Annotated in this window: 46 protein-coding genes, 1 tRNA gene and 2 pseudogenes; 30 read left to right on the top strand and 19 right to left on the bottom strand. The window is 64.7% G+C overall.

Translation table 11 applies throughout. From position 1 onward, the window contains the following. The 17 genes from EO174_RS07185 to EO174_RS07105 all read left to right on the top strand — a co-directional run. Window positions 1-1,844, top strand: a 1,844-nt coding sequence (locus EO174_RS07185; protein WP_234830965.1) for a copper-translocating P-type ATPase, incomplete at its 5' end; no start/stop codon positions are given. A 44-nt stretch (window positions 1,845-1,888) separates the two neighbouring features. Continuing rightward, entirely contained in the window at window positions 1,889-2,311 is a 423-nt protein-coding gene (locus EO174_RS07180; protein WP_049404632.1) for a hypothetical protein, read from the top strand. A 323-nt stretch (window positions 2,312-2,634) separates the two neighbouring features. Further along, window positions 2,635-3,828 (top strand): TolC family protein, encoded by a 1,194-nt coding sequence (locus EO174_RS07175; protein WP_325049814.1) that lies wholly within the window; start codon window positions 2,635-2,637, stop codon window positions 3,826-3,828. Further along, the gene (locus EO174_RS07170; protein WP_126941347.1) at window positions 3,825-5,237 is read left to right on the top strand and encodes an efflux RND transporter periplasmic adaptor subunit; all 1,413 of its coding nucleotides are present in this window, start codon (window positions 3,825-3,827) and stop codon (window positions 5,235-5,237) included. The genes EO174_RS07175 and EO174_RS07170 overlap by 4 nt, the downstream gene beginning before the upstream one ends. Window position 5,238: 1 nt before the next feature. Beyond that, the gene (locus EO174_RS07165; RefSeq protein ID WP_049404640.1) at window positions 5,239-8,388 is read left to right on the top strand and encodes a CusA/CzcA family heavy metal efflux RND transporter; all 3,150 of its coding nucleotides are present in this window, start codon (window positions 5,239-5,241) and stop codon (window positions 8,386-8,388) included. A 172-nt stretch (window positions 8,389-8,560) separates the two neighbouring features. Further along, window positions 8,561-9,073 carry a MerR family transcriptional regulator gene (locus tag EO174_RS07160; RefSeq protein WP_017357196.1) on the top strand — a complete coding sequence of 171 codons (513 nt, stop codon included), beginning with the start codon at window positions 8,561-8,563 and terminating at the stop codon, window positions 9,071-9,073. Further along, window positions 9,070-9,384, top strand: a complete 315-nt coding sequence (locus tag EO174_RS23335) for a DUF2933 domain-containing protein (RefSeq protein WP_065427866.1) — start codon at window positions 9,070-9,072, stop codon at window positions 9,382-9,384. The genes EO174_RS07160 and EO174_RS23335 overlap by 4 nt, the downstream gene beginning before the upstream one ends. Before the next feature lies 1 nt (window position 9,385). After that, window positions 9,386-10,051: an isoprenylcysteine carboxylmethyltransferase family protein gene (locus EO174_RS07150; RefSeq protein WP_017357195.1), complete on the top strand. Its 666-nt coding sequence runs from the start codon at window positions 9,386-9,388 to the stop codon at window positions 10,049-10,051. Continuing rightward, window positions 10,048-12,435, top strand: a complete 2,388-nt coding sequence (locus tag EO174_RS07145; RefSeq protein WP_049404642.1) for a heavy metal translocating P-type ATPase — start codon at window positions 10,048-10,050, stop codon at window positions 12,433-12,435. The genes EO174_RS07150 and EO174_RS07145 overlap by 4 nt, the downstream gene beginning before the upstream one ends. Beyond that, window positions 12,432-12,785 carry a hypothetical protein gene (locus EO174_RS07140; protein WP_126941345.1) on the top strand — a complete coding sequence of 118 codons (354 nt, stop codon included), beginning with the start codon at window positions 12,432-12,434 and terminating at the stop codon, window positions 12,783-12,785. Before EO174_RS07145 ends, EO174_RS07140 begins: the two co-directional genes overlap by 4 nt. Before the next feature lie 137 nt (window positions 12,786-12,922). Further along, window positions 12,923-14,308, top strand: a complete 1,386-nt coding sequence (locus EO174_RS07135; protein ID WP_017357192.1) for an MBL fold metallo-hydrolase — start codon at window positions 12,923-12,925, stop codon at window positions 14,306-14,308. After that, window positions 14,305-15,822, top strand: coding sequence for a thymidine phosphorylase family protein (locus EO174_RS07130; RefSeq protein WP_049404647.1), 1,518 nt, complete (start codon window positions 14,305-14,307; stop codon window positions 15,820-15,822). Before EO174_RS07135 ends, EO174_RS07130 begins: the two co-directional genes overlap by 4 nt. After that, window positions 15,819-16,733: a ribose-phosphate diphosphokinase gene (locus EO174_RS07125; protein WP_024889940.1), complete on the top strand. Its 915-nt coding sequence runs from the start codon at window positions 15,819-15,821 to the stop codon at window positions 16,731-16,733. Before EO174_RS07130 ends, EO174_RS07125 begins: the two co-directional genes overlap by 4 nt. Then, window positions 16,730-19,195: a xylulose 5-phosphate 3-epimerase gene (locus EO174_RS07120; RefSeq protein ID WP_234830964.1), complete on the top strand. Its 2,466-nt coding sequence runs from the start codon at window positions 16,730-16,732 to the stop codon at window positions 19,193-19,195. The genes EO174_RS07125 and EO174_RS07120 overlap by 4 nt, the downstream gene beginning before the upstream one ends. 88 nt (window positions 19,196-19,283) lie before the next feature. Then, window positions 19,284-20,813, top strand: a complete 1,530-nt coding sequence (locus EO174_RS07115) for an AarF/UbiB family protein (RefSeq protein ID WP_234830963.1) — start codon at window positions 19,284-19,286, stop codon at window positions 20,811-20,813. Between the two features lie 63 nt (window positions 20,814-20,876). Continuing rightward, a complete protein-coding gene (locus EO174_RS07110) occupies window positions 20,877-22,952 on the top strand; it encodes a heavy metal translocating P-type ATPase (RefSeq protein WP_082316348.1) in 2,076 nt (691 codons plus the stop codon). A 19-nt stretch (window positions 22,953-22,971) separates the two neighbouring features. Beyond that, window positions 22,972-24,075 (top strand): acetate/propionate family kinase, encoded by a 1,104-nt coding sequence (locus tag EO174_RS07105; protein ID WP_036196077.1) that lies wholly within the window; start codon window positions 22,972-22,974, stop codon window positions 24,073-24,075. Between the two features lie 36 nt (window positions 24,076-24,111). Here the strand turns inward: EO174_RS07105 and EO174_RS07100 are convergent, their stop codons facing one another. From EO174_RS07100 to EO174_RS07085, 4 genes are all read right to left on the bottom strand, one after another. Further along, window positions 24,112-25,311 (bottom strand): hypothetical protein, encoded by a 1,200-nt coding sequence (locus tag EO174_RS07100; protein ID WP_017355170.1) that lies wholly within the window; start codon window positions 25,309-25,311, stop codon window positions 24,112-24,114. A gap of 94 nt (window positions 25,312-25,405) precedes the next feature. Continuing rightward, the gene (locus EO174_RS23140; RefSeq protein WP_080354540.1) at window positions 25,406-25,618 is read right to left on the bottom strand and encodes a GDCCVxC domain-containing (seleno)protein; all 213 of its coding nucleotides are present in this window, start codon (window positions 25,616-25,618) and stop codon (window positions 25,406-25,408) included. Beyond that, window positions 25,611-25,898, bottom strand: a complete 288-nt coding sequence (locus EO174_RS07090) for a heavy-metal-associated domain-containing protein (protein WP_017355169.1) — start codon at window positions 25,896-25,898, stop codon at window positions 25,611-25,613. Before EO174_RS07090 ends, EO174_RS23140 begins: the two co-directional genes overlap by 8 nt. Window positions 25,899-25,906: 8 nt before the next feature. After that, window positions 25,907-26,263, bottom strand: coding sequence for a mercuric transporter MerT family protein (locus tag EO174_RS07085; protein WP_017355168.1), 357 nt, complete (start codon window positions 26,261-26,263; stop codon window positions 25,907-25,909). A gap of 41 nt (window positions 26,264-26,304) precedes the next feature. Between EO174_RS07085 and EO174_RS07080 the strand changes: the two genes are divergently transcribed. Further along, window positions 26,305-26,730 (top strand): MerR family transcriptional regulator, encoded by a 426-nt coding sequence (locus EO174_RS07080; RefSeq protein ID WP_126941343.1) that lies wholly within the window; start codon window positions 26,305-26,307, stop codon window positions 26,728-26,730. A gap of 423 nt (window positions 26,731-27,153) precedes the next feature. On the opposite strand, the gene EO174_RS07070 is transcribed toward EO174_RS07080, so the two are convergent. The 3 genes and pseudogenes from EO174_RS07070 to EO174_RS07055 form a co-directional block, all read right to left on the bottom strand. Next, window positions 27,154-28,038 (bottom strand): LysR family transcriptional regulator, encoded by an 885-nt coding sequence (locus EO174_RS07070; RefSeq protein ID WP_003465017.1) that lies wholly within the window; start codon window positions 28,036-28,038, stop codon window positions 27,154-27,156. A 95-nt stretch (window positions 28,039-28,133) separates the two neighbouring features. Next, a pseudogene (locus EO174_RS07065) lies at window positions 28,134-28,685 on the bottom strand (Mu transposase C-terminal domain-containing protein); the annotation flags it as partial. Between the two features lie 54 nt (window positions 28,686-28,739). Then, window positions 28,740-29,504, bottom strand: coding sequence for an IS6-like element IS6100 family transposase (locus tag EO174_RS07055; RefSeq protein WP_001389365.1), 765 nt, complete (start codon window positions 29,502-29,504; stop codon window positions 28,740-28,742). Window positions 29,505-29,636: 132 nt separating this feature from the next. Between EO174_RS07055 and EO174_RS07045 the strand changes: the two genes are divergently transcribed. Further along, window positions 29,637-30,077 carry a carboxymuconolactone decarboxylase family protein gene (locus tag EO174_RS07045; protein WP_008786759.1) on the top strand — a complete coding sequence of 147 codons (441 nt, stop codon included), beginning with the start codon at window positions 29,637-29,639 and terminating at the stop codon, window positions 30,075-30,077. Window positions 30,078-30,157: 80 nt separating this feature from the next. Here EO174_RS07045 and EO174_RS07035 read toward each other — a convergent pair whose 3' ends face one another. The 6 genes and pseudogenes from EO174_RS07035 to EO174_RS07000 form a co-directional block, all read right to left on the bottom strand. Next, entirely contained in the window at window positions 30,158-30,922 is a 765-nt protein-coding gene (locus EO174_RS07035) for an IS6-like element IS6100 family transposase (RefSeq protein ID WP_001389365.1), read from the bottom strand. A gap of 62 nt (window positions 30,923-30,984) precedes the next feature. Further along, a pseudogene (locus EO174_RS07025) lies at window positions 30,985-32,166 on the bottom strand (DDE-type integrase/transposase/recombinase); the annotation flags it as partial. Between the two features lie 312 nt (window positions 32,167-32,478). Further along, the gene (locus EO174_RS07015; protein WP_004574805.1) at window positions 32,479-33,045 is read right to left on the bottom strand and encodes an OsmC family protein; all 567 of its coding nucleotides are present in this window, start codon (window positions 33,043-33,045) and stop codon (window positions 32,479-32,481) included. Window positions 33,046-33,059: 14 nt separating this feature from the next. After that, window positions 33,060-33,836 carry an SDR family oxidoreductase gene (locus tag EO174_RS07010; protein WP_004574804.1) on the bottom strand — a complete coding sequence of 259 codons (777 nt, stop codon included), beginning with the start codon at window positions 33,834-33,836 and terminating at the stop codon, window positions 33,060-33,062. A gap of 59 nt (window positions 33,837-33,895) precedes the next feature. Continuing rightward, window positions 33,896-34,480, bottom strand: a complete 585-nt coding sequence (locus EO174_RS07005) for a TetR/AcrR family transcriptional regulator (RefSeq protein WP_004574803.1) — start codon at window positions 34,478-34,480, stop codon at window positions 33,896-33,898. Then, a complete protein-coding gene (locus tag EO174_RS07000) occupies window positions 34,477-35,157 on the bottom strand; it encodes a cupin domain-containing protein (protein ID WP_004574802.1) in 681 nt (226 codons plus the stop codon). Before EO174_RS07000 ends, EO174_RS07005 begins: the two co-directional genes overlap by 4 nt. 452 nt (window positions 35,158-35,609) lie before the next feature. Between EO174_RS07000 and EO174_RS06995 the strand changes: the two genes are divergently transcribed. Then, a complete protein-coding gene (locus EO174_RS06995) occupies window positions 35,610-35,972 on the top strand; it encodes a type II toxin-antitoxin system RelE/ParE family toxin (protein WP_046932225.1) in 363 nt (120 codons plus the stop codon). A gap of 24 nt (window positions 35,973-35,996) precedes the next feature. Here EO174_RS06995 and EO174_RS06990 read toward each other — a convergent pair whose 3' ends face one another. Continuing rightward, the gene (locus EO174_RS06990; RefSeq protein ID WP_039420075.1) at window positions 35,997-36,329 is read right to left on the bottom strand and encodes a helix-turn-helix transcriptional regulator; all 333 of its coding nucleotides are present in this window, start codon (window positions 36,327-36,329) and stop codon (window positions 35,997-35,999) included. 461 nt (window positions 36,330-36,790) lie between these two features. Here EO174_RS06990 and EO174_RS06985 point away from each other — a divergent pair, with 461 nt between their 5' ends. From EO174_RS06985 to EO174_RS06940, 9 genes are all read left to right on the top strand, one after another. After that, window positions 36,791-37,246: a hypothetical protein gene (locus EO174_RS06985; RefSeq protein WP_126941339.1), complete on the top strand. Its 456-nt coding sequence runs from the start codon at window positions 36,791-36,793 to the stop codon at window positions 37,244-37,246. After that, a complete protein-coding gene (locus EO174_RS06980) occupies window positions 37,243-38,121 on the top strand; it encodes a hypothetical protein (RefSeq protein ID WP_126941337.1) in 879 nt (292 codons plus the stop codon). Before EO174_RS06985 ends, EO174_RS06980 begins: the two co-directional genes overlap by 4 nt. A 492-nt stretch (window positions 38,122-38,613) precedes the next feature. Continuing rightward, window positions 38,614-39,075, top strand: a complete 462-nt coding sequence (locus EO174_RS06975; protein WP_039420081.1) for a hypothetical protein — start codon at window positions 38,614-38,616, stop codon at window positions 39,073-39,075. 395 nt (window positions 39,076-39,470) lie between these two features. Then, window positions 39,471-40,022, top strand: coding sequence for a 3'-5' exoribonuclease (locus EO174_RS06965; RefSeq protein WP_005995748.1), 552 nt, complete (start codon window positions 39,471-39,473; stop codon window positions 40,020-40,022). A 92-nt stretch (window positions 40,023-40,114) separates the two neighbouring features. Then, window positions 40,115-40,217 (top strand) — tRNA-Ile (locus EO174_RS06960). Between the two features lie 605 nt (window positions 40,218-40,822). Further along, a complete protein-coding gene (locus tag EO174_RS06955) occupies window positions 40,823-41,218 on the top strand; it encodes a hypothetical protein (protein ID WP_039420083.1) in 396 nt (131 codons plus the stop codon). A 19-nt stretch (window positions 41,219-41,237) separates the two neighbouring features. Next, window positions 41,238-42,596, top strand: coding sequence for a TolC family protein (locus EO174_RS06950; protein ID WP_237393538.1), 1,359 nt, complete (start codon window positions 41,238-41,240; stop codon window positions 42,594-42,596). Then, window positions 42,593-44,107, top strand: a complete 1,515-nt coding sequence (locus EO174_RS23135) for an efflux RND transporter periplasmic adaptor subunit (RefSeq protein ID WP_005995742.1) — start codon at window positions 42,593-42,595, stop codon at window positions 44,105-44,107. Before EO174_RS06950 ends, EO174_RS23135 begins: the two co-directional genes overlap by 4 nt. Beyond that, window positions 44,104-47,244 carry a CusA/CzcA family heavy metal efflux RND transporter gene (locus tag EO174_RS06940; protein ID WP_005995740.1) on the top strand — a complete coding sequence of 1,047 codons (3,141 nt, stop codon included), beginning with the start codon at window positions 44,104-44,106 and terminating at the stop codon, window positions 47,242-47,244. Before EO174_RS23135 ends, EO174_RS06940 begins: the two co-directional genes overlap by 4 nt. Window positions 47,245-47,348: 104 nt before the next feature. On the opposite strand, the gene EO174_RS06935 is transcribed toward EO174_RS06940, so the two are convergent. After that, window positions 47,349-48,179 carry a DUF4198 domain-containing protein gene (locus EO174_RS06935; RefSeq protein ID WP_005995738.1) on the bottom strand — a complete coding sequence of 277 codons (831 nt, stop codon included), beginning with the start codon at window positions 48,177-48,179 and terminating at the stop codon, window positions 47,349-47,351. Window positions 48,180-48,205: 26 nt separating this feature from the next. Further along, entirely contained in the window at window positions 48,206-48,493 is a 288-nt protein-coding gene (locus EO174_RS06930; RefSeq protein WP_005413409.1) for a TonB-dependent receptor, read from the bottom strand. Window positions 48,494-48,581: 88 nt separating this feature from the next. On the opposite strand from EO174_RS06930, the gene EO174_RS06925 reads away from it, so the two are divergent. Next, window positions 48,582-48,770 carry an arginase family protein gene (locus tag EO174_RS06925; protein WP_187756563.1) on the top strand — a complete coding sequence of 63 codons (189 nt, stop codon included), beginning with the start codon at window positions 48,582-48,584 and terminating at the stop codon, window positions 48,768-48,770. Between the two features lie 29 nt (window positions 48,771-48,799). On the opposite strand, the gene EO174_RS06920 is transcribed toward EO174_RS06925, so the two are convergent. The 3 genes from EO174_RS06920 to EO174_RS06910 form a co-directional block, all read right to left on the bottom strand. After that, window positions 48,800-49,351: a DUF305 domain-containing protein gene (locus EO174_RS06920; RefSeq protein WP_005995733.1), complete on the bottom strand. Its 552-nt coding sequence runs from the start codon at window positions 49,349-49,351 to the stop codon at window positions 48,800-48,802. A gap of 74 nt (window positions 49,352-49,425) precedes the next feature. After that, complete coding sequence (locus tag EO174_RS06915) at window positions 49,426-49,701, bottom strand: hypothetical protein (protein ID WP_005413412.1); 276 nt, start codon at window positions 49,699-49,701, stop codon at window positions 49,426-49,428. A 28-nt stretch (window positions 49,702-49,729) separates the two neighbouring features. Then, the coding region (locus tag EO174_RS06910; RefSeq protein WP_234830961.1) for a copper-translocating P-type ATPase at window positions 49,730-51,573 on the bottom strand (1,844 nt) is incomplete at its 5' end.

Raw genomic sequence — 51,573 nt, 5'->3', positions numbered from 1 at the left:
GCAACCGCAGCCCGAACATGTTCACCCTCATCGGGATTGGCGTTGCGGCCGCCTTTGGCTACAGCCTGGTCGCCACGCTGGCACCCGGCTTGTTCCCACCGTCGTTTACCGAACATGGGCGCGTCGGGGTGTACTACGAGGCGGCGGCGGTGATCGTTTCGCTGACCCTGCTCGGCCAGATGCTGGAACTGCGGGCGCGCTCGAAAACGTCCGCGGCGATCAAGGGCCTGCTTGGCCTGGCGCCGAAGGAAGCCCGGCGGGTCAACGCCGACGGCACCGAGGAAGACATCCCGCTGACCCACGTCCACGTCGGCGACCACCTGCGCGTGCGTCCCGGCGAGAAGGTGCCGGTGGATGGCGAAGTGGTGGAAGGCCGCTCCAGCGTCGACGAGTCGATGCTCACGGGTGAACCGATTCCGGTCGAGAAGACCGCAGGCGACCAGGTCATCGGCGCGACCCAGAACGGCACCGGCGCGCTGGTGATCCGCGCCGCCAAGGTGGGCTCCGACACCGTGCTGTCGCAGATCGTGCAGCTGGTCGCGCAGGCGCAGCGCTCCCGCGCGCCGATGCAGCGGATGGCCGATATCGCGGCCTACTGGTTCGTGCTCGCGGTGCTGGCGATCGCGGTGGCCACCTTCTTTATCTGGGGCTCCTTCGGTCCGGAGCCGGCCTGGACCTTTGCGGTGCTCAACGCGGTCTCGGTACTGATCATCGCCTGCCCCTGCGCGCTGGGCCTGGCGACGCCGATGTCGATCATGGTCGCCACGGGCAAGGCGGCGCAGGTGGGCGTGCTGTTCCGCGACGCCGAGGCCATCGAGCACATGCGCCGCATCGACACCCTGATCGTCGACAAGACCGGCACCCTCACCGAGGGGCGCCCCGCCTTCAAGGAAGTCGTGGCCTTCGAGGGCTTCGACGCCGACCGGGTCTTGCACCTGGCCGCCAGCCTGGACCAGGGCAGCGAGCACCCGCTGGCCGACGCCATCGTCGCCGAGGCTCGACGCCGGAACTTCGAGTTCGACCGCGTGGAGGACTTCGACTCGGTGACCGGCATGGGTGTGCGCGGGTCCGTGGCCGGCCATGCGCTTGCGCTGGGCAATACCGCGCTCATGGACGACCTGGGCGCCAATCCCGCTGCGCACGTCGACGTGGCCGAGCGGATGCGCCGCGAGGGCGCGAGCGCCATGTTCCTGGCCGTGGACGGGCGCCTGGCGGGGCTGGTCGCGGTTGCCGACCCGATCAAGGCGTCGGCCGCGGCGGCCATCAACGAGCTCCACGCCGCCGGGCTGCGCATCATCATGGCCACCGGCGACGGGCTCACCACCGCACGGGCCGTGGCCACCGAGCTGGGCCTGGACGAGGTGCATGGCGAAGTCCGCCCCGAGGACAAGGCCGAGCTGGTGCAGCGCCTCAAGCGCGAAGGCCGGCGGGTGGCGATGGCGGGCGACGGCATCAACGACGCCCCGGCGCTCGCCGCGGCCGACGTCGGCATCGCCATGGGCACGGGCACCGACGTCGCGATGTCCAGTGCCCAGATCACCCTGGTCAAGGGCGACCTGCGGGGCATCCTGCGCGCCCGGAAGATCTCCCAGGCCACCGTGGCCAACATGAAGCAGAACCTCACCTTCGCGTTCCTCTACAACGCGCTGGGGGTGCCGGTCGCGGCCGGGGTGCTCTACCCCGCATTCGGGATCTTGCTGAGCCCGATGGTCGCGGCGCTTGCGATGAGCTTGAGCTCGGTGTCGGTGGTGGCCAACGCCCTTCGCCTTGCCAAGTCGGCCGCCGTATCGTCCTCGCCGACCACATCTGTGCCGCGCCAGCCCCTGGGCCTGGCCAAGGATTGACTTGGATCAATTGCATCGGTTCCAGTAAGAGGTAAGCTCACGCCATGGTCCGCATCCGCCATCGGAACTTGTTCCAGCGCACCGCCCTCCTCGCGATGGTGGCCCTGCTCTGGTCCCAGTTCGCGCTCGCAGGCCATGGCGATTGCCTGGATCTCCCAGTCACGCCGGCGGCGTTTGTCGCTGCCGCCACCGACACCCGACACGACCATGGCCACGGCTGCGATGCCGAGCTCCCCTCAGCGAGCAAGGCAGTGTGCGACGCGCACTGCACCGAGGGTGACATCTCGGCGGACAGTGGGCGCATCCCTTCGATTCCGCCGCTGCTGGCCGAAGCCTGGTTCTCCTGGCTTGCGATCGCCGCGATTGCGGATGCTGCGCCAGGTGTCACGGCTACATGGGTGGATTCGCCGCCCAGACCCGCCTGGCACCGACCTACCGCCCATCCAGCGGCACTCCTGCTGATCTGATGCCTGGACGCTGACTGCTCCGCACGTCTGTGCGGCGCAGTCCTGTGCGTTCGCGCCGTGGCTGCGTCACGGCATGTGTTCCTGCCCTCGTCCGAGCGACCTGCGTCGCGTCGGCCCAAGGACACTGATATGGCATCCCCGTTCGACCGACTGCCGGCCAGGCGCCTGCACCCTCGCCCTCTGTCCCGCCGTCTGCCACCGCTCCGGCACCTTCTTGCCGGCGTGCTTGCCGGCGCCTTGTGGGCCCTGGCGCTGCCGGTGACCGCCACCGAACCCGTCCCGGGGCAGCCTTGGCATCCAGCTTTTCCACCGCGCTCTGGGTCATGCCCTCCACCGGTGCCTTGCTGACCCGAAGCCTCGAGTCGATCCGCGCCTGGGTTCTGGAACACAACCCGGAATTGCGGGCCATGGACTTCGAGGCCCAGGCCGCCGAAGCACGGATCCAGCCAGCGGGCGCCCTACCCGACCCGACGGCTTCCCTTGGATTCCGCGGCCTCGATCCGGACAAGCCCTGGCGCTCCGCCGGTGCCGAGCGCGAGGTCAACTACGCGCTGCGCCAGCGCCTCCCGCTTTGGGGCAAGCGCGCCCTGGCGCGGACCGCGGCCAGCCAGGACGCGGTCGCGGTCGGACTCGATCGCCTCACCACTGCGCGCGACTTGCTGGCCGACGCCGAGGCGGCCTACGCACGCTACTGGCATGCCGACCAGGCCGTGGCCGTGCTTGATCGCCGCATCGCCCTGCTCCGCCAGGTGGAAGAGATGGCCGGCGTGCGCTACGCCCTGGGTCGCGCGGCGCAGCAGGATGCCATCCGCGCCCAGGTCGAGCAGACCAGCCTCCAGCGCGAGCGGATCGAACGCCTCGCGACCAAGCAGGAGGCGGCCGCCACCTTGAACGCGGTGCTGGGGCGCCGGTCCGATGCACCGCTGGCGACTCCCGACGAGGCGCCGCGCCTCGCCGTCCACAGCGCCTCGCTTGCCGAGGCACTGGATGACGCCGATGCGCATCCCGCGGTGCGCTCGCAGCAGGCTCGCGCCGAGGCGGCGCGCACGAACGTGGTACTGCAGCGTCGCAACCGCTTTCCCGACATCACCCTGGGCGTGGGTGCGATGCAGTTCGGCAACGGCATCGAGAGCACCGAGCTGATGTTCGAGGTCGAGATCCCGTTCCAGCAGCGTGCCCGCCGCGAGCGCGAGCGCGAATCGCGCCTGCTCGAAGACGCAGCGCTTGCCCGCAGGGACGCCACGCTGCGGGCCGTCGAGGAACGCGGCGCTTCCGCCTGGTCGCAGTGGACCAACGCGCGCGAGCGTCGCGGACTGATCGAGAACACGCTGCTGCCGCAGGCCGACGCCACCTGGCAGTCCGCCCTGGCCAGCTACCAGGTCGGTGAAGTCGACTTCGGGACGCTGCTGGAAGCACTCAATGAATGGCAGGGCGCCGACCTCGCACGGGTCGATGCACTGCGTGACGAACTGTTGGGCGCCGCCGCCGTGCGCGCCATCGAAGGAGAGATCCGATGACCCTCGTCCAGACCCTGTCGCTCGCCATCGGCGTTGCACTCGCCGCCCTCGCCGTCGGCTGGATTGCCGGCCGCGCCACGAACGACTCCCCGACCGCGGGCACGTCGATCGACGGCCCGGCCGCAGAACGCAAGGTGCTCTATTACCGCAATCCCATGGGCTTGGCGGACACGTCGCCGGTGCCGAAGAAGGATTCGATGGGTATGGACTACGTCCCGGTCTATGCCGACGACGCACCGCCGGCGGCACCGGGCACGGTGGTGCTGCCGCCGGACAAGGTGCAGGCGCTGGGCGTGCGCACCGAAGCGGTCAAGCGCGGAGCCCTGTCCGCTACCGTGCGCACCAGCGGCACGGTCGAGGTCGACGAGACCCGGCAGTACGCGATCGCCCCGCGCTTCGAAGGCTGGGTGGAGCGGCTGTACGCGAACCAGACCGGCATGCGGGTCAGCGCCGGGCAGCCGCTGCTCTCCGTCTACAGCCCGCAGCTGGCCGCGGCGCAGCAGGAATACCGGCTGGCCGACGAGACCGCCCGCAGGCTGGCCGGGTCCGATCCCGCGAGCGCGGCGTCGATGGTCCGCCTGCGCGATGCCGCCCGCACCCGCCTGCGCAACTGGGAAATCAGTGACGCGCAGATGGGCAAGACGGGCCTGGTGCTCACCGCGCCCGCGGACGCGGTCGTGATCGAGAAGCCGGTGGTCCAGGGCGCGCGTTTCGAGCCCGGCGAAACCATCCTGCGCCTGGCGGACCTGTCGAAGGTGTGGGTGATCGCCAAGGTGCCGGCGGCGCAGGCCGCGGGTATCCAGCCCGGCCAAACGGCCCGCTTTGAAACCGTGGCCCTGCCGGGCCAGGTGGCCGAGGGCGAGGTCACCTTCGTGCAGCCCGTCATCGATGCGATGACGCGCACCGTGGATGTGCGCATCGCCCTGCCCAACCCCGCTGGCGACCTGCGGCCCGGGCTGTATGGGACGGTGGTGCTGGAGGAGCCGGGGGCTGGACCGGTCCTGACCGTTCCGCGCTCGGCCGTGCTCGACAGCGGCACGCGCCAGGTGGTGCTGGTCGAGACCGGCCCTGGCCGCTTCGCACCGCGCGATGTCAGCCTGGGGCGGCGCGGCGGCGATCGCATCGAGATCCTCGACGGCCTGACCGAGGGCGAGCAGGTCGTGGTCTCCGCCAACTTCCTGATCGACGCCGAAAGCAACCTGCAGTCGGCACTCCAGGGTCTTGAGGGTCACACAGGACACGGCGCGCCTTCGGGCACCGCTGAGGATCCACACGCCGGGCACGGCGAGGACGCCGCCGACCCGCACGCAGGTCATGGTGACGAGGCCTCTGATCCGCACGCCGGTCATTCCATGCCGGCTACCCCGGAAGAGACTCCGCCCGCCCCCACCGGCCACGAGGGGCACTGACATGCTTGGCCGTCTCGTTGAATGGTCGGTGCGCAACGTCTTCCTGGTGCTGCTGATGGCGCTGGCGATTGTCGCCGGTGGCATCTACGCACTGATGAACACGCCGCTGGACGCACAACCGGATCTGTCGGACGTGCAGGTGATCGTGTTCACGGAGTACCCGGGGCAGGCGCCCCAGGTGGTCGAGGACCAGGTCACCTATCCGCTGACCAGCGCCCTGCTCGCGACGCCGAAGTCGAAGGACGTCCGCGGCTTCTCGTTCTTCGGCGCCTCCTTCATCTACGTCATCTTCGAAGAAGGCACGGACCTGTACTGGGCGCGCTCGCGCGTGCTCGAGAACCTCAACGTCGCGTCGAAAAACCTGCCGGCTGGCGTGGCACCGGCACTGGGACCCGACGCGTCCGGCGTGGGCTGGGTCTACCAGTACGTGCTGCAGAGCGACCGCCACTCGCTGGACGAGCTGCGCGCGATGCAGGACTGGTACCTGCGTTACCAGCTCACCACCGCGCCCGGCGTGGCCGAGGTCGCCAGCGTCGGCGGCTTCGTGCGCCAGTACTCGATCACCGTCGATCCGGTCCGGCTGCGCGAGTTCGACATCCCGATTTCACGCGTGTCCGAGGTGATCGCCGAGAGCAACCGCGACGTCGGCGGCCGCGTGATCGAGATGGCCGAGACCGAGTACATGGTGCGGGGCCGCGGCTACCTGCGCGGTATCGAGGATATCGAGAGCCTGGTTCTGCGCGCCGAAGGGGGCGCACCGGTGCTGATCGGCGACGTCGCCCGGGTCGAACTGGTACCCGATGAGCGCCGTGGCATCGTCGACCTGGACGGCGAAGGCGACGTTGTGGGCGGGATCGTCATTGCGCGCTTCGGCGAAAACGCCCTGGCCGTGATCGGGGGGGTGAAGGACAAGATCGCCCAGCTTGCGAGTGGACTCCCCGAGGGCGTCAGCGTCCAGGCGGTCTACGACCGCTCCGATCTCATCGTGCGCGCGATCAAGACGCTACGCACGACGCTGCTCGAGGAGAGCCTGATCGTCGCACTGGTGTGCCTGGTATTCCTGTTCCATGCGCGCAGCGCGCTGGTCGCGATCGTCATGCTGCCCGTCGGCGTGCTGATCGCGGTGATCGCGATGCGCATGCTGGGCATGAACTCCAACATCATGAGCCTGGGCGGCATCGCGATCTCGATTGGCGTGATGGTCGACGCGGCGATCGTGATGATCGAGAACGCGCACAAGCACATCGAGCGCTCCGACGGCTCCCGCAGCCGGACCCAGCTGATCATCGATGCCTGTCGCGAGGTCGGGCCGGCGCTGTTCTTCAGCCTGATGATCATCACCGTCTCGTTCCTGCCCGTGTTCGCCCTGGAGGCTCAGGAAGGTCGCCTGTTCAAGCCGCTGGCCTTCACCAAGACCTTCGCGATGGCCGGTGGCGCGCTGTTGTCGATCACGCTGGTACCGGTACTCATGCTGCTGTTCGTGCGCGGCAAGATCGTGCCCGAGCACAAGAATCCGGTGAACCGGTTCCTGGTTGCGGCCTATCGGCCGGTGATCAACGTCGTTCTGCGGCATCGCATGGCCACAATCATGTTTGCGTTGGCCGCCCTGTTTGCAAGCCTGTGGCCTGCATCGCGGCTGGGCAGCGAGTTCATGCCAACCCTCAACGAAGGCACGCTGCTGTACATGCCCGCGTCGCTTCCGGGCATGTCGGTGACCAAGGCCTCGGAGCTGCTGCAGCAGCAGGACCGGATCATCAAGGGCTTCCCGGAAGTGGAGTCGGTGTTCGGCAAGGCGGGCCGTGCCCTGACGGCCACCGATCCCGCACCGCTGGAGATGTTCGAGACCGTCATCAACCTCAAGCCCGAGGACGAATGGCGGGACGGCATGACCACCGACAAGCTCATCGCCGAGATGGACGCGGCGCTGAAGTTCCCGGGCGTCGCCAACTCCTGGACGATGCCGATCAAGGCGCGCACCGACATGCTGGCCACCGGCATCCGCACGCCCGTGGGCATCAAACTCTTCGGCACGGACCTTGAGCAACTCGACGCGCTGGCCACCGAGATCGAAGCCGTGGTGCGCGAAGTGCCGGGCACGACCAGCGCGTTCGCCGAACGCCTGACCGGCGCCTACTACCTCGACATCACCCCCGACCTTGGCAGCCTGGCCCAGTACGGCGTCACCCTGGGCGAGGTGCAGAACGTGGTGGCCGCCGCGCTGGGCGGCGAGATCGTCACCACCATCCTCCAGGGCCGCGAACGCTTCAGCGCGATCGTGCGCTATCCCCGCGAACTCCGCGACGATCCGCACCGGATAGGCAGCCAAGTCCTTGTGCCGGTGCCCGGCGGCGCCCAGGTGCCGCTGGGCGAACTGGCGCGGATTGAGGTCAGGAAGGGTGCGCCGAGCATCCGCACCGAGAACGCGATGCTGGCGGCGTACATCTACGTCGACACCCGAGAGAGCGATCTCGGCCGCTACGTGAAGGCTGCGCAGGAAGCGGTCACCGAGCAGGTGCAGTTCCCGCCTGGCTACTACGTGACCTGGAGTGGACAGTACGAATACATGCAACGTGCCGCGGAGAAGATGCGTGTCGTCGTTCCGGTGACGCTGGCGCTGATTTTCCTGCTGCTGTACCTCAACTTCCGCCGTGTCACCGAGTCGCTGATCGTGATGCTGTCGGTGCCCTTCGCACTGGTCGGTGGCATCTGGCTGATGTGGATGCTCGACTACAACACCAGCGTCGCGGTGATCGTGGGCTTCATCGCGCTGGCCGGCGTCGCCGCGGAAACCGGCGTGGTGATGCTGATCTACCTCGACCACGCACTTGAAGCGCGTGCCGCGCAGAGGCAGGCCGAAGGCCGGGCACTGGATTCACGGGACCTGCGCGAGGCCATCATCGAAGGCGCGGTCGACCGCGTGCGCCCGAAGATGATGACCGTGGTCGCGATCATGGCGGGCCTGCTGCCCATCATGTGGAGCAGCGGTACTGGCTCGGAAGTCATGCGCCGAATCGCTGCGCCGATGGTAGGTGGCATGGTGTCTTCGACCATCCTCACCCTGGTCGTGATCCCGGCGCTGTACTCGCTGATCAAGCAGCGGCAGCTGGCCAGGAAGCCGCACCCCTCCTCCGCACTACCCAAGGAGAAGTAGTGATGGGGCCGTTCAACGCAGGCAGGGACCGACGGCTCATGCAACTGTGGCCGCGAACATCCGTCCGTCCACGGCCAATTCGCGCGTTACTGGCTTCGCCCACCGCAAGGCCGGTTGACCTGTGTGCGAGACACAGGTCTAGCCTGATCAACACCTCGCCGGGAGCAAGCCGATGACGACCAAGGAAGAAGTGACGCTGCCGCTGATGACGGTCCGCCAGCTGGCACGGCAGGGCGATGTCACGGTGCATGTGGTGCGCAACTACCTGCGGCGCGGTCTGTTGCAAGCGGCCACGCATACCGAGGGCGGCTACCAGTTGTTCTCCACCTCGGAGCTCCTTCGCCTGCACTTCATTCGCACGGCGCAACACCTTGGCTTCACGCTGGGGGAAATCGAGGAAATCATCCACCACAGCCTGCTGCGACATAGTCCCTGTCCGCTTGTGCGGGACATCATTCGGCGCAGGCTCGACGACACCCGCCAACAACTGGACAGGCTGCTCGCCATGCACGGACGAATGGAGCGTGCCATCCACGCCTGGGCGGAGCTTCCGGACTCCATTCCGACTGGCGATGACGTCTGCGCATTGATCGAATCTGTTGCCGCTGCTGAAGGCGGCGGGTTCGTCAAGTCCACCCCCCGGCGACTTCTTGGACGCCGCCCCACAGAGGAGAATTTGCCATGACAGCCTCCAGTCCTGCCCCCTCAGGCTCCCGACGCTGGGTCTTCTGGATCTTCCTGGCGCTGGCCGTGTTCTATCTCGCCGTCGAGCACCGCGCCCACCTTGGGGGGACGCTTCGCTGGTTGCCCCTGGCCATCCTGCTGCTATGTCCCTTGATGCATGTGTTCATGCACAAGGGGCATGGCGGTCATGGAGGTTCCGGAAGTCATGGGCGCGACGGCAATGCCGACGACACACCCCATGGCCAGCATGAGAGCCGTAGCAAGCGGGCACTGAACGACGAAACGTCCGACACCTCGAACGGAGGGCACTGACATGCAGGCACCCGACTCCGGCTACGGTCTTTGGCTCCTCGCCGCCATCAACGCCGCGTTCTTCATCTTCTTCGCCTGGAGCTTCTACAAACCGCTGACCCGTTGGGACTGGCGTGGGTTCGGTATGTTCTCCGCCTTCGTCGTGGCCCTGTTCGCGGAAATGTATGGCTTCCCGCTGACGCTGTACGTCCTGGGCGGCTGGCTCAGCGCCAACTATCCGCAGGTGGACTGGCTGAGCCATGACGCGGGCCATCTGCTCGAGATGTGGTTCGGCTGGCGCGCCAACCCGCATTTCGGCCCATTCCACATCGCAAGCTTCGTCCTGATCGGCGGCGGCTTCTGGCTGCTGTCGGCCGCCTGGCCGGTGCTGTATCGGGCACAGCGTGAAGGCCGGCTCGCCCGCGAGGGCGTGTATGCGCGCATGCGTCACCCGCAGTACGTCGCCTTCCTGCTCGTGCTGACCGGTTTCCTGCTGCAGTGGCCCACGCTGCTCACGCTCGCCAGCTATCCAGTGCTCGTGTGGGCCTATGCCCGCCTGGCGCGTCGTGAGGAAAAAGACTGCTTGAGCCGCTTCGGCGACGACTACGTCCGCTACATGCAGGAAGTGCCGGCCTTCATCCCGCGACGCCGGCGCGGCCCCGCTCCATCCCAAGGAGAAACCCGATGACGCACGTCCACAAACCCACTGTGCGCACGCGCACCTGGCCCATCGGCGACATGGTGAGTGCCGGCTGCGCGCGCACGCTGGAGAAGGCCGTGGCCGCGCTGCCTGGAGTCAACGCCACCAGCGCGAATTTCGCTACCGCGACCCTGCAGGTGTCCTACGACCCGGCCCGCCTGTCGGCGGGCGCGGTCGCCACCGCGATCCGCGACTGCGGCTTCCAATGCAACGCGCCGATGCCCGATGCCGACCCCGCCGCAGGCGCGCACGCCCATGCTGCGCATGCCGGGCACGGACAGGAATTGGCCGCAGAGCGCCCCGCTGACGCCCACGCCGGCCACGGCGATGACGCCACGGATGCCGGGGGCCACGACGCCCATGCGGGCATGAACCACGGCAGCGATCTGCACGCCGCGGCGCGCGACATGGGCCGCCGCTTCCTGGTCGCCCTCGCCTTCGCGATCCCGGTATTCGTGTGGTCGCCCATGGGCGGGCTGATAGAGCCGCCGCCGGTGCCGTTCGGACTGCGCGAGAACGTCTGGTTGTTCCTGCTGGCGACCGGCGCCGTGCTGTATCCGGGCTGGCCATTCTTCAGCGCCGCGATCCGGTCCCTGCGACGGGGTGTGCTGGACATGGCGGTCCTGGTGCTCCTGAGCGTGGGCACAGGTTACGGTTTCAGCATCGCGTCGACGTTCTTCTTCGACGGGCCGAACTTCTACGAGGCCTCGGCCGTCCTGCTGACCTTCGTCCTGCTTGGCCACTGGCTCGAGATGCGGGCTCGCGCCGGCGCCTCGGACGCCATGAAAGCGCTGCTGAAGCTGTCCCCACCCCGCGCGGTCGTCCGGCGCGAGGGGCAGGAGCTCGACATTCCCACCGCTGAAGTGCTGGTCGGCGAGACCGTGATCGTGCGGCCCGGGGCGAAGATCCCGGTCGATGGCATCGTGACGGAAGGCAGCTCTCAGGTCGACGAATCCATGCTGACCGGCGAGTCGATGCCGGTGCGCAAGGATCCCGGAGAGTCCGTCGTCGGCGGATCGATCAACAAGAGCGGCGCATTCGCCTACACCGCCACCAAGATCGGCAGCGACACGGCACTGGCGCAGATCATCAAGCTGGTCCAGACCGCGCAGAACTCCAAGGCGCCCGCGCAGCTGCTCGCCGACCGCGCCTCGCAATGGCTGGTGCTGGCTGCGATCGTGATCGGGCTGCTGACCTTCGCGGTCTGGTTCTGGTGGCTGGGACAGCCGCTGCTGTTCGCGCTCACGCTGACGATCACCGTCTTCGTCATCGCCTGCCCCGATGCACTCGGTTTGGCCACGCCGATGGCGATCATGATCGGCACTGGCCTGGGGGCACGACACGGCATCCTCTTCAAGCATGCCGAATCGATTGAGAAGAGCGCACGCCTGGACGTGGTGATCTTCGACAAGACCGGCACCCTGACGGTCGGCGCCCCCGAGGTGGTCGACATGGCGGTCGCGCCGGGCTGGACGCAGGAGCGGTTGCTGGCCGCGGCCGCCGCGGTCGAGGCGCACTCCGAGCACCCGCTGGCGCAGGCCATCCTGAAGCGTGCCGGTCCGGTAGCCGAGCGCGCTACCGCGTTCACCAACATCGATGGCCAGGGCGCTACCGGCGTGGTTGACGGGGTGCAGGTGGTGCTGGGCAACCGGATCCTGATGGTCGAGCACGGCATCGACCTCTCGGTATTGGAAGCGGAGGCTGCGCGCCTCACCGGTGCCGGTCGCACGGTGATCTATGCCGGGGTGGGTGACCGGCTCGCAGGCTTCTTCGCGATTGCCGACGCGATCCGGGAGACCTCGCGCGCGGCCATCGACGAATTGCACCGGCGCAACATCAAGGTGGCGATGATCACCGGCGACAACCGCCCCACGGCCGAGCGCGTGGCACAGGACCTGGGAATCGACATCGTGCTGGCCGACGTGCTGCCGGGCGGCAAGGCCGATGAGGTCATCAAGCTGCAGTCGCAGGGCCTCAAGGTCGGCATGGTGGGCGACGGCATCAACGACGCACCGGCGCTCACCCAAGCCGACGTTGGGTTCGCGATCGGCGCCGGCACCGACGTCGCCATCGAGAGTGCCGACATCGTGCTCATGCACAGCGACCCTTATGACGTCGTTCGCGCGACCACCATCGCCCACGCCACTCTGCGCAAGATGCATCAGAATCTGGGCTGGGCCGTGGGCTACAACGTGCTGGCCTTTCCGCTGGCGGCCGGTGTGCTCTATCCGTTCGTGCTGTCGCCAGAAATCGCCGCGCTGTCGATGTCGGGCAGTTCGGTGATCGTCGCCCTCAACGCGTTGCTGCTCAAACGCCTTCCACTGGCGGATGCCGCCACCCCTCGCAGCCCATCTAAGGAGTCCACACCATGAATACGGTCACACACGTCGCCCATTCCAGACCCCGAGGTACCAATCGCAGCCATTGGGTCGCCGCACTGGCCCTCGCGCTCGCGTTCGCATTGCCGGGGGTCGTCTCCGCGAACGAGGGTGGGTTCCGCCACAACGTGTTGATGCGCGGCCAGGTGCTGGAAAAGCAGGACGGAACGCTTGTGGTCTGTGTCGGGCAGGCCGACGGTGCCCAGGTCGGGCAGGTGCTGGACGTGATCCGGCACAAGCGCCGTATCCGGCATTCGCGGGGCCGGCGGTCCACGCTACCGCCGCGAGAACGTTGGCCAAGTGCGCATCGTCGAACTGTTCGACAGCCACTACGCGGAGGCTGAAGTGATCTCCGGGAGCCCCAAGGTCAACGACACAGTGGAGCTGATCCGCCCCTGACAGGCGCGCGGGCGATGCAGATGCGCCTCGGCCCTCGCCATGCCCTCCGCAATCACTTCCCTTCCAGGACAGGAGCCACACCATGACAGCGTCTTCCAACCCCACCCTGCAATTCCTCGGTGCCGCGGGCACCGTGACCGGCTCGCGCTACCTGGTCGAGGCCAACGGTCAGCGCGTGCTCGTGGACTGCGGCCTGTTCCAGGGCTACAAGCAATTGCGCGAGCGCAACTGGGCTCCGTTTCCCGTCGAGGCGTCATCAATCGACGCGGTGGTCCTGACCCACGCCCACCTGGACCATTCGGGCTACTTGCCCGCACTGGTCAAACAAGGGTTCCGCGGCCGGATCCACTGCACCCATGGCAGCGTGGCCCTGTGCGGCCTGCTGCTTCCCGACAGCGGACACCTGCTCGAAGAGGAGGCCAAGTACGCGGCCCGCAAGGGGTACTCCAAGCACAAGGAACCACGGCCGCTTTATACCGAGGATGACGCCCGCCGCAGCCTGAAGCAGCTCAAGGGGCATGACTATGGTCGCGACATCGAGGTCGCATCAGGCGTCACGATCCGCTTCCATCCTGCCGGCCACATCCTGGGCGCTGCCCATGTCAGCCTTGACGTCCAGGGCCAGCGCCTGCACTTCAGTGGCGACCTGGGACGGCAGCAGGAGTCGCTGATGAATCCGCCGACGCCCCTGCCCGCCTGTGACGTCCTGGTCTGCGAATCCACATATGGCAATCGGGAACACATTCCGATCGACCAAGAAGCCGAGCTGGCACCGATCATCCGCCGCGTTGCCGCCCGCGGGGGCGTGATCGTCATTCCCGCCTTTGCCATCGGCCGCGCCCAGGCGCTCATGCTGCATATCGCCCGGCTGCGTGAGCGCAAGGACATCCCTCGCGTGCCGGTCTACCTCAACAGCCCGATGGCGATCAACGCGACCCGGCACTACCACGACCACCACTCCGAGCACCACGTGTCCGACGAGGACTGCCAGCGGATGTTCGACGTGGCCACCTTCGTCAACACTGTAGAAGAGTCGAAGGCACTCAACCGCCAGCGCGGGCCGATGATCATCATCTCGGCCAGCGGCATGATCACCGGCGGGCGCGTGCTGCACCACATCGAGGCGTTCGGCCCCGATGACCGCAACGCGATCCTGCTCGCGGGCTACCAGGCCGGAGGAACACGCGGTGCCGCGCTGGCGGCAGGCAAGCGCACGTTGCGCATGTTCGGCCGCGAGGTCCCCATCCGCGCCGAGGTGGTGCAGCTGGAGGGCTTCTCCGGCCACGCCGACGCCGGGGAGCTGCTGGACTGGATGCGCACCGCGCCGTCCGCGCCGCGCATGGTCTACCTCACCCACGGCGAGCCCGACGCTGCAGACACGCTGCGCGGGCGCGTGCAGCGTGAACTGGGCTGGCGTGCGCGCGTGCCGGGGCACCTGGAGCAAGTCGGATTGGAGGATGCGAGATGACCACGCAGGCCCCGGGCCACACCCGCCTGCGCGTCACCCGTGCCGGCATCGACACCTACCAGCAGCCGGTGGTCTATATGCACCGCGACTGCGAGGTCTGTCGCTCGGAAGGCTTTGCCGCGATGACGCGCGTCAGGCTGGACGTGGACGCCCGCACGCTGGTGGCGACGCTGAACGTGGTCATCGACGATCGGCTCGGCCTGGACGAGGTGGCGTTGTCGGAGGCCGCGTGGACGCTCCTCGATCCCGCGCCCGACGCCCTCGCCGGCGTCAGGCACGCGGAACCCGCGGCGTCGGCGGGCGCGCTCCGTGCCAAGGTGTTCGGCGCCCGGTTGGACGACGCGCAGTACTTCGCCCTGGTGCAGGACGTGATGGAAAGCAGGTTGTCGGACCTGGAGCTTGCAGCTTTCGTCACTGCCAGCGCGGGTGACCGCCTGGACCATGCGGAGACGACCGCGCTGACGCGAGCCATGATCTCCGTGGGCCAGCGCCTGGACTGGGGCGAAGGGCCGGTGCTGGACAAACACTGCGTAGGTGGCCTGCCGGGCAATCGCACCACCCCGATCGTGGTGGCCATCGTGGCTGCGCTGGGCTACCGCATCCCGAAGACCTCGTCGCGCGCGATCACGTCGCCCGCGGGCACCGCCGACACCATGGAAGTGATGGCGCCGGTGGCGCTCGACCTGGCGGCGATGCGCCGGGTGGTGGAGCGCGAGGGCGGCTGCATCGTGTGGGGTGGCAACGTGCGCCTGAGCCCGGCCGACGACATCCTGATCCGGGTCCAGCGCCCGCTGGATTTCGACAGCGACGGCCAACTGGTCGCCAGCGTGCTGTCGAAGAAGATAGCCGCGGGCTCCACCCACGTCCTGATCGACATGCCGGTGGGTCCGACGGCCAAGGTGCGAGGTGAGGCCGCGGCCCACAGCCTCGGCACGCGGCTTGCCCACACCGCGGGCGCGCTGGGATTGCAGTTGGGCATCCATCGCTCCGACGGCACCCAGCCGGTGGGTCGGGGAATCGGCCCGGCGCTCGAGGCGCACGACGTGCTCAAGGTGCTGCGCAACGCGGCCGATGCACCCGCCGACCTTCGCGAACGCGCACTTGCGCTGTCCGCGGCGCTGCTGGACATGGCAGCGGGCAGCAACGCCGGCACCGGACTGGAGCGCGCGCGCGGCGTGCTGGATTCCGGGGCGGCGCTGGCCAAGTTCCTGGCGATCTGCGAGGCCCAGGGAGGCTTCCGCGAACCGCCACGGGCGGCGTTCACCGCCGACGTCCCGGCGCCTGCATCGGGCCGCATCGCGGCGATCGACAACCGCAGGCTGGCCAAACTGGCCAAGCTGGCCGGCGCCCCGACATCCCCCACCGCCGGCCTCGAAACCGGTCTGCGGATCGGCGATACGGTCGAGCGCGGACAGCCCATGATGACCCTGCATGCGGAGTCGCCGGGAGAACTGGCCTACGCCCTGGAGCACGCCGCGACGCTGCAACCCTTTGTGCTTGGAGAGGTTCCATGACCCGTGTGCTGATGCCCTTCCCGGCCGATGCAGTGTTGGCCGGCAACATCAACCAGCCCCTGCAGGCGCGCATTGCACCCGTGGCTTGGCGGCACTTCCCAGATGGCGAGTCGCTGGTCACCCTGGACGACGCACTGGCCGGAGCCGATGTGGCGCTCCTGGCCAGCCTGCGCAACGCCGATGCCACGGCCCTCCCGTTGCGCTTCGCCGCCCGGACCGCGCGCGAGTTCGGGGCTCGTTCGGTCGGCCTCATCGCACCCTACCTGGGGTATATGCGCCAGGACACCCGCTTCCATCGCGGCGAGGCGGTCAGTACACCGCTGTTTGCGCAATTCCTCGAAGAGGCTTTCGACTGGCTGGTGACCGTGGACCCGCACCTGCACCGCGTCGAGCGCCTGCAGTCGCTCTACCGCATTCCGACGGTCCACGTATCGGCGACGCCGGCCGTGGCCCGCTGGATCGCTGAGACCGTCCCCGACGCTGTGCTGATCGGCCCTGACAGCGAGAGCGAGCAGTGGGTAGCGGACATCGCCGCCCTGTCCGGCATGCCCTACCAGGTGCTGGCCAAGGAGCGGCACGGCGACTACGACGTGCGCGTCAGCCTGCCCGACCCGGCAGCCGTGGCTGGTCGGACTCCGGTGCTGATCGACGACATCGTGTCGTCCGGCCACACGATCCTGGAGACCCTCGCACACCTGCGCCGGTTGTCGTTGCCGTCGCCGTTGCTGGTCGCCATCCATCCGGTGTTCGCAGGCGACGCCTATGCCCGCCTGCAGGAGGCGGGCCTGGCCCGCATCGTCAGCACTGACACCATTTCCCACCCCTCCAACGCCATCGCGCTGGGTGCGGACCTCGCCGCCGCGGCATCGACCCTGATGACCGCTTCGACCGATTCCCCGGAGGACCCATGAACCTGCATCTCAACTGCTGCACCGCCGACCAGCTGTCGGCCGCCGAGCGCCAGCGGATCCTTGAACTCGCCGACGCCCACCGGCAGGCCGATCCCGCGTTCGCCCACTGGGCGGCCGGCTACGGGGTGATCCGACATGACCCGCTTACCCAGCTCCGGGTCCGCCAGATGGTGCACGAGCTGGTCGCCCTGGGCCGCACGCCGGATGCCGGCACCGCATGGCAGCGGCTCGCCGCGGCCGACCGCGTCACCAGCGCCGGCATGTGGCTGGTGGCGCACATGACCTACAGCCAGCGCGTTCGTACCGACGGCGCGGCCCTGGAGGTCGATGATTTCAAGACCACGCCTGAAGGCCACACCGGCGGGTCCCTCAACATGGTGCCCGCCTACGCCGGCTACCTGTTGATGGATTCCCTGGATGGCGTCACCCGCGCGTGGATGATGGGCCAGGGGCACTGCGTGGCCGCCATCGACGCGCTGAACGTGCTGGTTGGCAACATGACCGACCGGCACGCCGAACGTTACGACCGCACCGGCGAAGGGCTGAGCCGGTTCGTAAGCGACTTCTATGCCTACACCCTCAATCCGGACGGAACGCCGGCGTCGCCCCTCGGCTCCCACGTCAATGCGCACACCGCCGGGGGCGTGATGGAAGGCGGCTATCTCGGCTTTGCCGAGCTGCAGTACGTGCATGCGCCGCTCAAGGATGAACGCCTGGTCGCCTTCCTCAGCGACGGTGCGTTCGAGGAACAGCGTGGCAGCGACTGGGCGCCACGCTGGTGGCGCGCCGAGGACAGCGGACTGGTCAGCCCGATCATCATCCTCAACGGGCGGCGCATCGAACAGCGCAGCCAGATCACCCAGCAGGGCGGCGAGCGGTGGCTGGACCGGCACCTGCGATTGAACGGCTTTGACCCGATCGCGCTGGACGGGCGCGATCCGGCCAGCATCGCCTGGGGCATCCACGTGATGGAGTCGCGCCTGCAAGCTGGCGCGGAAGTCCCCGATATCGACGTGCGGCTGCCCTATGGCATCGCCGAAACCGTGAAGGGCTTCGGATTCCCCGGCGCCGGGACCAACGCCTCGCACAACCTGCCCCTGCCCGGGAATCCGTCGAAGGAGGCCGAGGCACGCGCGCTCTTCAATCAAGGCGCCGCGGCGCTGTTCGTGGCCGCGTCCGAGCTCGAGGAGGCTGTTGCCGCACTCAACAGCCACGACCTCCAGCAGCGCGTGCGCGAGCGCGACCATGCGCTGGCCGACCGTCAGGTGGACCCACCGCGCGCTCCAGCGATCGCCGACCGCGGCGCCGGCGGCGAGAGCTCGCCGATGACCGCGCTGGACGAGCAGTTCGTCGCCATCGCCGAAGCGAACCCGGGGCTGCGCGTGCGCGTGGGCAATCCTGACGAGCTGCGTAGCAACAAGCTCGACCGCACCCTGGACGCCATGAAGCACCGGGTGCACGAGCCCGAGCCCGGTGTCGCCGAATCGCCGACCGGCGCGGTCATCACCGCGCTCAACGAGGAAGCCGTGGTCTGCGCCGCGCTCGGCAACAAGGGTGGGCTGAATCTGGTGGTCACCTACGAGGCGTTCGCACCGAAGATGCTGGGCGCCGTGCGCCAGGAGCTGATCTTCGCCCGCCACCAGGTCCACGCGGGACGCCCGCCCGGCTGGCTGGGCGTGCCTCTCGTGCTGACCTCGCACACGTGGGAGAACGCGAAGAACGAGCAGTCCCATCAGGATCCGACCATGGCCGAGGCGCTCCTGGGCGAAATGGCCGACATATCGCGCGTGGTGTTTCCCCCGGACGCCAACGGCGCCGCCGCGGCCCTCGCCCACGCCTACGCGCAACGCGGCACGGTCACCACCCTGGTCGTCCCCAAGCGGCCGGTGCCCCATGAGTTGACGCCACAGCAGGCCAAGGCGCTGGCCGAGATCGGAGCGACGTGCCTGGCCGGCGATCCGGCGACGGCGGCGATCCTGCTCGTCGCCACCGGCGCGTACCAGCTGCAGGAAGTGCGCCGCGCGCAGGCGCGTCTGGTCGAACGCGGTGTGTCGGCCGCGATCGTCTATCTCGCCGAGCCCGGCCGGTTCCGCGCGCCGCGCGATCCGGAGGAGGCACGGTACGTGCACTCCGACACCGCGGTCCAGGCGCTGTTCCCGGTGAGCAGGCCGCGCGTATTCGTCACCCACACCCGTCCGGAGCCCTTCCTCGGCGCGCTCCGCCGGCTCGACACCGGCCCGGCCACCACCGCGGCGCTGGGCTTCGTCAACCGCGGCGGCACGCTGGACGTGCCGGGCCTGCTGTTCGCCAACCGCAGCACCTGGGCACACGTGGTCGACGCGGCTGCGCACGTCCTCGGCCAGTCCCGTGGCAGCCTGCTGTCCGAAGCGGAGCTGGCGGCAGTGGATGGCCGCGGCGATCCGGCCACGATCCTGCGCCCTGCCACGGGGCCAGCGTCGTGAGTCGCCCGGCCAGGACCTCGCGCTGATGGCGGGTACAGTGCGGCGCGGAGGTCAGATTGCCTGGGCCGGACTGAAGCTCGGAGTCGCCGTGCTGCGCCTGCGCCGGCGCGCACCCGACCTGCTCCCCGCATACGTCAGCACCACCCTGGTGGGGTTGGGCACCACCTTCGTCAAGCTGGGCCAAGGCTTGAGTCTGCGCTGGGACCTGCTGCCGGCACCCTACCGCGAGGCGTTGTCGCGATTGCACAGCGATGTGCCCCCCTTCCCGGCGGAGGAGGCCATGCGTATCGTCGAACAGGCGTTTGGCGCGCCGGTCGGCGAACTTTTCGCCAGCTTCGATGACAAGCCCCTGGCCGCGGCTTCAGTGGCCCAGATCCATCCAGCGCGCATGCATGATGGTCGCGATGTGGTCGTCAAGATCACCCGCCCCGGGATCCATGCCCAGGTGCAGGCGGATCTGCTGCTCCTGCGGCGCACGATGCGCGTCGCCCAGTGGATCTGGCCGCCACTGAAACGCCACCGGCCGCTCGAACTGGTGGACGAACTAGGCGCATTCCTGCGTGACGAGATCGACATGCGTCACGAGGCGCAGAACATGCGGCGCATGGCCAAGGTGCTGGATGCCCTGCCCGGCATCACCCAGCCGCACGTCGTCGAGCCGTATGCCACCCGCAACGTGCTTGTGCAGGATCGAAGCCACGGGACCCGTCTGGAGGCCGCGTACGGCACAGCGGCCGCTCCCGCACTGGCAAGGGCGCTGCTCGGTGCCTACGTGCATCAGCTCTTCGGCGCCGGCGTCTTCCATGCCGACCCGCACCCGGGGAATCTGTTCTTCTTTGACGACGGTCGCCTGTGCCTGCATGACTTTGGCTCGATCGGCGTGCTCGACCCTGCATCCCGGCTCGCGCTCGGCGGCATGGTCGAGGCCATTGCGGCCGACGACGCCGAGGGCGTGCTGGATGCAGCGATCGCCATGGGCTTCTTCCCGTCGCAGGTCGACCGCCGCTCGCATGTGCGCGAGATCCACCTGATCCTGGCCGAGATGGCCAGCCGTCCGCTGGCGCAGTGGTCCATTGCCGAGGCAATCTGGCGCGTGGCACGCATTGGGCAGGGCGCTGGCTTCCGGCTTCCGGCCCACCTGCTGTCCCTGATCCGGACGCTGTTCCTGGTCGAGAACACGCTGCGGGCGCTGGATCCGGATCTGGACCTGCTGGGGACGCTGTCCGCGCAGGCGGCCGCGATCGCCGACATTGCCGAAGCCAGCCGCCCCAGCGGCAACAGGCCGCTTGCCATGCGGCTGGCCCGCACTGCGCGCCAACTGCCACAGATCGCCACCGACCTGTTGCGGCAGGCGCAACTGAGCGACGGACGACCCGCCTTCTCCGTACACCACCATGGCCTGAGTTCCACGCAGGAGGCAATCGCGCGCACGGGCAACCGGCTGGCGTTGGCCCTGGTCACCTTGGGCCTGTACGTAAGCGGTGCGCTGTTGAGCCTGCATTCCGACGGCCCGCAAGTGTTCGGCCACATGCCTTTCCTGGCTATGGTGGCTTTCGCTGCTGCGGGATTGCTCTCACTGCGGCTGGTGATGGCCATCGCCAGATCGGGACACTTGTAACAGAACACTGATCTATCTCCCCGCTGGTGCCCGGCGCATCAGTGCATCCAGGAAGGCAGACCCATGACGCAACACAATCATCATCATCAAGATCATCAGGCGCACGGCGAGCAACCGCCGCATCCCCGCACGGGTGCTGAAGGTGACGTCCATGCCGGGCACGACAAGCATGCCGGCCACAGCGTGGCGAGCTTCCGCGACAAGTTCTGGCTCACGCTGCTGCTGACCATCCCCACTCTGATCTGGAGCGGGATGATCCAGCATTGGTTCGACTACACCGCACCACAGTTCCCGGGGTCGGCGTACATCCCGGCGGTGTTCGGCACGATCGTGTACTTCTACGGCGGCTCGCCGTTCCTCCGCGGCGGATACCACGAGCTGAGAAATCGCCTGCCGGGCATGATGACGCTGATCTCGCTTGCGATCACCGTCGCCTTCCTTTACAGCGCGTTGGTCACGCTCGGCGTTGTCGAGGGCTTGGACCTGTGGTGGGAGCTGGCGACGCTGGTGGCGATCATGTTGCTCGGCCACTGGATCGAGATGCGTTCGATCAACCAGGCACAGGGCGCTCTCAAGGAACTCGCGAAGCTGCTGCCTGATATGGCGGTGCGGTTGGATGAGGCCGGTACCGCGAAGGAAGTCCCTGTCGCGGAACTGAAGCGCGGCGACCTGCTGCTCATCAGGCCCGGCGCGAGCATTCCCGCCGACGGCGTCGTGAAGGAAGGGACCAGCGCCGTCAACGAAGCGATGATCACCGGCGAGTCCAAGCCGATGGACAAGTCGACGGGCGACCGGGTGATCGCCGGCACCGTCAACGGACAGGGCTCGTTGCGTGTCGAGGTGACGGGAACCGGCGACGAGACCGCGCTCGCGGGTATCATGCGGCTCGTCGAGCAGGCCCAGACGTCGCGCTCGCGCGCCCAGGCCCTGGCGGACCGGGCGGCGTTCTACCTCACGATCATCGCCATCGTCTCCGCCGCGGTTACCGCCATTGTCTGGCCACTCCTCGGTCGACCGTGGAGCTTCACGATCGAGCGCGTAGTGACCGTGCTCGTGATCGCCTGTCCCCATGCGCTGGGTTTGGCCATCCCGCTGGTGACCGCCATCTCGACCACGATTGGCGCACGGAACGGCCTGCTCGTGCGCGATCGACGCGGCCTGGAAGAGGCCCGTTTGCTGAACACGGTCGTGTTCGACAAGACAGGCACGCTCACGCTCGGTTCGCACCGCGTCGTGAAGACCACTGCCGCCGATGGACTCACCGACGACGAGGTGCTTCGCGTGGCCGCGTCGGTCCAGCGCGACGCTGAACATCCGATCGCGCAGGCGCTGATGACCAGCGCCAAGGAACATGGCATCGACGTTCCGATGTCGCAGGACTTCGAGTCCATGCCGGGACGCGGCGTGCGCGCAGTCGTCGAGGAGCGCTCGCTTCACGTTGGCGGGCCGGGTCTGTTGAGAATGCTCGCGGTCGAACCGCCGGAGACGCTTCGGCGGGCTGCCGAATCAGCGGCAGCCGATGGTCAATCTGCAACCTACCTGGTGGAAGGCGACCGGGTGCTCGCCGTATTTGCGATCGCGGATGCCATCCGTCCCGAATCGTTCGACGCGGTCAAGCGGCTGCACGACGAAGGACTGGAGGTTGTCCTGCTGACGGGTGATTCCACGGCGGTCGCAAACGCGGTCGCGAAGGAACTCAACATCGACACCGTCTTCGCCGAGGTATTGCCCGAGGACAAGGTGGCAAAGATCGAGGAGCTGCAGGCCCAGGGCAAGCGCGTCGCGATGGTGGGTGACGGTGTCAATGACGCTCCGGCGCTGCTCACGTCCGACGTCGGCATCGCCATCGGCACAGGGACGGACGTCGCGGTCGAGGCCGGCGACGTCGTACTCGTGCGCAGCGACCCGCGCGACGTGCCAGCGATCATCGAATTGAGCAAGGCCACCTATCGCAAGATGATCCAGAACCTGTGGTGGGCCGCCGGCTACAACATCGTCGCCATCCCTCTCGCCGCTGGCGTTCTCGCCGCATGGGGGATCCTGCTGCAACCTGCGCTTGGGGCAGTGCTCATGTCGCTGAGCACCGTCGTTGTGGCAATCAATGCGCAGTTGTTGCGCCGGGCGGTGCGGTCCCCATGAACATGATTCGGGGACACCTGTGACCACGCGCCGGCTTCTTGCACTCAACGTTGGCTCGTCCACCCTCAAGGGCGCGTCCTATCTGTTCAACACTGAGGGACACGGCGCGCAGTCTCGTCTGCTCGAGCGCTCCCGGGCCGAAATTCCAGTCGGCGTGGATGCGCAGGAGCGCCTTGCCACCCTGCTCGAGGCATTGTCGGAGCCGTGGCCCAGCCCCGACGTGGTGGTGCACCGAATCGTACATGGCGGTGACCTTCACGACGCCCGCGAGCTCGACGAAACCGTGCTCGCGAAACTGGATGCATTGGTGCCGTTCGCACCCTTGCACCAGCCGGTAGCCCTCGCTTTCGCGCGTGCCGCGCGCATGCGTTGGCCGCACGCGCGCCAAGGCGTGGCCTTCGACACCGACTTCCACGCGTCGCTCGCGCCCTGGAGCCGGCGCTTGCCTGTCCCTGAAGCATGGGATGCGCTGGGCATCCGCCGCTACGGTTTCCATGGACTCGCCTTTGCCTCCGCGCTCCGCATAGTGGCCAGCCACGACGCTGGAATCCTGAAGGGCCGCGCTGTCTTCGCGCATCTGGGGGGTGGCTGCAGCGTCTGCGCCGTCGAGGGCGGCCGCAGCCGCGACACCACCATGGCGCTCACTCCGCTGGGTGGAATCCCGAGCCCTACCCGCTCCGGAGATCTCGATCCCGGCGCGTTGCTGTATCTGCTGAGGCATGAACGCCTGGATGCGCAGGCGCTTGAAAACGGCCTGTACCGCAGTGCAGGCCTTGCCGGAATCGCCGGCCATGGCGACATGCGCGTGTTGCTGACGGATCCCGGCCCGCAGGCCCAGCTTGCCGTGGAGCTCTTTGCAGTCCGGATTGCGCAGTCCATCGCGGCCATGGCCACGGCAATTGGCGGTCTCGACCATGTCGTCTTTTCCGGCGGCATCGGCCATCGCGCGCCGGTTTTGCGGGCTCGCATCGTCGCGCGACTGGCCTGGCTCGGCCTGGCGCTGGCACCTGACGTCAACGATGCTGGAGCCACGCGGATCGACCGCGGGGGCGGGCCGAGCATATGGAACGTCGCGATCGATGAGGAGCGCGAACTGGCTGAATCGGCACTCGCCTGGCTGTAGCCACGACACGCCCCAAGGGTCGGCTCCGGTGGGGAATCACTCCTCGATCCGTGACGACGTGAGCACCGCTGCGAATCCACCACCGGGGGTGCGCATGTTCGTGGTCTGGCCCTGGTACAGCCTGGCCGCGAACAACAGGACACCCGCCTCGGACGCGAAGCAGCGCACATCCGCCTTGAGGGACTGGCCCCCATGCACGATCCGCATGCTCGGTGGCGCGAAGGCCTGTGCGATGTAGGTCGCCGACGCCATAGACGCCCAAGTCCGCCGGGTCAACTTGTCGCCCCGATAACTCCCACGGCTGCCAAACCCTGCTGCAGGCTTGAAGAAATATCCGTTGCGCACTGCCCACAACGCATCCCGGTTCGCGGGCACGAGTTCGACCGTGGGCGGGATCACCTGGCCCAGCAGTGCCGTCGAACCCGCATCGACCCCGAACCCGCCGAGCAGAGCCGGGTCCCCGAGCACCGCAAGGTTGCGCTTGTCGGCAAACAGCGCGTGTGCTCGGGGATGCGGCATCAGCGCGACGTCCCCTGCCAGGTAAGCCTCACGAATGTCTGCATGCGAGGCATCCTCGAGCGCGAAATCGGTCAACCGGTTGTAGACAGTGTCGATTCGACCGTGGGCATCCTCAAGCCCGTCCGAACCAAACGACAAATCCTCGGGAGCGCTGATCACGCAGTCCACGCCATGGTCCCGAAACGCGTTCGCGTACAGCACAAACTCGGGGTAAAGGAACTGCGCTCGCGGAGTGCTGTCCACGATGGCCAGGCGCGACGGCGTGCGCCCGGATTGCTGCCGAGCATCCTCCATCCAGGCCGTGACGGCCGCATCACGCGCTTGGGCCGCGTTGGTCCAGGTGGCCCATGCTGGCGGCGCGCAAGACCGCACGGCATCGAGCAACAAGGCATTGAGGAGCAGACCGCCTGGATTGGTGTTGACCTCGATCAGCCGCGGGCCATCGACCGTCAGGTGAAAGTCCAGACCCAGGACGCCCCCCGCCGAACCCGGATCATGGGTTGCAATGTCAGGGGCCCATTGCAGGACCCGTTGGCTATATCCCGGGTTTCCTGCGACGTCGAAGACCGCCGCCGCGACTCGTCCCATGGCCTCCAACGCGGGCCGATCAACGAACAAGGCATAGGGTGAAAATAAGTGCGCGTGTACGGCGGGATCAGTCGTGAACTCCGGAAAGGCACCCCGGATCGACTCGTGCAGACGGAGGATGTCGACCACTTCGCATGCACACCGCTGGTTGAGCGGCGCGCTTTCCAGGGTGGCACAGTCGATCTCGCAGCCTGTCTGTCCAACTATTATCGGAGTCCGCGGTTCAACCACAACAGGGATTGTTCTGTTGGATCGGTGGACATGGCACTGTTCCGAACGAGCAGAACACACAGCAGTCGCCTTGATGCGGACGCAAAACCGCTCCACAGCCCGTGCACTCATAGAAGAATTGACACGCTGTGATGGGCATTGTCTCGGTCGCCCGATGGCCGCACTCCGGGCAGGTCAAGATGCTTTCCAGCTTGACGTCACTCACCGCCAGTCCGCACCTTGGCCGGGAAGCCTGCTTCCGTGACTGCACGCGCGATTCCGGCTGCATCCGTCTGGCTCGATTCGAACGTCACCGTGACTGTTTCAGCCCGGGTGTCCACCTTCACATCGGCCACGCCCGGCACCTTCTCCAGCGCCTTCCTGATGGTGATGCCGCAGGCGGGACAGGTCATGTTCTCAGCATCGAGCATCACTACGGTTGCGGGCGTCGCAAGAGCGGCACCGACCGACAGAGCAGCCACCAGGGCCAGTATCCACTTGTGCATCGCGCCTCCTACAGAATCCAGACGATGTAATAGGGAAACAGCAGCAACAGGACGATGAGGGCTGTCGCCAACCAGAGCCAACGTCGCCTGCGTCGCAGAGCGTCCGGGGCGATGCAACTGCCATCCACACCGCACCGTGCCGCCGGTCGATACAGCATCCAAAACGCCACGGCCAAGGACAGTACGGCGGCGGCGCTGAACCAGGGCCTCAAGGGATCGAGAGCTGTCAGGGTGCCGATCCAGGCGCCACTGATGCCCAGCAGGACCAGCACCAGCGGCACGACGCAGCAGACCGATGCGCCAATGGCGGCGATGCTCGCGCCAACGATGGCTGGAACAGACGATTTGGCCGGGGTTGTTTGCATCAGAGCATACTAGCCTCTGTACCTAGGTACGGAGTCAAGCCGTGCGTCCGAACACGTTTACGATCAGCCGGCTGGCGGCGGCGGCCGATGTGCACGTCGAAACCGTGCGCTACTACCAGCGGCGTAGGCTGCTGCGTCAACCCGAGCGACCCATAGGAGGCGTGCGTCGTTACGACGAAAACGATGTCAATCGGCTTCAGTTCATCCGGCGCGCTCAGATGATGGGATTCAGCCTCGACGAGATCGCTGGCCTGCTAGAGATCACAGGCGAAGGTTCTTGCGAGCAGACCCGTCAGCTGACCGAGCGAAAGCTCGTCGATGTCCGTCTACGAATCCGCGAGCTGCGACAGCTGGAGAGGGATCTCGAACAGAAAATAGAGCGGTGCGCCCAAGTGCCGGCGGGAGAGTGCTGCCCAACCCTCGATTTTCTGGAGCGGCCAATAAAGCCAGCTGCGACAGGCAGTTAGCTCACTTTCGGCCCGTTTTTACACGAATCCCTGCCGACCCTCGGTACTGGCAAGACGCCGCTCACCCGGGTGGTCGAAGCCTGGCGCGAGCACTGGCCGCAAGCGTTCCCCCTGCCTCACCCTAGCCCGCGCAACAATCGCTGGCTGGTGCGCAACCCCTGGTTCCAACAAGACGTGCTGCCCGCGCTGCAAGCACGCGTCCAGGCAGTCCTCACCGCCAACCCCAAGGAAACCCCATGACCGACGACACCGCCGCCATTACCGAGCTGCTGCACAAGTACTACGACACCCTGGCCTGGGCGAACGGAGACAGGCACCGGCTTTGGAGCGATGAACGACGGCTTCAGGTGCGGTAGCTGACGCCTGGGACCTCAATCACCGTATGACCGGGTCGAAAGCGGTCCTTTCTCTGACAACATCGCCCTAGCCCGCACTCAACCCCCACAACACATCCAGCACATGTTGCGTAGGCCGCTCGACGTCCCCACCACGGTGGGCAATACCAAGTTGACGCCACAATAAGGGCTGTAATGGCCGCATGACGATCCTGGTATCGGGCAATGGCGTGGAGGCTTCATGCGGCAACAACGTCGCACCATAACCGGCCGCCACTAGGCTTTTGATCGCATCGTTGTAGTTCAGTTGAATACGCGGCGTGGGCTGCCGTCCATCACTGGCGAACCACTCCGAGGTCAAGCGCGAAAGCCGAGTAGTTTTGTCATTCAGAATTAATGGCTGGGCGGCCAGCCAACCGGGGGTCACAACATCCGGGCATTCCCAGCGAGCCGGCAAGAAGGCCATGACCGGGTCCCGCCGCCATGGCTCGATCCGCAATTCCTTCACCGGGGTCTGTGGCAGCGCGACCAGACCGATCTCCAAAGAGCCCTCGGCAAGCTTCTTCAAAGTTTCCTGCGACGTGAGCACCGCGACCTGCACATCGATAGCGGGATGGCGTTGGCCCAACGTCTCCAAAGCTTGCGGCATCAACTGTGCGATGGCCCCTGTGGAGGCACCCAGCCGCACACGCCCGGCCAAGCCCTGCACCTGACGCTCCACGTCCTCAAGCGCCTGCTCCGCATCCGCCAACAGGCGCCGCGCGCGCTCCACCAGCGTTTCTCCAATCGCCGAAGGCTGAATGCGCCCACGTGTGCGCGACAACAGCTTTCCGCCAACCCGCGACTCCAGGTCGGCAATATGCAAACTGACCGTGGGTGGCGCGAGGTGCAGCACACGGGCCGCCTCGGCAAACGAACCCAGGTCGGCAATGGCCACCAACGTGCGCAGACGGTCCAGGCTGATTTCGCGCATGAGTCACTCCTTGTTCAGAAAAGCTGAATTTCATCGTTTAGAAATTCAACTTTTCCTATCTTAGCCCCTCACTGAAGATTGGAACTCCTGATTTCCTATGTCCGAGAGCATTCCATGGCAAGTCCTCTTATATTCATCGACGGCGACCACTCCTCGATCTGATCGAACGGTTTGGCCGGCGGCAGGTTGTCTGCCTGCGGGTCAGCCATGTCCACATCCGGCGGTATGGGCTTGGCCGGTGGCTCCGACGTCTTGAGGTGCTGGCGGCGATCAGCGTCGCGCCGCGCCTTGCGCGTGGCCTTCTGGGCGGTGGTCACGATCTCGCGCATCTGCCCGATCATGCGGAACAGCGCCGACTCGTCCACCTGCTCGCGCCCGAGCTGACGCAATTTGGCCAGCGCCTGGCGTTGTTCCCAGAGGGTGACGGCCGGATGGGACAAGGTGCGGTAGTGGATCTCCAGATAGTGCTGACCTTCCGGTTCCAGTACCCAGATGCGGCTGATGTCGCGCGGATCGCGCCGGATCAGGAAGGCGGGCAAGCGCTCGCGCCGGGCAATCCACGGCTTGAGGGCGTCGGCGTAGTAGTGGATGTGGTCGATGACAAAGCCGGTGCGGGTCAGGGTGCGGCGGATCACCGGCAGGAAATCGGCTCTGTTGCAAAGATTGGCGGCAGTCAGAGGTAGGCTGTCGCTCTGCGCCGATCAGGCGGCTGCTGCGAAATGGTGGTTGAGCATGCCCATGGCCTCCGTCAGCGCCGAGGGCCCAATGCCAAAAGCTCTCTCCACAAGGCGCACCTCGCCCCTGATGCCGGGCTGCAGGCACCAGGGGCGAGCCTGTCCTTTGCGCAGGGCTCGCATGACTTCGAATCCCTTGATCGTGGCATAGGCCGTGGGGATCGATTTGAAACCGCGCACCGGCTTGATCAGTATCTTGAGCTTTCCGTGATCGGCCTCGATCACGTTATTGAGATACTTCACCTGCCGGTGGGCCGTCTCCCGGTCCAGCTTTCCTTCGCGCTTCAATTCGGTGATCGCTGCACCATAGCTCGGCGCTTTGTCGGTATTGAGCGTGGCAGGCTTTTCCCAGTGCTTCAGGCCTCGCAGGGCCTTGCCCAGGAACCGCTTCGCTGCCTTGGCGCTGCGGGTCGGCGACAGGTAGAAATCGATCGTGTCGCCCCGCTTGTCGACTGCCCGGTACAGGTAGGTCCACTTGCCCCGCACCTTGACGTAGGTTTCATCCAGGCGCCAGCTCGGATCAAAGCCACGCCGCCAGAACCAGCGCAGCCGCTTCTCCATCTCCGGGGCGTAGCACTGGACCCAGCGATAGATCGTCGTATGGTCGACCGAAATGCCGCGTTCCGCCAGCATTTCCTCAAGGTCGCGATAGCTGATCGGATAGCGACAATACCAGCGCACCGCCCACAGGATCACATCACCCTGGAAATGGCGCCACTTGAAATCCGTCATCGTTCCGTCCGTCCAATCTCCGCCAAGCATGCTCAAGCTTCACGATTTTTGCAACAGAGCCCTTGACTGCACTGCACTGTGCAATGTATGTTTTGGAGACTGCACGGTGCAGTGCAAACGAGGAGATAGAGCATGTCAGTCGTAAATTCCAGCGTCGCTTTGCCTGCTGAGGTCTCAAAGGACCGTTTCGCCAGGGGATCTGCTACATTCGCCGCAGTCACCGGCATTCCCACGGAGGCATACCTTGATGGATTCAAGGATAGCTCGCCTGATTTTGGTCGCTATGTGATTGAGTGGGTCTTCGGCGATGTATACAGCCGCACCGATTTGGATTTGAAAACCCGGGAACTCGTTATCATCGCAGCCGGCGCGGCGTTGGGCGCAACGGGAATTGATGTCATCAAATTTCATGTCCCCACTGCGGTACGCGCGGGTGCAACCCGAGACCAGATTTTCGGCGTTCTTACCCAGGTAGCGATTGTTGCAGGTGTTCCCACAGCAATCGCCGCAATTTCGGCGGCGGCACAAGTCTTGGGGCCACACTCTCAGGTCGCTGATGGTGCCAAGGCATGAATATCAGGTCCGAGGATCAGCTCAGCGGCTCTGTTGCAAAGATTGGCGGCAGTCAGAGGTAGGCTGTCGCTCTGCGCCGATCAGGCGGCTGCTGCGAAATGGTGGTTGAGCATGCCCATGGCCTCCGTCAGCGCCGAGGGCCCAATGCCAAAAGCTCTCTCCACAAGGCGCACCTCGCCCCTGATGCCGGGCTGCAGGCACCAGGGGCGAGCCTGTCCTTTGCGCAGGGCTCGCATGACTTCGAATCCCTTGATCGTGGCATAGGCCGTGGGGATCGATTTGAAACCGCGCACCGGCTTGATCAGTATCTTGAGCTTTCCGTGATCGGCCTCGATCACGTTATTGAGATACTTCACCTGCCGGTGGGCCGTCTCCCGGTCCAGCTTTCCTTCGCGCTTCAATTCGGTGATCGCTGCACCATAGCTCGGCGCTTTGTCGGTATTGAGCGTGGCAGGCTTTTCCCAGTGCTTCAGGCCTCGCAGGGCCTTGCCCAGGAACCGCTTCGCTGCCTTGGCGCTGCGGGTCGGCGACAGGTAGAAATCGATCGTGTCGCCCCGCTTGTCGACTGCCCGGTACAGGTAGGTCCACTTGCCCCGCACCTTGACGTAGGTTTCATCCAGGCGCCAGCTCGGATCAAAGCCACGCCGCCAGAACCAGCGCAGCCGCTTCTCCATCTCCGGGGCGTAGCACTGGACCCAGCGATAGATCGTCGTATGGTCGACCGAAATGCCGCGTTCCGCCAGCATTTCCTCAAGGTCGCGATAGCTGATCGGATAGCGACAATACCAGCGCACCGCCCACAGGATCACATCACCCTGGAAATGGCGCCACTTGAAATCCGTCATCGTTCCGTCCGTCCAATCTCCGCCAAGCATGCTCAAGCTTCACGATTTTTGCAACAGAGCCGGAAATCGACCAAAAACGCGGTGGGGCGGGTAACGACGGCCGGGACGCCAACGCGCTCCACGGCCTCGGCCCAGCGCGCGGCCGGCGGCTGGAGCAGGCCGTTGTGCACGGAGCCGTGATAGGTGCCTACCGCCAACGCGAGCCAGCGCTCCAGCTCGCGCAGCGTCAGGGTGGCCATCTTCTCGGAATCGTACTCGCCGCGCTGGCCGGGATTGGAGAAGGTCGTCCCCGGTAATTCGTCGTGGATCATCTGCATCGCCGTGCCGATGATCCGTTCCACGATGCCGCCGTAGTGCGGCTGGCCTGGTGGGCGATAGTCCAGCCGGATGCCATGCTGTTCGCAGCCACGGCGCAGCGCTTCGCTTTTGAACTCGGCCGCGTTGTCCAGATAGAGCAGCCTGGGCTTGCCGCTCATCGGCCAGTCCATTTCCACATTCAGCCCTTCCAGCCAGGGCCGCTTGTCGCAGGCGGCATGCGCGAGGCATAGGCCGACCGAGACGGCGGACGGCGCTTCCAGCGTGACCACCATGCCGAGTACGCAGCGCGTGAACACGTCGATGGCGAGGGTCAAATATGGGCGGCCAATCGGTTGCCGGTCGCGCTCGTCGACCACGATCAGGTCGATGACGGTGTGGTCGATCTGCACCTGTTCCAGCGGCATGGTGACTTCTGGCGGAATGCCACCCGCGCCTTGCAAGGGACGGGCAGCGTCCTGCCCGCCCCGGCTGCGGGCTATTTTCGCCGGGTGTAGTCCGGCAATCCGCTGGGCCACGGTGTTGCGCGCCGGCACCGGCAGCTTCTGGGTTTTGCACGCCTGCGCGACTTCGCGGTGGAACGCCGCCAGGCTGCGTTTCTGCTTGGTCAGGAAGCGCTTTTGCAGCAGCTCGCGGATGATGCGCTCGACCGGTTCCGGCAAGCGCCCCTTGCCTTTGCCGCCGCCGGATCGGCCGGGCGTCAGGTCTGTTACCAGGCCAGTACCCTGCCGGGCGCGACGGATCAGGACATATACCTGTCGCCGGGACAGGCCCAGCGCTTGGGCTGCCTCATCGGCGGCTTCATGCCCGACCACCTCAAGCGCTGCCAGTGGCCCGATGATTTCCGTCCGGTGCCGGGCTTGCGCCCATGCCTCGTCGGGCAGGGTGGCCACGCCTTGCGCGGCAATCGGTGGAGTGTCTGATGTCATGCCCAAACCTCGCTTTGGTGCACACGAGTATTGAGCATAGTCGAGATTGGTGCAGACGACTCCTGATATTGGGCTGTCAGGAGCCGTATGCACACCAGGCGTTACATCCAGTCAGATGGTGCGGTCGTCTTCTGAAAACGACAGAAGACTCTATTCTGACGGAGCTGCGCGGTTCTGCCTGACATCCAGTTAGGGTATACCTCAAATTGACACTGCGTATTCCAGAGAACGTGATGACGGAAGGTTGAACCTTCCGTCATAGCGCATCTGGTTTGGCCTCCCGTCAGCCAACCACGGGAAACACTGACTCGATCATTGGAGAATGGTCAGCTTGGCCTTGAGATCAATGGCTCTCGCGAAGTTGTGGTAATTCGGCGATGTTCGCTGCACCTGCGCGTGCAATGCTTTCAGCGCCGCCGAATCCGCCGACGACTCCATTTCGACCTCATACTCGACCTGGTCGTACCCTGGATTGATCCCAGGATCGATTCCAAGAAAACCTCTCAGATCGAGGCTTCCCTTCGTGCGGATAGTCAGCGATTGCAACTCGATGTTCATTGCCGCCGCATTTGCCGCGTAGGTTGCAGTCATGCATGCGTTCAACGCAGCCAGGATCAATTCTTGTGGATTAGCGGCCGTGTCGGTACCGAGCAATTCTGCCGGTTCGTCCGCGTCGATGACAAAGCCGCGCGCCAAGGCCGTGTCACCTAGTACGAGCGGCATGGTTCGCGCACGCGTCCGGGTGCCACCCTCCCAGGTTGTCACGACGCCGAACGTCGCGATGCCTGCGGCGGGCTTTGCTGCGACCTGATCTGCAAACTCACGCAATGCGCCGACGTTGATCCCGTTGCCGGGAGTTCCTTTAATGTTTGTGTTCATTTCTCGTTCCCCCATTATGTGTTACGCCCGGCCATCACGCCGCCGTCAACGTCCCAGATTGCGCCCGTCACCCATGCTGCCTTGTCCGACAACAGGAAGAGGATGACCTCGGCGACGTCTTGTGGCGTCCCAACCCTGCCGATTGGGTGGAAGCTGTTGAATCCCTGTAAGGCGCCATGAACCTCGGCCTTGGGTATGAATCCCTCGTAAATCGGCGTTTCGACAACCGCCGGAGAAACGGCATTGACCCTGATTTGTTTGGATGCCAGCTCCATCGCAAGGTGCTGGGTCAGCGAATGCAAACCTGCTTTTGCCATCGAATACGCGGACGACGGCGTAGCCGCAATCGCCTGCTTGCCCCACATCGAGCCGATGTTCACAATGGCGCCGGGACGCTCGCTGGCCACGAGATTGGCCACGACTTTTTGTGTGATGAAGAAGAACGCTTTATTCAACGTCAAATATTGTTCGTAATCACTTTCCGTGTGCTCAAGAAACGCCTTCGGGAAGAACACCCCAGCCGCGTTGACCAGAAGATTGATGTCCTTGTGGTGTTCATCGATGGTATGCAGGAGTCGCTTCACATCTTCGGCTCGCGAGAGATCGGCAGTCAGGGCGGTCACGGTGCCCAACGACGACAGCGCCTTGCGGGCCTCTTCGGCCTTGTCTTCACGGTGACCGACGATGACGACGCTTCCGCCTTGCTCAAGAACCATGCGGGCAGTTTGCAGTCCCATCCCGCTAGTGCCGCCGATGACCAACAACTTCTTGCCATTAAATTCAGTACTCATATTAATCTCCTTAACTACCAACTAAATGGTAGGGTTGTGTTGCAAAAAAAGTGCCGACCTCAGGTCAACACGGTGGAAAGAAAAGTGTTTCCAACTTCGGCCGGTCCGCGTGACGACCGCATGCCACGGCCCACCATCATCGAGCCTTCCAACGCGCACAAGAATGCCTCTGCGAGAGCCTCTGGGGTGGAATTCGAGGTGATCAGCGCGGCACGCTGACCATCGGCAACGACAAGAGTCAACCAGTCGAGATTGACTTTAAAGAATCGCTCGACCTCGCTCACAACGGCGTCCGGCAGCGAGTCCGACTCGGCACCCAACATGCCGCAGACACAAAGGCGCCGGTCCTTGGCGAAGGTGCGTTCGAAAAGTGCCGCATACGCAGTTAGCCTGTCAGGCGCTTTCGCATGCTGCCCTTCGATGCTCAGCAACTCCTCACGAAACCGGTGCGTATAGCGCTGTGCGACCACGGCCACGAGTTCACCCTTCTTGGGAAAGTGGTGGTGGATACTTGGTTTTTTGATGCCTACCAACTGGGCCACGTCGTCGTATGAGAAGCCGTTGTAGCCGTGCTGCTGTACCAACCCTTCAGCGGCATCGACCACCCGCTCGGCGGTCGGCGAGATTTCGGAGAAATGCTTCATGCAAGCGCCTCATTTGATTCGGCGACTGGCAGGTGGCCTGTCTTGACCAGGATGGTGCAGCCTGTATTGCTGAAGGGACGGTGAGCACTCAAATGCGGACTGCGCATCCATGTGCCGGTAGGGTAGCTTCCGAACTCATCCTCAAAGACGCCTTCCAACACATAGATTTCTTCACCGCCGTAGTGACGATGCGAATTGAATCGTGTCCCCGGGGCCCAGCGCACCAAAGCCGTATGTTGTGTGTCGAACTCAGAAAGTGGCATCACCGACAGACCCGGCACGAGGCCTGGAAACCAGGGGCCGTTACGGGTGTCGACCACGGTGCGTTGGCTGTCGGCTAGATCAAGATGGCGCAGCTTGACGAACAACGTGCAACCCGTCGCGGAGCTCGGTGCATGCGAAGAACCTGGTGGATTCTTGATGTAAGTCCCAGGCCCGAAGGTCCCGGATTCGTCGCTGAATTCGCCGTCCAGGACCAGAATCTCCTCGCCCAAGTCGTGCTTATGATTTTCAAAAGCGGAGCCCGGCGCGTATCGCACGATCGAGGTGGCACGCGCCACTTCGTCGCCATCACGCTCCAGTAACTGGCGTTGAATCCCGGTCGCTGGCGAATCGACCCACTGTAAGCTTGAAGGCTCGACGACAACACGCTGCGAAAGATCTGAATTGAGTTTCATGGCTTTATTTCATCTACCGACTACTTGGTAGGTAAGTTATAAGATCCCGATTTGTTTGTCAAATAGCTTTCGCCATTTTCTTTCATCCATTGAAAAAACAATGAATTGGTTACAAGAACTCGCGAAGCTTAGCGTACGATTTTTTCCGAATTCTCTATCGTCCCCATATACGACAAGGAAGGCTTCAGGTGCACTGCGAAGGTGCCTATCAAGCCGTGTGGGGGCTACGCGAGCCGCGCCAGGCTATGGATGCTCGAACCCCCCGCCACGCTACTAGCGGGGCGCACAGGCGCGCACAGGAGCTACTAGCGCTATTTGGCATTGACATACAAATGCCAGTATATAAAAATGACGAGGTAGCCAAGCACCCGCTTGGTTACCAATTTCAACCCAAGGGATAACCCACATGACAGTCCGAAGGTCACTAACTAACAATCGCAAAGAGCATATCCATGTCCGAGAACGACAGCAGTAAAAAACCAGCCGTCAAGGGGCGGCAGCTCGTCTGGAGCAAGGCAGTACATCGGGAATTGCAAGATCTGCCCGCATCCAAGCGGAACGAGTTCCTCGTGAACTTGCAGATGGTGTGCCAAGGATTGCCCCCGGCAATGAAACACGAAAAACTGCACGCAGCAGGCAAGGGCGTCATCGAGCTCAAGATCAATGGAAGCCCCGCCTACCGCTGCATGTACGTAGAACGTAAGAACGGCAGTGTGGTGGTGTTGCATGCCACGTCCAAGACCGGCCAGGGTCCGGACAGGCAGTTGATCGCAACGACAGCGGAACGGCTGAAGCAACTGGGGCCAGACCAGTAGCCAGCGGAGAAGGAGGCGATGCTGTTACAGCATCGCCTTTTTCAATTTCATTTCCAGGCGCGGCTGTGCCTTGTCGTCGCCCGAGAAATCGAACAGGTAGTCGAACGCATAGCCAGCACGGAACATCATTTCCATCAACGCATCGATGGAGAAGCGATCGAGCTTGCCGCGCATCAAGTCACTGACGCGTGGCTGGGTGACCTTCAAATGTGCCGAGGTGGTGGCCTGTGTCCAGCCTTTGGCACGGATGAGCTGGATCAAGGTGATCCCGAGCTTGGCTTTCAAGTCTTGCTTGTTGAACTCGGCCGGATCGTCCGAGAAGAGCGCGTAAGGATTCTGAGTAGTCTGAGTGTTCATAGTCTGTACCTCACCAGGAGCGTCTGGAGCCATGGGCGCAGTGCGGCCAGGGCAAGCGAGGATTTGAGGTGTCTGCATCAGCTTCGCATGGCGAAAGTGGATGGGGAATTCAAGGTGTCAAAAAGCGATAGGCGGAATTATAGATGTACTTGTATGAACTTATCAACGCCCGTTTAGTGAACGGGTTCGACAAAGCGAAACCAACACCCAGGCGCGAAAGTCTTGCGCCGCAATGCTTTCCGGCAATGTGCCCCAGTGCACTGACCGAAACGGCGTAGGAATTTCGGAACACGCCGGTAGGGGAATGCTCTACCGCACTGCTACGCAAAAGCACTCTCGCCTGCCAAACGCGCTACTGCGTGGAATCTCGCGTTATGTGCGCATCCGGCCTCGCCGCGATAGTGCTTGCACGGCAGGGTCAAATGATTGAGCATCAAACATCGAAGTTTGATAGGTCGATCATGACATCACCCATTTCCATCACCACCCTGTCCGCCCTTGCCAGTGCCGGGGTGCTGCGCACCGTGCAGCTGGTCGGCCAGGTCGGCGGCTATACGGTCATGGTGCGCGTGGGCCAGGTCGAGAAGCAACTGACCGGCCAGCGTGGCGAACCGCGCGTGTTTGCCTCGCTCGACACCGCCGCCGCCCAGCTGCTGGCGCTGGGCGTGACGGTGTTTGAAGTGCTGCCGGCCAACTACGTGCGCGCGCCCAAGGCCTACCGGCGCGGCCGCCCGGCCGCGCTCAAGGCGTTGGCCAAGCTCCAGCGCCAGGCCAAACCCGCCAAGCCGGCCAAGAAACCGGCCGGCGCAGCGATGGCCACCGTCGCCAAGATCCTGCCCAGCGATCGGGCGCAGCTGAAGCTGCCCGGCCTGCCGCGCTCCCGCAAGCCCGCCCGCACCGCGGGGGCCGGCGCATGAGCGACCGCGACACGCTTGACCAGGTGATCGCCGAGCGCGATTTTCTCGCCGGCCTGGTGGCGCAGCATGAAGCGCACCTGCGCACCTTCAGCGCGGATCTGCAACACGTGCTGATGGCCCAGCTCGGGGGCCAGGCGCAGGGAGTCGAATACGTAGAGGCATGGCAGCGCCTGCACGCGTTGATCGCGCCAGTGGCCACCGGCTACGCGTCCACATCGGCAGAGCTAGATCAAGCCCAAGCCGATCACGCAGCACGCCTCAATGCCCTGGTGGCGCGCCACGATGAGAGCGCCGCAACCGACGCCATCGTGCAAACCGACTCGCAGGAGATCTACGAGTTGCGTGTCGGGCTAGTGCATGCCAACGCGGCAATGTTCACCGGCCACCGCTTTGTGCACGCGCGGCTCTCCCAGATCCTAAGTTCGTATCGCGAATTGGTCCTGCGGCACATGCCGCAGTTCACTCCGGACGAGTGGGCCGCGCTGGCCGAAATGCTCAACGACGAGTGCAACGAGGCGCACTACGACTACCTGCAACGCCTGGATGAGGATGAGCAGGTATCTGATCACTTGCCGCATGGCCCGTTCACGACGGACGTGGATCGACTGGCAACCGTTGCTGCCGACCGCGCCGCCCAACGGACAGCGCAACAGCAACAGAAAAACGCCGATCATTTCGGCATCTTCGCACCCACCGTGGATTTGCTCGATCTTGCAGCCAGGCTGTCAGCTCTGACCGATGTGCAGCGCCTAGCGACCTTCGAGAAGCTGATGCCGCTGCTTTACCCCGAACGCTGCGACCTGGTGGCCTACGACGAAGCACACAGTGCAGTGATGGATGCTGCGATTACCGAGCTGTTGAACACCCCACGTTAAACCCAGAAACTTCCCACGTCATACTGCCATGACGCTTAATGTACTGCCGCCCTGCCTGCCGCGCACCCGAAAGACCGCCCGCACCGCTGGTGCCGGCGTACAACCGCCACCACACTACAAAGGACGCACCCGCTATGTCGCAGGACCCCTACGCAATCACCTTCAACGATGGGCCTAGGCTGCTATTTGTCTATGCACAACCGTATAAACCGAACACGAGGCCTGTCTCCCTTGCCGAGGGTGGTGATTGGATATGGCTTCGCGTCGACACCATCACACAGATCATGTCGCCACTCGTGGAGCAAGACCACAACGGTAAAACGATTAGCTGCGCGGTCGTCGTTCTCGCTGACGGTCTTCAATACCATGTTGCTCAAACACCGCTCAGCGAGAGCGATGTGCCTAAAGCCCAATCTCACCTCATAGATCGGGTCGGGAGCGCCCTTGGTCACTTCGGGCCACGCCGCTAACCCACTCGATGGAGCAATCAACATGGCAGTTAGAGCTAGTGCATTCGTGCTTCAACGGGACATCGATGTCCCCCGAGGGTCGATCTACTGCATTGAAGAGCAGTGGTTCCTGCGCGCGTTAGTGCATGAAGACCACGGCGGCGACAGCTTGCAGGTCGGAATTAGGCTAAATAATGCCGAGCTATACGTCGTGCATCGTCCGACGAGCGCAATTACCCTCGCCCCCGGTCTTGCGCTGCAACTCCGCGTCATTGGCGAAGTGAGTGGCCCCGGCGTGCCGCCGAAGACTTCACTTGTGTGGACATCCGATGGCGGCCACGCAATTTCCATGGGCAACTTTTTCGTCAACTTCGATGGAAACGAAACGGCCGAAGTCAATAAATCGGCAGCCTACTTTGCAACGCATTGGGGCGTCTGGGTGATCGATGACGACGGCAAGCCGGTCAGTCCAGACCCGTTGGCTATCATCGGCGTCACGGAGTAACAAACACCGCGCCGGTTGCAGCCCTACGTTGTAATGCTGCAATCGGCCTGGGCAAGGATTTGCCGTTTTTTAGTGCCCGCTTGATGATTTTCTGCCAGTACTGTTCAAGCTCACCAACGTCGATGTCTTCGCGGGGTGTAGCGATGCAGTTGCGACCGCCGCAGCATGTGCAGAATGGATCGGTCCCCTTGCATGCTGGGCAAGGCGAGAATTGCCAGAATCCCCGAGGCATGTAAACGCCAGCAAAGCAGTAATAGCAGACGATACCGAGGGTTGGCAGGGAATCGTTACGAACACGGCCAGATCTTCGCTAACCGATTGATGGATCGGTGAATTCTACCCTCGGCGCACTTCCAGGCTCGGCCCTCCCCAGGAGGCCGTGGCACCATTCAACTATGGCCACCACGTACTACTTCTTGGACACCGAGTGGGCCGATGTAACCGGCAGCGAGCTGGTGAGCCTGGCGCTGGTGAACGAGGATGGAGACCGCCTTTTCTACGCTGAGCGAGCCAGCCTGCCCGATGCTCCCACCGACTTCGTTCGTCAGAGCGTCTACCCGCTGCTCGACCGCGGCGACGCAGCCCTGCCGGATGCCGTCCTGACTACCGAGCTGCGCGCCTTCCTCAGCGAGACCGACGCGCTGGCGGTGATGGCGGATTTCCCGAACGATCTCCAGCTGCTGCGGTATGCACTGGATGGTTTTGAGCTACCCGATGACCAGGTTGCCGCATGCGGACCCCGGCCGGCCCCGGTCATGACATGCATGTCGAAGGAAGGCCTTCCTGGGCTGCTGGTCGAGGACTGGTTCGCAGCCCATCCGGAACATAGGGCCAGGCGCCACCATGCGTTGGTGGACGCGCAGGCCTTGCGGATGGCCTGGCTGGTGGCGACCGGCCGGATCTCTGCTCCGGCGTGGGCCCACTCCTACCGCCGCGCCCGGGGATAGCGGCATAGCGTCCATCCCCGGTATGCTTGCCCCATGAACCGCCTGAGCCAGCTCGACCCTCGAATACCGGCGTGATCGCATCGATCGATCACGCCCCTGTTGCTCATGTTGGTCAGAGGGCCGGCCTTATACCCCGGTGAGAGCACGCGCCAGATAAGCGCGTACACGTCGGTTCGATTCCGACCAGGGGCACCACCGTCAACGACGGAAAAATGCTTCTACTTGAGGGTCGGCAGGGATTCGTGAGAAAAACAGCCGAATCGGCTCTATCGCCATGATTCAACGAGGAAACACCCCTCGACGTCAACAGTTCGTGGATTACAGAGCTAGGCTTGATCGAACCAGAAGTCGCGTGACAGAGGCATTGCGGAAGTACTGCTCAGGCACGCGTGCCCTTCTTGAATATTGGATTCAAGAGTTTCCACGCTCCTGACCCAACGGAAAGCCTCAACAAGAAGGCTCCGACAGTCGCCTGACCCATTGCAGTAGTTCCTAGTGCGGGATCGTCCGTCCAGCGTCGACGTCGGCCAAACCCTCGCGGGTCTGCCGATCCTTCTCCTCCTCGGTCAATTCCGGTATGTGATCGCCGCCGTGCTCCCTTCTGAGGCCGACACGCCAGCCGCCCCGGCCGCATCCCCCTGCTGCGGCGGATGCCACCGCTGAGTCCGCGCGATGGCTTGATCGTGATCAATGCCAGTCGGCCCCAAGAGGGCTAGACTGGCAATCATGAGAGCTCGCACGTCCCCTGCCCTGATCTGCCCAGCGTCCGCAGGCGCTGCTTCGGGCGTGCGGGAGCTGTCATGGTGAAGCTGCTGAGGCGATGGCGGCGACCCCGTCCTCGTGCCCGACTGGCATGGCTGGGACTGTGGGCGCTGCTGCTGCAACAACTGGCGCTGGTGGCCTACGCCTGTCCGCTGGAATCGGTGGATGCTGGACAAGCGACCCTGATGGTCGGTTGCGAAGAGATGTCCGCGCCGGATCCCGATGCTCCGGCGTTGTGCGACCAGCATTGCCAGCGCGATCACATCGCCACGGCCGATGCGAAGGCCCCTCAAGTGCCTTACCAGCCCGCGCTGGCCGCCTTCGCGCTCGTGCAGGCTCTGTTGCCACCGGTACACGCACAGTTCTATCGGGATGTTCCGGTGTGCGTGTCCGATCCGCCCCCCCTGCAGCGCTTCTGTAGCCTGCTGATTTAAGCCCCTCCTGGATTGACCCGTGCTCGTGCTGCTTGTGTTGCAGCACGCTCGTTGTCGTTTGTCCGGAGGTCTTATGGAGATGTCCTTCTTTCTGCGTGCAAGACGCAGGATGGCGTGCGGGGTGTTGTTTGCCCTGGCGCTCAGTGGTCCTGTGGTGGCGGCACCGCCCGCTATCCCGATCAGCTATCCCGAAGCACTACAACAAGCGCTTGCTAACGCCCCTACCCTGCAGGTGCGCCGATCCCAGATCGATGCAAGTACCGAAGAAGCCGCGCGTGCCGGCGCGTTGCCCGATCCACGTCTGATCGTGGGGCTGGCGAACTGGCCCGTCAGCGGACCCGATGCCTTCAGTCTGCGGGCAGACGAGATGACCACCCAGCAAGTCGGGCTGATGCAGGAGTTTCCTGCCCGTGCGAAACGACGTGCCGAGCAAGCGCTGGCTCAAGCGACGCTGGCACAAGCGCGCTCACTGTCGATGGTCGAACAGCAGATGGTGGTCCAAGCGGCCGCGCAGGCCTGGATCGAGCTGTGGAGTACGCAGCAAGCCGTAGATGCGTTGGAAGGTTTGCGCGAGCCGGCGCGCATAGCCGAGCGTGCGGCGCGTGCTCGCTTGGCAGGTGGCACGGCCGGGGCCAGTGACGTGCTTGCCGCCCAGGCCGTCCTACTGCAGTTGGACAATCGCCTGGAGCAGGTACATGCGGAGCACGCCGCGGCGCAGGCCGGCCTGGCGCGGTGGTTGGGTATTGCACCAGAGGCGATCTTGGCCAGTGGTACGGCGCCGGATTTTTCGCAGTTGCCATTGGAGCCCACCCAACTGCTGGCCAACCTGGACCAGCACACACCACTACTGGGCTGGGAGGCACGCCAGAGCTTAGCCCAGGCCCAGGTGGATGCGGCCGTGGCCGAAACCCGCCCGGATTGGAGTGTGGAGCTCACCTACGGACGTCGCGAGCGCGCACTCGACGGCATGGCGCGCAGCGACATGCTCATGGTGGAAGTGGGCGTGGGCCTGCCGCTGTTCCAGAAGAACCGCCAAGCACGAGGCATCGTGGCACGACGGGCTGAGCTGGAGGCGGTGTCCGCAGAGCGCGATGAGGCCCGGCGCATCCAAGCCGAGTCGGTGCAACGCGCGATGGCGCGATGGCGCGGGTTAACCGGCCAGTTGGAGCGTCAGAACACGCAGAGCCTGCCTTTGGCGCGCGATCGCGCACGCACGGCGTTGGCCGCCTACGGCGCCGGTGCCGACCTGCAGCCGTGGCTGGAAGCGCGGCGCGATGAGATCGAATTGCAACTGGAGAACGCCCGTCTGCTGGGCGAACAGGGCCGTGCCTGGGCGGCACTGGCCTATCTGCTGCCCCATGAGGAGAACACGCCATGACCCCGACCAAGACGCGTCTCACACAGCTCGCCGTGGCCCTCGGGTTGCTGGCGCTCGGCTTTGCCAGCGGCTACGCCTGGATGACTCGAACCTCTGATTCCACCCCGCCCACCGGCACGAGCGGCGCAGGTCAAGCGCGCAAGGTGTTGTACTGGTACGACCCCATGGCGCCGGAGCAGCGATTCGACAAGCCGGGCAAATCTCCGTTCATGGATATGAAGTTGCTGCCCAAATACGCAGATGAGGCCATGGGCGGCGGAACGCAGATCGATCCGCGCCTGCAGCAGAACGTGGGCATACGCACTCAGGAAGTGACGGTAGAGTCACTAGGGACTGCTGTACGCGTGCCGGGCACACTGACGTGGGATCTGACCCAGGAAACCGTGGTCAGTGCGCGCACGGAAGGCTTGATCACCCACGTGCAGGTAAAGGCGCCGTTTACCGAGGTTCGTCGTGGTCAAGCGCTGGCCACCGTGCAGGCCCCGGCATGGAACGCGGCCATCGCCGAAGCACATACCCTGAGCCAAGCTCAGTCCGCGAGCGCGCGTGAGCTACAGGGTGCCGCGCAACAACGGTTGCGTTCGTTGGGTGTTCCTTCTGGCGCCTCGGCCAGAAGTGGCGTCGTGCTTGGCGCAGACCACAGTGGTGTCGTGACCGAGATCCTGGCACGCGAGGGGCAGACGGTGATACCCGGTACGCCACTGTTCAAGATCAATGGGCTGGACACGCTGTGGCTGGAGGCCTCGGTGCCCCAGGCAGCGCTGGGCACCTTGCGGCTGGGGACCTCAGTGCAGGCCACGGTCAATGCATGGCCGGCAGAGCGCTTTGGCGGACAGATCCAGGCGTTGCTTCCCCAGGTCGACATGGCTAGTCGCACGCAGCGGGCGCGAATTGTGCTGCGCAACCCGCAGCGTCGGCTGGTGCCGGGCATGTTCGCCGAGGTTCTGGTGCAGCCCGATGCCGAGCAGGCCTTGCCAGTCGTTCCCACGGAGGCGCTGATTGCCACCGGGCGGGACAGCCGGGTCATCGTGCAGGATCCGGACGGGAGCTTCCGGCCAGTGCGGGTGAGTGCCGGACGTAGCGTGCAAGGGCGCACGCAGATCGTGGCAGGCTTGGCCGGTGGTGAACGCGTGGTGGTCTCGGGTCAGTTCCTGCTCGACTCTGAAGCCAATCTCTCCGGTGCGTTGGAGCGCCTGGGCGCTGCACAACCTACAAGCCCTGCCAGCGCATCAGGTGTACACGAGCGCCATGACGCCGGGCACGACGCACGCACTGTCGTGCCGTCACCGTCCAGACAGCCTGCGCCTGTCGCGCCAGAGACCTCCACCTCCACGCCGCCACGCTGCCCGGTGCAGTACTGGTATGACCCGATGGTGCCGGAGAAGCATTTCGACAAGCCGGGCAAGTCACCGTTCATGGATATGCAGTTGGTACCCAAGTTCGGCTCCGCCGCAGCCGCTGATTGCCAGGCAAGCGCCGTCATGTCCGAAGCGATGGAGGGCACGCCATGATCGCGCGCCTGATCCATGCTTGCATCGCCAATCGCGTGCTGGTGCTGGTTGCCGCCGCGCTGCTGGCGGTGGTCGGCATCTGGTCGATAAAGAACACGCCGCTGGATGCGCTGCCGGACCTGTCGGATACCCAAGTCATCATCCGCACGCAATGGGCTGGGCAAACCCCGCGTATCATCGAAGACCAAGTCACCTACCCGTTGGCCACCACGATGTTGTCCGTGCCGGGCGTGAAAGCGGTACGCGGCTTCTCCTTCTTCGGTGATTCGTTCGTCTACATCCTGTTTGACGATGCCACTGATCTGTACTGGGCTCGCTCTCGAGTGCTCGAGTACTTGAGCCAGGTGCGCGATCGACTTCCGCCGAATGTGAATCCGGCGCTGGGTCCTGATGCGACAGGGCTGGGCTGGATCTACCAGTACGCCTTGGTGGATCGGACCGGTCAACGTGATGTGGGGCAGCTGCGTGCGTTGCAGGACTGGTTTCTTCGTTATGAGCTAAAAACCGTGCCGGACGTGGCTGAAGTAGCCAGTGTGGGCGGTGCGGTGCGCGCCTGGCAGATCCAGCCGGATCCGCAGGCGTTGGCGGCCCGTGGACTGACGGTGGCCGAGCTCATCGAGGCGGTGGATGCGGCCAACGGCGCTACCGGGGGCTCCGTGATCGAACAAGGCGAAGCCGAACTGATGGTGCGTAGCGAAGGCTACCTGCGCACACAGGAGGCGTTCGAACAGGTGCCGGTAACCGGCAACGACGGCATCCCCGTCTTGCTCGGCGAGGTGGCCACGATCAGTCGCGGGCCGGTCTTCCGTCGTGGTATCGCAGAGTTGGATGGTCAAGGTGAGGTGGCCGGCGGCGTGATCGTCCTGCGGACCGGCAAGGATGCCTTGGGGGCCATTCGGAACGTCAAAGCGCGACTGCAGGCGTTGCAATCCAGCTTGCCCGAAGGCGTGGAAGTGGTGGCGGTGTACGACCGCTCCGAGCTAATCCAGGATGCGGTACGCAACCTCACCCATAAGCTTGGTGAAGAGTTCCTGGTCGTAGCGCTGGTATGCCTGCTGTTCCTGTGGCACCTACGCTCGGCGTTGGTGGCCGTCATCACCCTACCCTTGGGTATCCTAGCGGCCTTCATCGTGATGCACGCCCAGGGGATCTCCGCCAACTTGCTGTCGTTAGGAGGCATCGCCATCGCCATTGGTGCGATGGTCGATGCAGCGGTGGTGATGATCGAAAATGCACACAAGCATCTGGAGCACTGGCGGGAGGAGCACGGTCGGGAACCCCAGGGTGAGGAGCGCTGGCAGTTGATGGCCCGCTCGGCGGCCGAGGTCGGACCGGCCCTGTTCGCGAGCTTGCTGGTCATCACCCTATCCTTCATGCCGGTTTTTGCCCTGCAGGCGCAGGAAGGGCGTTTATTCTCGCCCTTGGCCTACACCAAGACCTACGCGATGGCCGCCGCAGCAGGGTTGTCGGTGACCTTGATCCCCGTGCTGATGGGCTACCTGATCCGCGGCCACATCCGGCCGGAACAACAGAACCCCATAAATCGCATCCTGATCGCCGGATACCGGCCCATTCTGTTGTGGGTCCTCAAACATCCCGGTGTCACCTTGCTGCTCAGTGGCCTGCTGCTGGTGCTCACCTTGATCCCCTTTAGCCGGTTGGGCAGTGAATTCATGCCACCCTTGGAAGAAGGCAGCCTGCTGTACATGCCCACTGCGTTGCCAGGCCTGTCAGCCGACAAGGCGCGCCAGTTGCTTCAGCTCTCAGGACGGATGATCAAAACCGTACCGGAGGTCGAGCACGTGTTCGGCAAGGCCGGCCGTGCCGAAAGTGCGACCGATCCGGCACCTATGGAAATGTTTGAGACCACCGTGACCTTCAAGCCGCGGGATCAATGGCGCCCGGGCATGACCCTTCAGAAGCTACGCCAAGAGTTGGACGCCGCGGTCAAGATTCCCGGTCTAACCAATCTATGGGTACCGCCCATTCGCAATCGCATCGATATGTTGGCCACCGGCATCAAAAGCCCGATTGGGATCAAGGTCTCCGGACCAGATGTGGAGCAGATCGAGCGCCTGAGCCAGCAGATCGAGCAGGTGGCCAAGACTGTGCCCGGCGTGAGTTCGGCACTGGCCGAACGCGTCACCGGCGGGCGCTATGTCGATGTACAGGTGCGCCCGGAAATCGCTGCGCGTTATGGATTCACTCAAGGCCAACTCCAGCAACTGATTGCCACGGTCGTTGGCGGCGATCCAATCGGGGAAACGATCGAGGGGCGCGAGCGCTATCCCATCGTCTTGCGCTACCCCCGTGGCCAGCGCGACTCATTGCAGGCCTTGCAGGATCTGCCGCTGATCGCGCCAGGCGGTGTGCAACTGACCTTGAGCCAGGTGGCGGAGCTGTCAATCAGCCCAGGCCCGCCGATGCTCAAGAGCGATAACGGCCGGTTGGTGGGCTACATCTACGTCGATGTGGCCGATCGCGACTTAGGACCGGTGGTCCAGGACCTGCAAGCCGCGATGCAGACCCAGGTGAGTTTGCCTGCCGGCTATGGTCTGGCCTGGTCGGGGCAGTACGAGTATCTGCAACGGGCATTGGCACGCCTGCAATGGGTGGTGCCCGCGGCGTTGGCGATCATCTTCCTGGTCATCTGGATGGTGTTTCGCCGGCTCAGCGATGTATCCATCATCCTGCTCAGCTTGCCCTTGGCGTTGGTGGGCGGTTTCTGGTTGATCTGGGGGCTGGGCCATGCGATTTCGGTAGCCAGCATGATCGGATTCATCGCCCTGGGTGGCGTTGCGGCTGAGTTCGGCGTCATCATGTTGCTGTACCTGCGTCATGCTTGGGAGCAGCGCTTGGCCAGCGGTGCGCCGGAAGATGTGTCTACCCTGCAAGAGGCTATCTACGAAGGTGCCGTGCAGCGGGTGCGCCCGAAGGCGATGACGGTAGCCGTCATCCTGGCCGGGTTGTTTCCGCTGTTCGTTGGTGCCGGTGCCGGCTCGGAGGTCATGCAACGTATCGCCGCGCCGATGCTGGGTGGCATGCTCACCGCACCGGTGCTCTCTATGGTGGTGATTCCCGCAGCGTTCTATCTGGTGCGGCGACGTGGATTGCGCGCGGCGCGGGGCGACCAATGAGAGACAGACTGAGCACCTGAGGTCCGTCCCCACAAAAAGACGCGAGTCATGGAAGAAGTCATGACTGGCGTCAAAGGGGAGAGTACTGCCTACGTGCCTACTTGTCAGTGCCCGGCGTGCGGGGAAATCTCAAAGCTCAGCGACGCCCGATCCGACACAAAATCCAAAGCCTTTTGTGTAGAGGGCACCATGTGATTGGTGTGGATGTACCAGGTCTTGGCGGTGGTCACCTGGAAACTGGCTTGGCCTTGGGCATCGGTGCGCAGGAGCGTAGCGCTACCGTGCCCGCCCTTGACCGGTGCATCAGCACGATGACCGACGTACACGCGTAGGTTGGGCACTGGCGTGCCCTGCTGCAGCACTTGGAACGACAGCTGTTCGCCGACCTTCACGCTTCCAGGATTGCGGGTCAAGCGGATCTCCAACGGATAGCCCAGCGAGGCAGCGAAGTCGTCGGTCAGTTTCGTGCCCACCTGTCCAATGGCACGGGCATGCTTGGTATAGCTATAGGTGACGCCTTTGGGGAACTTGCTTGCGTCATAGGTGGCCAGCGTATCGGGCAAGTCTTCCAGCTCCAGGTACTTGCCGAACTCGCTGGCCGTACGTGTGCTGGTGGAAGCCATCGTCGAGACACCCAGCAGATAGGTGCCCTCGCCCGCCGGATGGACGGTGAGCTGGCTTTGCTTGCCGATCTCTTTCCAACTGGCCAGGTCCGGGGCGGCCTTGGCACCGTCCTGGCTCAGCGAAACGTCCTGTAGACGCGCTCGGGTGACTGCGCCAGCACTTTCATCGAAGGTGCCGTTGTTCACCAAGGCGGTGTTCGCCTCGCCCGCTGCGGTGCCAGGCTTGGAGAAAGCGACAAACAGGTCGTGCGCACCGGCACTGCCGGCCACAGCGAACAGCAGTAGTGTGGCGGATAGTTGCGTGTTTCTCATGATGTGTAGCTCCTCGTGATCGTGGCTTACCAGTGGTAACCAAAGCGGACATTCCAGCGACGACCCAGCAAGTCGTACGTCATGGTGTCGGTGTCGGTGTTGGGGTTGTTCTTCACGAACGGCGCCTTCTTATCGAGCACTTTTTCAACGCCGGCGGAGATATCCCATTTCTTCTTGATGCCGTAGCTCAGTTGCAGGCTGTGGTACACCACGCTGGACACATGCGAGCCGATCGTGTCGGGCACGGCGATGATGTCGTCCGCGCTGCCGATGTACTGCGCCGAATAGACGCCGGTCCAACGGTTCTTGCCCATACGCAGTGAGCCCAAGCCACGCCACTGGGTGTAGCTACCCAAGCCGCTGGTGATCTTGCCGGCGTACTCAATGGTGGTGGCCCCGGGCGTGAGCGCCCCCAACCCACGCGGGGTGAGTCTGGAGGTCCTGGAAGCCCTGCTGGATCTGGTCATGGCCTCGGGCAAGGTACGTGTGGTCGACGTGGCGGAACTGTGTCCGCCCCTGGATCCGGATCAAGCCACCGCACGTGTGGCCGCGCGTTTGATCCACCGAATGGTCAGTGCGCAGGCTCAGTGAAGTGATATCGGCTGGCAAAAGGCAGTGAGCTAACGGGAACGCTCAGCCAGCAACTGCTTCATTTGCGCGATCTCCTGTGTCTGCGAGGTAATAATGTCCTGGCAGAGCTTCACCAACTCAGGATCCTTCAGACGATTCTCCTCACACATCAGGATGGCGCCAGCGTGGTGGGGAATCATCGAACGGATGAACTGCTTGTCAGTGACCGCTGCTTGAGTGCGAATGCCCCACCAGCAGAACAGCATGAACGCCACCGTCAGACCAGCCAGAATCAGATTGCGTCGGCGATCGGGGTACATGCTGGACATTAGCCACAGCTCGATCAGCAGCATGGGAGCGGCCATCAGGCCCGCCATGTAGAACTGGTTGACGTTGTTATAGACGTTAGCCCACTGATCGACCATTGCGTACATCAATGCGTACATGGCCACGAAAGACAGGCCCATCATCAACAACAGGCGGCCGTAATGGCCTTGATGCCCTTGTTGTGCCTGGTGGGCAGGTTGGTGTGAGGCGTGCGGTTTTGCGTGCTGGGACTGCGGGTCTTGCGCGTTTTCGTGCGTACCGTGCGAAGAGGACATAACAATCTCCGTGGGAATGGCAGAACGGCGGAAGAACCCGGGAACTGTTGGAACAGCTCCCGGGCTGAGAACACTTACATACCCTTGCCGGCAGCGAATTCCTGCGGGCTCAGCTTGCCGTCTTTGTTGCTATCGAGCATGCCAAAGTGCGGCGCCAGCTTGTGCTTGGCCAGTTCTTCCTTGGACAGCGAGCCGTCCTTGTTGGCATCGAGCTTGGTGAAATCGGCATCGGCCGCCGCCGGCTTGTGCTGACCGTGGTCGGTGGTGGGCGTGGTGGTCTGGCCGCCGGCGAAGGCCGCGCCCGCCATCAGGAACAAGGCCATCATCGAGAGGGAGGCATAACGCTTCATTGCAGTACTCCTTGTGGGATATGAGCCATCAGTGACAGGAATGGCCGCGCGCAGGCTCATCGGCGCGGTCAGGGTGGGGGGTGGCAACAACGGTGGAGCCGGACAAACGCAGGGCATTGGTGACCACCGAAACCGAGCTCACGCTCATGGCGAGCGCCGCGACCATCGGACTCAGTAGGATCCCGAACGCGGGGTAGAGCACCCCGGCCGCGAGCGGAACCCCGAGCGCGTTGTAGACGAACGCGAAGGTGAGGTTCTGCTTCATGTTGGCCACGGTGGCCTGAGAGATCTTCCGGGCGCGCAGGATGCCGCGCAGGTCGCCCTTGACCAGGGTGATCTGCGCGCTCGACATCGCGACGTCGGTGCCAGTACCCATGGCAATGCCGACGTCGGCGGCGGCCAGCGCCGGCGCGTCGTTGATGCCGTCGCCCGCCATCGCCACCCGCCGGCCTTCGCGCTTGAGGCGCTGCACCAGTTCGGCCTTGTCCTCGGGGCGGACCTCGCCATGCACTTCGTCCAGGCCCAACTCTGTGGCCACAGCCCGTGCGGTGGTGAGCCCGTCGCCGGTGGCCATGATGATGCGCAGCCCGGCGGCGTGCAGCTCATTGATGGCGGCCGCGGCCGACGCCTTGATCGGGTCTGCGACCGCGATCAGACCCGCCAGGCGACCGTCCACGGCGAGGAACATGGCGCTCGCACCCTCGCGGCGCAGACGCTCGGCGACGTCGACATGCGCACCGGGATCGGCGCCCAGATCATCCATGAGGGCGGTATTGCCCAGCGCAAGCGCGCGACCGGCGACGGTTCCGCGCACACCCATGCCGGTCACCGAGTCGAAGTCCTCCACGCGGTCGAACTCGAAGTTCCGGCGTCGGGCCTCGGCCACGATGGCATCGGCCAGCGGATGCTCGCTGCCCTGGTCCAGGCTGGCCGCCAGGTGCAGCACCTGGTCGGCGTCGAAGCCCTCGAAGGCCACGACTTCCTTGAACGCGGGGCGTCCTTCGGTGAGGGTGCCGGTCTTGTCGACGATGAGGGTATCGATGCGGCGCATGTGCTCGATGGCCTCGGCATCGCGGAACAACACGCCCACCTGTGCCGCCTTGCCGGTGGCGACCATGATCGACATCGGCGTGGCCAGACCCAGCGCGCAGGGGCAGGCGATGATCAACACCGAAACCGCGTTCAGGATGGCAAAGGTCCAGGCCGGCTCCGGGCCGAAGAAGCCCCAGATGAAGAAGGTGGCCACCGCGATCGCCAGGACCGCGAGCACGAACCAGTAGGCGACGGTATCGGCCATCCGCTGCATCGGCGCGCGAGCGCGCTGCGCCTGCGCGACCAGCTGCACGATCTGCGACAGCACAGTGTCGGAACCCACCTTGGCGGCGCGGATCACCAGCGCGCCGGTGCCGTTCTGGGTCGCGCCGATGACCTGATCGCCAGTGGTTTTCTCGACCGGGATCGGCTCGCCGGTGAGCATCGACTCGTCGACCCTGGAGCGGCCTTCCACCACTTCGCCATCCACCGGCAACTTTTCGCCGGGTCGCACGCGCAGGTGGTCGCCGACATGCACGTGGGTTAGCGGGATGTCTTCCTCGGTGCCGTCGGCATTGACCCGCCGGGCTTCCTTGGGCGCCAGACCAAGCAGGCCCTTGATTGCCGCGGACGTTTTCGAACGCGCCCGTAGCTCCAGCATCTGGCCGAGCAGCGTCAGCGACACGATCACCGCCGCCGCCTCGTAATACACGCCGACGCGCCCATGTTCGGTAAACGACGGTGGGAACAAGCCGGGTGCCAGCGTGGCGACCAGGCTGTAGCCAAAGGCGGCCGCAACGCCAATCCCGATGAGGGTGAACATGTTCGGGCTGCGGTTGC

The sequence above is a fragment of the Xanthomonas sp. BRIP62418 genome, from assembly GCF_003993495.1.
Taxonomy (GTDB): domain Bacteria; phylum Pseudomonadota; class Gammaproteobacteria; order Xanthomonadales; family Xanthomonadaceae; genus Xanthomonas; species Xanthomonas euroxanthea.
The sequence above is the reverse complement of the archived record's forward strand: the minus strand, read 5'-3'. Positions and strand labels throughout refer to the sequence as shown.

Excerpts from the sequence above, each read along its gene's own strand:
- EO174_RS07180 (WP_049404632.1), top strand. The coding sequence starts at position 1,889 with ATGGTCCGCATCCGCCATCGGAACTTGTTCCAGCGCACCGCCCTCCTC.
- EO174_RS07175 (WP_325049814.1), top strand. The coding sequence starts at position 2,635 with ATGCCCTCCACCGGTGCCTTGCTGACCCGAAGCCTCGAGTCGATCCGC.
- EO174_RS07170 (WP_126941347.1), top strand. The coding sequence starts at position 3,825 with ATGACCCTCGTCCAGACCCTGTCGCTCGCCATCGGCGTTGCACTCGCC.
- EO174_RS07165 (WP_049404640.1), top strand. The coding sequence starts at position 5,239 with ATGCTTGGCCGTCTCGTTGAATGGTCGGTGCGCAACGTCTTCCTGGTG.
- EO174_RS07160 (WP_017357196.1), top strand. The coding sequence starts at position 8,561 with ATGACGACCAAGGAAGAAGTGACGCTGCCGCTGATGACGGTCCGCCAG.
- EO174_RS23335 (WP_065427866.1), top strand. The coding sequence starts at position 9,070 with ATGACAGCCTCCAGTCCTGCCCCCTCAGGCTCCCGACGCTGGGTCTTC.
- EO174_RS07150 (WP_017357195.1), top strand. The coding sequence starts at position 9,386 with ATGCAGGCACCCGACTCCGGCTACGGTCTTTGGCTCCTCGCCGCCATC.
- EO174_RS07145 (WP_049404642.1), top strand. The coding sequence starts at position 10,048 with ATGACGCACGTCCACAAACCCACTGTGCGCACGCGCACCTGGCCCATC.
- EO174_RS07140 (WP_126941345.1), top strand. The coding sequence starts at position 12,432 with ATGAATACGGTCACACACGTCGCCCATTCCAGACCCCGAGGTACCAAT.
- EO174_RS07135 (WP_017357192.1), top strand. The coding sequence starts at position 12,923 with ATGACAGCGTCTTCCAACCCCACCCTGCAATTCCTCGGTGCCGCGGGC.
- EO174_RS07130 (WP_049404647.1), top strand. The coding sequence starts at position 14,305 with ATGACCACGCAGGCCCCGGGCCACACCCGCCTGCGCGTCACCCGTGCC.
- EO174_RS07125 (WP_024889940.1), top strand. The coding sequence starts at position 15,819 with ATGACCCGTGTGCTGATGCCCTTCCCGGCCGATGCAGTGTTGGCCGGC.
- EO174_RS07120 (WP_234830964.1), top strand. The coding sequence starts at position 16,730 with ATGAACCTGCATCTCAACTGCTGCACCGCCGACCAGCTGTCGGCCGCC.
- EO174_RS07110 (WP_082316348.1), top strand. The coding sequence starts at position 20,877 with ATGACGCAACACAATCATCATCATCAAGATCATCAGGCGCACGGCGAG.
- EO174_RS07090 (WP_017355169.1), bottom strand. The coding sequence starts at position 25,898 with ATGCACAAGTGGATACTGGCCCTGGTGGCTGCTCTGTCGGTCGGTGCC.
- EO174_RS07085 (WP_017355168.1), bottom strand. The coding sequence starts at position 26,263 with ATGCAAACAACCCCGGCCAAATCGTCTGTTCCAGCCATCGTTGGCGCG.
- EO174_RS07070 (WP_003465017.1), bottom strand. The coding sequence starts at position 28,038 with ATGCGCGAAATCAGCCTGGACCGTCTGCGCACGTTGGTGGCCATTGCC.
- EO174_RS07055 (WP_001389365.1), bottom strand. The coding sequence starts at position 29,504 with ATGACGGATTTCAAGTGGCGCCATTTCCAGGGTGATGTGATCCTGTGG.
- EO174_RS07045 (WP_008786759.1), top strand. The coding sequence starts at position 29,637 with ATGTCAGTCGTAAATTCCAGCGTCGCTTTGCCTGCTGAGGTCTCAAAG.
- EO174_RS07035 (WP_001389365.1), bottom strand. The coding sequence starts at position 30,922 with ATGACGGATTTCAAGTGGCGCCATTTCCAGGGTGATGTGATCCTGTGG.
- EO174_RS07015 (WP_004574805.1), bottom strand. The coding sequence starts at position 33,045 with ATGAACACAAACATTAAAGGAACTCCCGGCAACGGGATCAACGTCGGC.
- EO174_RS07010 (WP_004574804.1), bottom strand. The coding sequence starts at position 33,836 with ATGAGTACTGAATTTAATGGCAAGAAGTTGTTGGTCATCGGCGGCACT.
- EO174_RS07005 (WP_004574803.1), bottom strand. The coding sequence starts at position 34,480 with ATGAAGCATTTCTCCGAAATCTCGCCGACCGCCGAGCGGGTGGTCGAT.
- EO174_RS07000 (WP_004574802.1), bottom strand. The coding sequence starts at position 35,157 with ATGAAACTCAATTCAGATCTTTCGCAGCGTGTTGTCGTCGAGCCTTCA.
- EO174_RS06995 (WP_046932225.1), top strand. The coding sequence starts at position 35,610 with ATGTCCGAGAACGACAGCAGTAAAAAACCAGCCGTCAAGGGGCGGCAG.
- EO174_RS06990 (WP_039420075.1), bottom strand. The coding sequence starts at position 36,329 with ATGAACACTCAGACTACTCAGAATCCTTACGCGCTCTTCTCGGACGAT.
- EO174_RS06985 (WP_126941339.1), top strand. The coding sequence starts at position 36,791 with ATGACATCACCCATTTCCATCACCACCCTGTCCGCCCTTGCCAGTGCC.
- EO174_RS06980 (WP_126941337.1), top strand. The coding sequence starts at position 37,243 with ATGAGCGACCGCGACACGCTTGACCAGGTGATCGCCGAGCGCGATTTT.
- EO174_RS06975 (WP_039420081.1), top strand. The coding sequence starts at position 38,614 with ATGGCAGTTAGAGCTAGTGCATTCGTGCTTCAACGGGACATCGATGTC.
- EO174_RS06965 (WP_005995748.1), top strand. The coding sequence starts at position 39,471 with ATGGCCACCACGTACTACTTCTTGGACACCGAGTGGGCCGATGTAACC.
- EO174_RS06955 (WP_039420083.1), top strand. The coding sequence starts at position 40,823 with ATGGTGAAGCTGCTGAGGCGATGGCGGCGACCCCGTCCTCGTGCCCGA.
- EO174_RS23135 (WP_005995742.1), top strand. The coding sequence starts at position 42,593 with ATGACCCCGACCAAGACGCGTCTCACACAGCTCGCCGTGGCCCTCGGG.
- EO174_RS06940 (WP_005995740.1), top strand. The coding sequence starts at position 44,104 with ATGATCGCGCGCCTGATCCATGCTTGCATCGCCAATCGCGTGCTGGTG.
- EO174_RS06935 (WP_005995738.1), bottom strand. The coding sequence starts at position 48,179 with ATGAGAAACACGCAACTATCCGCCACACTACTGCTGTTCGCTGTGGCC.
- EO174_RS06930 (WP_005413409.1), bottom strand. The coding sequence starts at position 48,493 with ATGGGCAAGAACCGTTGGACCGGCGTCTATTCGGCGCAGTACATCGGC.
- EO174_RS06920 (WP_005995733.1), bottom strand. The coding sequence starts at position 49,351 with ATGTCCTCTTCGCACGGTACGCACGAAAACGCGCAAGACCCGCAGTCC.
- EO174_RS06915 (WP_005413412.1), bottom strand. The coding sequence starts at position 49,701 with ATGAAGCGTTATGCCTCCCTCTCGATGATGGCCTTGTTCCTGATGGCG.